The sequence below is a fragment of the Acidocella aquatica genome (assembly GCF_030160635.1).
GTDB lineage: Bacteria > Pseudomonadota > Alphaproteobacteria > Acetobacterales > Acetobacteraceae > Acidocella > Acidocella aquatica.
The window spans coordinates 56330-97432 of record NZ_BSOS01000088.1; the positions used below are offsets into that span (position 1 = coordinate 56330).

38 protein-coding genes and 1 pseudogene (1 of these 39 running past the window's edge) are annotated in these 41103 nt (G+C 57.7%); 23 read left to right on the plus strand and 16 right to left on the minus strand.

Annotation, left to right across the window (positions count from 1 at the left end):
* On the plus strand, positions 1-1646 hold the 3' portion of the coding sequence (gene secA / locus QQJ84_RS15470; protein WP_284259211.1) for a preprotein translocase subunit SecA. It extends 1063 nt beyond the left edge of the window; only the last 1646 of its 2709 coding nucleotides appear in the window; its start codon lies beyond the left edge, outside the window; the stop codon is at positions 1644-1646.
* A 117-nt stretch (positions 1647-1763) separates the two neighbouring features.
* Positions 1764-2132 carry a hypothetical protein gene (locus tag QQJ84_RS15475; protein ID WP_284259212.1) on the plus strand — a complete coding sequence of 123 codons (369 nt, stop codon included), beginning with the start codon at positions 1764-1766 and terminating at the stop codon, positions 2130-2132.
* Here QQJ84_RS15475 and QQJ84_RS15480 read toward each other — a convergent pair.
* A pseudogene (locus tag QQJ84_RS15480) lies at positions 2110-2336 on the minus strand (IS3 family transposase); the annotation flags it as partial. The gene QQJ84_RS15475 and the pseudogene QQJ84_RS15480 sit on opposite strands and share 23 nt — an antisense overlap.
* A gap of 353 nt (positions 2337-2689) precedes the next feature.
* On the opposite strand from QQJ84_RS15480, the gene QQJ84_RS15485 reads away from it, so the two are divergent.
* The 6 genes from QQJ84_RS15485 to QQJ84_RS15510 all read left to right on the plus strand — a co-directional run bounded on the left by QQJ84_RS15485 (position 2690) and on the right by QQJ84_RS15510 (position 9775).
* On the plus strand, positions 2690-3898 hold the full coding sequence (locus QQJ84_RS15485) for an acetyl-CoA C-acetyltransferase (protein ID WP_284259213.1): 1209 nt from the start codon (positions 2690-2692) through the stop codon (positions 3896-3898).
* A gap of 31 nt (positions 3899-3929) precedes the next feature.
* On the plus strand, positions 3930-6092 hold the full coding sequence (locus tag QQJ84_RS15490; protein WP_284259214.1) for a 3-hydroxyacyl-CoA dehydrogenase NAD-binding domain-containing protein: 2163 nt from the start codon (positions 3930-3932) through the stop codon (positions 6090-6092).
* Between the two features lie 8 nt (positions 6093-6100).
* A complete protein-coding gene (locus QQJ84_RS15495; RefSeq protein ID WP_284259215.1) occupies positions 6101-7255 on the plus strand; it encodes an acyl-CoA dehydrogenase family protein in 1155 nt (384 codons plus the stop codon).
* Between the two features lie 44 nt (positions 7256-7299).
* A complete protein-coding gene (locus QQJ84_RS15500; protein WP_284259216.1) occupies positions 7300-8157 on the plus strand; it encodes a fumarylacetoacetate hydrolase family protein in 858 nt (285 codons plus the stop codon).
* Between the two features lie 93 nt (positions 8158-8250).
* Entirely contained in the window at positions 8251-8973 is a 723-nt protein-coding gene (locus QQJ84_RS15505) for an alpha/beta fold hydrolase (protein WP_284259217.1), read from the plus strand.
* A 10-nt stretch (positions 8974-8983) separates the two neighbouring features.
* Positions 8984-9775, plus strand: a complete 792-nt coding sequence (locus tag QQJ84_RS15510) for an SDR family NAD(P)-dependent oxidoreductase (RefSeq protein ID WP_284259218.1) — start codon at positions 8984-8986, stop codon at positions 9773-9775.
* Positions 9776-9777: 2 nt separating this feature from the next.
* Here QQJ84_RS15510 and QQJ84_RS15515 read toward each other — a convergent pair whose 3' ends face one another.
* Both QQJ84_RS15515 and QQJ84_RS15520 read right to left on the minus strand, forming a co-directional pair.
* On the minus strand, positions 9778-10545 hold the full coding sequence (locus QQJ84_RS15515; RefSeq protein ID WP_284259219.1) for an SDR family oxidoreductase: 768 nt from the start codon (positions 10543-10545) through the stop codon (positions 9778-9780).
* 93 nt (positions 10546-10638) lie between these two features.
* Positions 10639-11082, minus strand: coding sequence for a nuclear transport factor 2 family protein (locus QQJ84_RS15520; protein ID WP_284259220.1), 444 nt, complete (start codon positions 11080-11082; stop codon positions 10639-10641).
* Positions 11083-11206: 124 nt separating this feature from the next.
* Here QQJ84_RS15520 and QQJ84_RS15525 point away from each other — a divergent pair, with 124 nt between their 5' ends.
* The 7 genes from QQJ84_RS15525 (at position 11207) to QQJ84_RS15555 (ending at position 16574) form a co-directional block, all read left to right on the plus strand.
* Positions 11207-12355, plus strand: a complete 1149-nt coding sequence (locus tag QQJ84_RS15525; RefSeq protein WP_284259221.1) for an oxidoreductase — start codon at positions 11207-11209, stop codon at positions 12353-12355.
* 164 nt (positions 12356-12519) lie between these two features.
* Positions 12520-13290, plus strand: coding sequence for a tyrosine-protein phosphatase (locus tag QQJ84_RS15530; protein ID WP_284259222.1), 771 nt, complete (start codon positions 12520-12522; stop codon positions 13288-13290).
* Positions 13291-13321: 31 nt separating this feature from the next.
* On the plus strand, positions 13322-14152 hold the full coding sequence (locus QQJ84_RS15535) for an NAD(P)-dependent oxidoreductase (RefSeq protein ID WP_284259248.1): 831 nt from the start codon (positions 13322-13324) through the stop codon (positions 14150-14152).
* Positions 14153-14173: 21 nt separating this feature from the next.
* Entirely contained in the window at positions 14174-14560 is a 387-nt protein-coding gene (locus tag QQJ84_RS15540) for a carboxymuconolactone decarboxylase family protein (RefSeq protein ID WP_284259223.1), read from the plus strand.
* Positions 14561-14681: 121 nt separating this feature from the next.
* The gene (locus QQJ84_RS15545) at positions 14682-14888 is read left to right on the plus strand and encodes a hypothetical protein (protein WP_284259224.1); all 207 of its coding nucleotides are present in this window, start codon (positions 14682-14684) and stop codon (positions 14886-14888) included.
* Complete coding sequence (locus QQJ84_RS15550; protein ID WP_284259225.1) at positions 14885-15664, plus strand: hypothetical protein; 780 nt, start codon at positions 14885-14887, stop codon at positions 15662-15664. Before QQJ84_RS15545 ends, QQJ84_RS15550 begins: the two co-directional genes overlap by 4 nt.
* Entirely contained in the window at positions 15654-16574 is a 921-nt protein-coding gene (locus tag QQJ84_RS15555; protein ID WP_284259226.1) for an SMP-30/gluconolactonase/LRE family protein, read from the plus strand. The genes QQJ84_RS15550 and QQJ84_RS15555 overlap by 11 nt, the downstream gene beginning before the upstream one ends.
* Here QQJ84_RS15555 and QQJ84_RS15560 read toward each other — a convergent pair whose 3' ends face one another.
* The 9 genes from QQJ84_RS15560 to QQJ84_RS15600 form a co-directional block, all read right to left on the minus strand.
* A complete protein-coding gene (locus QQJ84_RS15560; RefSeq protein WP_284259227.1) occupies positions 16575-17012 on the minus strand; it encodes a nuclear transport factor 2 family protein in 438 nt (145 codons plus the stop codon).
* Positions 17013-17107: 95 nt separating this feature from the next.
* Complete coding sequence (locus tag QQJ84_RS15565; protein WP_284259228.1) at positions 17108-18778, minus strand: FAD-dependent oxidoreductase; 1671 nt, start codon at positions 18776-18778, stop codon at positions 17108-17110.
* A 60-nt stretch (positions 18779-18838) separates the two neighbouring features.
* Positions 18839-21250, minus strand: coding sequence for an efflux RND transporter permease subunit (locus QQJ84_RS15570; protein ID WP_284259229.1), 2412 nt, complete (start codon positions 21248-21250; stop codon positions 18839-18841).
* Between the two features lie 42 nt (positions 21251-21292).
* The gene (locus QQJ84_RS15575; protein WP_284259230.1) at positions 21293-22528 is read right to left on the minus strand and encodes a WD40/YVTN/BNR-like repeat-containing protein; all 1236 of its coding nucleotides are present in this window, start codon (positions 22526-22528) and stop codon (positions 21293-21295) included.
* A gap of 23 nt (positions 22529-22551) precedes the next feature.
* Positions 22552-23946, minus strand: a complete 1395-nt coding sequence (locus QQJ84_RS15580; protein WP_284259231.1) for a DUF1329 domain-containing protein — start codon at positions 23944-23946, stop codon at positions 22552-22554.
* A 20-nt stretch (positions 23947-23966) separates the two neighbouring features.
* Positions 23967-25676, minus strand: coding sequence for a DUF1302 domain-containing protein (locus QQJ84_RS15585; RefSeq protein ID WP_284259232.1), 1710 nt, complete (start codon positions 25674-25676; stop codon positions 23967-23969).
* Positions 25677-26144: 468 nt separating this feature from the next.
* Positions 26145-27146 (minus strand): LLM class flavin-dependent oxidoreductase, encoded by a 1002-nt coding sequence (locus tag QQJ84_RS15590; RefSeq protein WP_284259233.1) that lies wholly within the window; start codon positions 27144-27146, stop codon positions 26145-26147.
* Positions 27147-27246: 100 nt separating this feature from the next.
* Entirely contained in the window at positions 27247-28203 is a 957-nt protein-coding gene (locus QQJ84_RS15595; protein ID WP_284259249.1) for a hypothetical protein, read from the minus strand.
* A 112-nt stretch (positions 28204-28315) separates the two neighbouring features.
* A complete protein-coding gene (locus QQJ84_RS15600) occupies positions 28316-29260 on the minus strand; it encodes a Rieske (2Fe-2S) protein (RefSeq protein ID WP_284259234.1) in 945 nt (314 codons plus the stop codon).
* A gap of 71 nt (positions 29261-29331) precedes the next feature.
* On the opposite strand from QQJ84_RS15600, the gene QQJ84_RS15605 reads away from it, so the two are divergent.
* From QQJ84_RS15605 to QQJ84_RS15635, 7 genes are all read left to right on the plus strand, one after another.
* Complete coding sequence (locus QQJ84_RS15605) at positions 29332-30012, plus strand: TetR/AcrR family transcriptional regulator (protein WP_284259235.1); 681 nt, start codon at positions 29332-29334, stop codon at positions 30010-30012.
* A gap of 88 nt (positions 30013-30100) precedes the next feature.
* A complete protein-coding gene (locus tag QQJ84_RS15610; protein ID WP_284259236.1) occupies positions 30101-31120 on the plus strand; it encodes an LLM class flavin-dependent oxidoreductase in 1020 nt (339 codons plus the stop codon).
* 74 nt (positions 31121-31194) lie between these two features.
* A complete protein-coding gene (locus QQJ84_RS15615; protein WP_284259237.1) occupies positions 31195-31992 on the plus strand; it encodes an SDR family NAD(P)-dependent oxidoreductase in 798 nt (265 codons plus the stop codon).
* A 33-nt stretch (positions 31993-32025) separates the two neighbouring features.
* Positions 32026-33150 (plus strand): phosphotransferase family protein, encoded by a 1125-nt coding sequence (locus QQJ84_RS15620; protein WP_284259238.1) that lies wholly within the window; start codon positions 32026-32028, stop codon positions 33148-33150.
* Positions 33151-33170: 20 nt separating this feature from the next.
* Positions 33171-33485: a 2Fe-2S iron-sulfur cluster-binding protein gene (locus QQJ84_RS15625; protein WP_284259239.1), complete on the plus strand. Its 315-nt coding sequence runs from the start codon at positions 33171-33173 to the stop codon at positions 33483-33485.
* Between the two features lie 74 nt (positions 33486-33559).
* Positions 33560-34402: an SDR family NAD(P)-dependent oxidoreductase gene (locus QQJ84_RS15630; RefSeq protein ID WP_284259240.1), complete on the plus strand. Its 843-nt coding sequence runs from the start codon at positions 33560-33562 to the stop codon at positions 34400-34402.
* A gap of 4 nt (positions 34403-34406) precedes the next feature.
* On the plus strand, positions 34407-35504 hold the full coding sequence (locus QQJ84_RS15635) for a CaiB/BaiF CoA transferase family protein (protein ID WP_284259241.1): 1098 nt from the start codon (positions 34407-34409) through the stop codon (positions 35502-35504).
* Here QQJ84_RS15635 and QQJ84_RS15640 read toward each other — a convergent pair.
* The 4 genes from QQJ84_RS15640 to QQJ84_RS15655 are packed head-to-tail and all read right to left on the minus strand — an operon-like array spanning position 35501 to position 39598.
* On the minus strand, positions 35501-36910 hold the full coding sequence (locus QQJ84_RS15640) for an alpha/beta hydrolase domain-containing protein (protein WP_408862235.1): 1410 nt from the start codon (positions 36908-36910) through the stop codon (positions 35501-35503). The two genes, QQJ84_RS15635 and QQJ84_RS15640, sit on opposite strands and share 4 nt — an antisense overlap.
* Positions 36911-36925: 15 nt before the next feature.
* The gene (locus QQJ84_RS15645) at positions 36926-37708 is read right to left on the minus strand and encodes a glucose 1-dehydrogenase (protein ID WP_284259243.1); all 783 of its coding nucleotides are present in this window, start codon (positions 37706-37708) and stop codon (positions 36926-36928) included.
* Positions 37709-37733: 25 nt separating this feature from the next.
* Positions 37734-38900, minus strand: a complete 1167-nt coding sequence (locus QQJ84_RS15650) for an acyl-CoA dehydrogenase family protein (RefSeq protein WP_284259244.1) — start codon at positions 38898-38900, stop codon at positions 37734-37736.
* Positions 38901-38902: 2 nt separating this feature from the next.
* The gene (locus QQJ84_RS15655; protein ID WP_284259245.1) at positions 38903-39598 is read right to left on the minus strand and encodes a GntR family transcriptional regulator; all 696 of its coding nucleotides are present in this window, start codon (positions 39596-39598) and stop codon (positions 38903-38905) included.
* A 262-nt stretch (positions 39599-39860) separates the two neighbouring features.
* Here QQJ84_RS15655 and QQJ84_RS15660 point away from each other — a divergent pair, with 262 nt between their 5' ends.
* Entirely contained in the window at positions 39861-40985 is a 1125-nt protein-coding gene (locus tag QQJ84_RS15660; protein WP_284259246.1) for a phosphotransferase, read from the plus strand.
* Positions 40986-41103 lie beyond the last annotated feature (118 nt).

A 41103-nucleotide genomic window follows, 5' to 3' on the forward strand; every position in this document is an offset into this window, starting at 1 on the left:
CCAAGGAGGCTGTCACCGTTGAGCGCGAGAACCAGACTCTCGCCTCCATCACCTTCCAGAACTACTTCCGCCTCTACCCCAAGCTGGCCGGGATGACCGGCACGGCGATGACCGAGGCCGACGAATTCGAGCAGATATATAAGCTCCAGGTGGTGGAAATCCCCACCAATGTGCCGGTCACGCGTATTGACCATGACGACGAGATCTACCGCACGGCGGCGGAAAAATACGAGGCGGTGGCAACGCTGATCGCCGAATGCCGCGAGCGCGGGCAGCCCGTGCTGGTGGGCACCACCAGCATCGAGAAATCCGAGATCATCTCCGAGCTGCTCAACAATAAAAAGATCAAACACAGCGTGCTGAATGCGCGTTTTCACGAGCAGGAAGCCAAGATCGTGGCGCAGGCCGGGGCGCCGGGCGCCATTACCATCGCCACCAACATGGCGGGCCGCGGCACGGATATTAAGCTCGGCGGCAATTACGAGATGCGCGTGGCGCTGGAGCCCGAGACGCCGCCGGAGGTGATCCGCGCGGAAATCGAGGTCAATCACGCGAAGGTGAAAGCCGCCGGGGGCCTGTTTGTCATCGGCACCGAGCGCCATGAGAGCCGGCGCATCGACAACCAGCTGCGCGGGCGCTCCGGCCGCCAGGGCGACCCCGGCGGCTCGCGCTTCTTCCTCTCGCTGGAAGACGATTTGATGCGCATCTTCGGCTCCGACCGCATGGGCGGGATGTTGCAGAAGCTCGGCCTGCGCGAGGGTGAGGCGATTATCCACCCGTGGATCAACAAGGCGCTGGAGAAGGCGCAGAAAAAGGTTGAGACGCGCAACTTCGACATGCGCAAGAACGTGCTGAAATATGACGACGTTATGAACGACCAGCGCAAGGAGGTTTATGCCCAGCGCCGCGAGTTCATGAGTGCGGAGGCTGTCTCCGCCGTGGTGGCGGAAATGCGCGAGGATGTGATCACCACGCTGGTCGCGCTGCGTATCCCTGAGCGCGCCTTCGCCGAACAATGGCAGAGCGCGGAACTGGCGGAAGATATTGCCCGCGTGCTCGGGCTGAACCTGCCGATTATGGAATGGGCGGCGGAAGAGGGGATCGACGAGAACCATCTGCGCGAGCGCATCACCGAGGCCGCGCAGGCGGAGGCGGATGCCAAGGCGCAGCGGTTTGGCGTTGACCTGACCAACTACATCGAAAAATCGATTTTGCTGCAGACGCTTGACCATGTGTGGAAAGAGCATCTGCTGGCGCTGGATTATCTGCGCCAGGGCATCGGCCTGCGCTCCTACGGCCAGCGCGACCCGTTGAACGAATACAAGCGCGAGGCTTTCAAACTCTTCAATGCCATGCTGGATGAATTGAAAGAGCGCGTGACCCGCCTGACCGCCCATGTGAGCATTGCCGAGGCCCCGCCGCCACCGCCGCCGCCGGTGACGATGGAAAACCACCCGCTCCCCGGCGGCATGACGGGCGAACTGGCCCTGGCCGAACCCGTGGTGCAGGCCCAACCCCCGCGCCCCTACCGCGAGGACGAAGTAGACCCCGCCCGCCCGGAAACCTGGGGCGCGACGCCGCGCAACGCCCCCTGCCCCTGCGGCTCGGGCAAGAAGTTTAAATACTGCCATGGGGCCGTCAAATAGCGATTTTTAGCGGGATATTTCAAAAGGTTACGCCGTAGGAAGCGCTTGCTTTTGCCTATACACTCCATAGACACTTTTGGCCTTTCAGGCTGGTTCTGAGGTGGGGTATAGGCAAAAATGGACGGCAAGATACGGCTTGAGGGTGGCAAGGTGGTGCTGTCACTGCGCGGCAGCTCATATGAGGCGCGCGTTCATGTCGCGCCACGTCAGTACATATGGCGTGGGTTGAAGACGGATCAGCTTGAAGTCGCTAAACGCTCAGCCCTCAAGCTATTGTATGAAGTTGAGTTCAAACAACGTAACGGTTTGTCAATATTTAATCACGGTTTCAGTGCAGTTATCGACGAATATGTGGCTTTGTGTCAAAAACAACACGACAGGGCAACACAAAAACAGAAGGACCAAAATTACACCTCGCCTGCAATGCTCAGGCAAATTAAGCGTGTGGTGAAGTTCTGGCTGTCCGGCAGGCCAGCGCAATGCTGACCCCGCGCCTCGCCACCGCCGTCTCGGCCATCTCGCGGCGTTGAGATGGCCGGGCTATTTTTTTCCTAATGCCTCCTTGAGCAGATCGTTCTGCATGCTCAATTCCGCAAACATCTTCTTCAGACGCCGGTTCTCGTCCTCAATCGCCTTCATCTGCGACACCATCGAGGCATACATGCCACCATATTTGACGCGCCATTTAATGGGATGGACGGCTCTCTCGCCCCTCGGCAGGATATGCCGGCTTATCGGATGATAAAATCCAACACGGGAACAAGGAGAGCAATTATGAGCATTGATGTCCTGGGTATCGATTTGGCAAAAAATGTCCAGGTCACGGCCATAATTAAGGAAAGCGAGCCTGTTTGGCATAGTTCGGTGGGCGGCTAAATGGCCAAAATGAACAATGCCAATCCTCATGGGTGGCTGGCGGACGTCCTGCCGCCCGATAGGTTAAGGATTGAAGAGCCGGAATAGTTTGCCTGGCATACATGCGGGATACCGTGCACCCCGATTCAGGGGGGTATGAGTGTCCCCGCATTCATCTGGAGATCGATGTGGCAGAAGCTTTTATTTACGATCATGTTCGCACGCCGCGCGGTAAAGGGCGCTCCGACGGGTCGTTGCATGAGATTCCGGCAATTGAGCTGGCAACGCAGGTACTCGCCGCCCTGCGCGACCGCAACGGGCTGGACACGAGCTTGCTCGACGACGTGATACTGGGCTGCGCGCAGCCCGTGGGTGAGCAGGGCGGCAATATCGCCCGTGGCGCCGTGGTCAACGCTGGCTATGCGCATGTCGTACCCGGTCAGCAAATCCACCGCTTTTGCGCGTCCGGGCTTGAGGCGGTGAACACCGCGGCCGCACTGGTAATGTCCGGCCAGGCAAACGCCGTCATCGGCGGCGGTATCGAGTGCATGTCACGCACCTTCATGGGAGCGGACAGCGGCGGCTGGTGCGCCGACCCCGGCGTCGCCTACCGCAACTACTACGCGCCGCAGGGTATCGGCGCGGATATGATCGCCACGCTAGATGGCTTCAGCCGCACCGATGTCGACGCTTATGCGGTGCAGAGCCAGCAACGCGCCGCGGAGGCCTGGAAAGCCGGGCGGTTCAAGAAGTCGATCCTTCCTATCCATGACGTGCTGGGTGAAATTCTGCTGGACCATGACGAACACATGCGCCCCGGCACTACACTGGAGACCCTGAGTACGCTGAAAGCCTCGTTCGAGGGCATGGGCATGAAAGGTGGCTTTGATGCCGTCGCGCTGGAGCGTTACCCGGAAATGGAAGCCGTCAGCCATGTCCACCACGGCGGCAATTCCAGCGGCATTGTTGATGGTTCAGCCGGCGTGCTGGTTGGCAGCGCTGAATTCGGCAAGGCTGCGGGCCTCAGACCGCGTGGGCGCATCAAGGGCTTTGCCTCTATCGGCAGTGAGCCGACCATCATGCTCACTGCGCCCGCTGACGTTACCAATAAATTGTTCAAACGCATGGGCATGACCAAAAAGGACATCGACCTGTTCGAAATTAACGAAGCCTTCGCGGCGGTGGTCATGCGCTTCATGCGCGCCATCGGCCTTGACCCCGCGATCGTGAACGTGAACGGCGGAGCGATCGCCATGGGCCACCCGCTGGGTGCCACGGGCGCTATGATCCTGGGAACCCTGCTCGACGAGCTGGAGCGCCGCGATCTCGAAACCGGCCTGATCACGCTTTGCGTGGGCAATGGCATGGGGACGGCAACAATCATCGAGCGCATCTAAGCAAGCGCTACCAGACTGGGACGAAGCAGTTATGAAGCATATCCGGATTGATACCGACGCTGATGGCGTTGCCATCCTCACGCTCGACAATGCCGATGAATCGGTAAATTTGGTCTCCCCGGTTTTCGTCGAGGAATTAACCGAAGCGGTGGAACAGCTGGCTCAGGATGCCAGCGTAACCGGTGTTGTCGTCACCTCGGCAAAAAAACTGTTCATGGCCGGTGCCGACCTCAAATTCCTGGTCGGTTGCTACGACAATGGCATGACCAAGGCCGAGGCGTATGCGTTCAGCCAGAAGGCCACCGCGATGCATCGCCGCATGGAAACCAGCGGCAAACCCTGGGTGGCGGCAATCAACGGCGCGGCGCTCGGTGGAGGGTATGAGCTATGTCTCGCCTGCCATGGCCGCGTGATCGTCGATGATCCCAAGGCCGTCGTCGGTCTGCCAGAAGTGAAGGTCGGCCTATTGCCCGGTTCCGGCGGCACACAGCGTCTGGTGCGGCTGGTTGGCGTAGAACGCGGGCTGGACCTGCTTCTCGAAGGCACCAACCTGGCTCCGGCACAGGCGCTCGCGGCTGGTCTGGTTGATAAAATCGTACCTGCTGCCGAGTTGCTGAGTGCGGCAAAGCAATGGCTGGCGGAACATCCCGACCCGGTCCGGGCCTGGGACAAAAAGGGCTTTTCGCTGCCTGAAACTGCCGGACTGCTCAACCCGTCAGCTGCGGGGTTCTTCTCCTTCAAGGCGGCAAAGGCGACCACCATGGGCCGCAACTACCCGGCACCCATTGCCATCACCTCCGCGGTGTTCGAAGGCGTCCAACTGCCGTTCGACCGCGCACTGAAAATTGAGTCCAAATATTTCGCGAAGCTGCTAACCAGCCCAGTGGCCCGTAACATCATCCGCACCAATTTCATCAACAAGGGCGCGGCTGAACATCTGGCCTACCGTCCGGCCAACGTACCCAAATCTACCGTGAAGAAGCTTGGAATTCTCGGCGCCGGCCTTATGGGCGCCGGCATTGCCAACGTGGCGGCGGGAGTTGGCATTGAGGTTGTGCTGCTCGATGGCACGGCCGAGCGCGCGGCGGCCGGTAAGGCCGCCATCGCGGCCAACCTTGCCAAGGATGTCGAGCGCAAGCGCCGCACCCAGGCATCGGTGGATGCCCTGCTCGCGCGTATAACCCCCACGGATGATTACGCCCTGCTGGCGGGTGCCGATCTGGTGGTGGAGGCCGTGTTCGAGGACGTGAAAGTTAAAGCGGATGTAACGGCCAAGGCCGAGGCCGTGCTTCCCGCCACCGCTGTATTCGCCACCAACACCTCTACATTGCCGATCACAATCCTCTCCAAAGCCTCAATCCGGCCGGACCGTTTCATCGGCCTGCACTTCTTTTCGCCGGTTGAGCGCATGGCGCTGGTCGAGGTCATCATGGGCAAATCCACCAGCCCGGAAACCCTGGCCCATGGGCTGGATTTCGTAGCCCAATTGCGCAAGACGCCGATCGTGGTGAACGACAATCGCGGCTTCTACACCTCCCGCGTGTTCGCCACCTTCACGCATGAGGGCATGGCAATGCTGGAGGAAGGCATCAGCCCGGCACGCATTGAAAATGGCGCCCGTCAGGCCGGCATGGCCATCGGCCCGCTGGCGTTGCTCGACGAAGTGACTCTGGATCTGCCCTTGAAAATTGTCGACCAAGCCATTGCCGATCTGGGTAGCAGCTACGAGCCACCTGTCGGCACCAACGTCCTGCGCCGGATGATCCTTGAGGCAAAACGCTCCAGCCGCAAGGCTGGTGGCGGCTTCTACGAATATCCTGCCGGCGGCAAAAAGCATCTCTGGCCCGGTCTGGCGTCTGTTTTCCCGCTTGCCGCCGAGCAACCCCCGATCGATGAGATCAAGAACCGCTTCCTCTGCGTGCAGGCGATCGAGACGGCCCGCTGCCTGGAAGAAAATGTGCTGATGCACGCTGAAGATGGTGACATCGGGTCGGTCCTTGGCTGGAATTTCCCGATCTGGACCGGTGGCACACTGTCATACATCGACACCGTCGGCCTGGAGAGTTTTGTGAAGACGTGCGACAATCTGGCGGACAAGCACGGCAAGCGCTTCCGCCCCTCCGCTTGGTTGCGCCAGCGCGCGGCGGCGGGTCAGCAATTCCTCAGCAAAACCAAAAAATCAGCGGCGGCATAATAATGGCCATGCAACGGCTCATTTTTGACGCGGATCATGACATGTTCCGCGATCAGGTCCGGCGTTTCTTCCAGAGGGAAATTGCCCCGCACGCAGAGAAATGGCGCGAACGCGGCTACGTTGACCGCGAGGCGTTCCTCAAAGCCGGTGAGCAAGGCTATCTGTTGATGTACGCCGACCCCGAATACGGCGGGGCAGGTGTTGCCGATTTCCGTTACGAGCAGATTGTCTACGAGGAAAACATCCGCCACGGCGAAATCGGATTCTATATCAACTTGCACTCCGGTCTGGTCGGGCCTTATCTCAACAAGCTCGGCACACCCGAGCAAAAGGCGCGCTTCCTCCCCGGCTGCATCTCCGGCGAGACCATCCTGGCTGTCGCCATGACCGAACCCGGCGCCGGCAGCGATCTCGCGGGCATGAAAACCCGCGCAGAGGATAAAGGCGGCCACTGGGTCCTAAACGGCTCCAAAACCTACATCTCAAACGGATTTCTGGCTGACCTCGTCGTCGTCGCCGCCCGCACTTCGGCGGAAAAGCATGGCATCGGCCTGTTCCTGGTCGAGCGCGGCATGAAGGGCTTTGAGCGCGGCCGCCGCCTCTCCAAAATGGGCCTCTCGGCGCAGGACACATCGGAGTTATTCTTCGAGGATGTTATCATCCCCAAGGAAAACGTGCTGGGTGATCCCACCTCAGGCTTTCGCAATCTGGCGCAGTTCCTCGCGGGCGAGCGCCTGATCGCCGGCATAGGCGCCATCGCGGCGGCGCAGGAGGCGTTCGACATCACGCTCGACTACGTGATGCAGCGCAAGGCTTTCGGCAAGCCCATCGGCACGTTCCAGCACAGCCGCTTCGTGATGGCGCAGCTACGTTCGGAACTTGACGCCGTGCAGACGTTCATCGACCAATGCGCCCTTCTGTATAACGACGGCCGCCTGCCCTCGGAGGTCGCCGCCTCGGTGAAGCTGCTGGCGACTGAGCTTGAAGGCAAGGTGATGGACGCCTGCGTGCAGTTGCACGGTGGTGCTGGCTACATGGATGAATACCGGATTTCGCGCATGTACACCGACGCGCGGGTTTCGCGCATTTTCGCGGGCACTTCTGAAATCATGAAAGAAATCATTGGCCGCGGCCTCGGCCTCGACGAACGTAAGGTCAAATAACATCGATTGTCTGCCACAGCCGTGGCGATGGGAAGGATAAACACATGCGGTTCCTGCGATTTTCACAAAACGGGCGGCTTGGTCTGGCGGTTGCGCATAACGGCGCGTTCCACGGCCTGTTCGCGGGCGATGCCGGCTATCCGGGCGACCTGCCGGACCTGCTCAATGGCGGGCTGGAAGGCCTGAAGACCGCCGGCGCCGCGTTGGCGAAAGGCCCGGAAATTGACGAAACCACCATCGCTTATCTGCCGCCGTTGCCCAACCCCGGCAAAATCATTTGTCTCGGCCTCAACTATAAGGACCACGCCGCCGAGGGCGGGTTTGAGGTGCCGGCCTTCCCCACCGTGTTCGCCCGCTTCGCATCCGGCCTCATTGGCCACGAAGCGCCGATTCTGCGGCCAAAGGTTTCCGACGCGCTGGATTTCGAAGGCGAAATGGTCGCCGTGATGGGCAAAAAGGCCCGCCATGTCGCCAAAGCGGACGCGCTCGGCCACGTCATCGGCTACTCCATCTTCAACGATGGTTCGGTGCGCGACTACCAGATGAAAACCCCGCAATGGACGGTCGGCAAGAACTTTGACGACACCGGCGCCTTCGGCCCATATTTTGTCACCGCCGACGAACTGCCGCCCGGCGCCTCGGGCCTGAAGATCGAGACCCGCCTGAACGGCGAAGTCGTGCAGCACGCCACTACGGCTGACATGGTGTTCGACGTGGAAACCACGATCGCGCTGCTCAGCACCGCCTTTGCCCTGCTGCCCGGCGATATTCTGGTCATGGGCACGCCTTCTGGCATCGGTGCCGCGCGCAAGCCGCCGCTGTGGATGAAGCCGGGCGATGTGTGTGAAATCGAAATTGAGAGAATCGGAGTTTTGCGCAACAAGATCGTACAAGAAGTCTAGGGCTTTATATTTTATTGACCAATTTTATACGGTTAGCTCGAACCATCTGGTTCAATCTAATCACATATTGAACTAACAGCGGGAGACACCGAGATGGCGACTTATGTGCTTTGTCATGGCGGCGGCATGGGCGGCTGGGTGTGGCGCTTCCTCAAGCCCCTGCTCACCCAGGCCGGCCACACCGTCTACACCCCGACCTACACCGGCTTTGGCGAACGCAGCCACCTCATCAGCCGCGACATCACCTCCGCGACACATGCGAAGGACATCGCCAATGTCCTCAAATACGAGGACATCACGGATTGCATCCTGGTCGGCCACAGCTATTCCGGCGTAGTGCTCCCCGCGGTGAAGCAGGCCGAGCCGGACCGGATCAAGCGTATTGTCTACATCGACGCCATCGTTGCCCACGCCGGTCAGGCTCCTGGGGTTGCCATCGGTTTCATGCCGCCCGAACAAGCGGCAGGCATCGCCGCGATGCTGGCGAAAGGCGAAGGGCCTATCGGCTCTGGCGTTGACCAGCAGCAACGCGAGCAGGCAAAAACGGAACCGCATCTCATGACACCCGAACGCCAGGAGTGGCTGCTGGCACATTTGAGCGATATGCCCCTCGCCTGCCTGGTCAACCCGGTTCCCGCCGGGGCTGAGACTTTGGGCGCGAATGTCGATTACCTCGCCGTGAGGCACACCATCATGAAACCGATGCACGAACGCGCACGCGCGCTGGGCTGGCGGGTGCATGAGTTCGAAGGCGATCACGCGATCATCGTCGGCAATCCCGGCCCCATCGCGAACTTCCTCCTCGGTCTGGCCTGAGACGGCGGCGATGAGACTCATTATCACCGGCGCCGCGAGCGGAATCGGCCGCGCCACCGCGATATTGGCAACCCGCTTCAAGCTTTTCGAATCGACCGCGCAACTTCTGCTGGTGGACCGCGACCCTGAGGGTCTCAAGGCAATCGTAGAAACGCTGCAAGCCAGCGGCACGCATGCCGTTGCATACATGGCGGATCTCTCCAGCCCGGATGCTGCCGATCAGATCGTCGAGGCCGCGCGGCAAAACTTCGGCGGCATCGACGCGCTCATCAGCAACGCTGGCGCCATCCATAGTTTCAAATTACAGGATATCTCGCTGGAGGAATACGACCGCATCTTCGCGATCAACTCCCGCGCCACCTTTATGCTGGCAAAAGCCGCCTATCCGCTGCTGAAGCAATCACGTGGCGCGATTGTGGTGACCGCCTCCATGGCTTCCCAGCACCCAGCCCCTGCCCTGGGTGCCTACAGCGCGAGCAAAGCGGCGGCGGCCATGCTTGTGCAGCAAATGGCGCTGGAATGGGGGCCCGACGGCATCCGCGCTAACTGCATCTCTCCCGGCCCGACCATGACGGCGATGACGGCGAAATCCTACTCAGATCCCGCAAAGCGAGACGCCCGCGCCGGCGACATTCCGTTGCGCCGCATCGGCCTCCCGGAAGACCTCGCCAACGCCGCGCTGTTTCTGGCCAGCCCGGCGGCGGGGTTCATCACCGGCGTCAATCTTGTGGTGGACGGCGGGCTCAGCCTGACCACCATGGTCTCCAGCGCCAGCGCCGCCACCAACATGGACAACCGCTGAAACTACAGCGACGAACCGCCATCCATCGGCAACACGGCCCCATTGGTGAAGCCGCCCGCGCGGCTCGCCAGGTAGATCACCGACCCGGCCACATCCTCGGGCTCACCCACGCGCCGCACCGGGATCATGCCGATGACCATTTTAAGCATCTCCTCTGACAGCACGGTCATCCGCGAGGGGAAAATCCCCGGTGCAATCGCGTTTACCGTAATGTTCTCCGGCCCGAGACGCTTGGCGAGCGATCCGGTCATGTGGTGCAGGCCGGCCTTGGCAGCGGCGTAGGCGTAATTTTCCTTTGGCCCAACCCGGCGTCCGCCGATCGAACCAGTGTTGATGACGCTGGCATGCGGGCCTTTGGCCGCGGCTTTTCGCAGCAGCGGTAGCGCCGCCTGCACCATAAAGAACGCTGATTTCAGGTTGAGATCCACCACGCTGTCCCAGTCGGTTTCCGAAAAGCTGTCGATCGGCGCTTCGCTCATGGCACCGGCGTTATTCACCAGAATATCGAGGTGCGTCTCACGTTCACCGAGCGTATGCAGCAGCGCCTGAATTCCTTCATTCGTGGAAATATCGCCCTGCAAACCGTGGCAGGTGCCGTTGGCCGAGAGCGAAGCCGCAACCTCCTGGCAGGCCGATCCATTCCGCCCGGCGATGTAGGTAATGGCACCGTTTTCAACCAGGCCCTGGGCAATCATCAGGCCGATCCCGCTGGTGCCACCGGTCACGAGCGCCACTTTGCCACTAACTGAAAACAGGTTTTTCATTGTCATTGCCACGTATCTCCCGCTTACCTTAAACGCACATGCCTCATGCTACTGCCATGAGCGCGCGCGCAACGATACCTGCCCGATGGCGGGAGCGCGTCATGGCTGAAATTCACTCATCAAACGTGTGAGCTTCAGGCTTGCAATAAACCATACCTCGCCCTCACGCACATAATGTTCGTGGTAATGCCCGTAGCCCGTAAGCGCGCTGGCCCCTGGCACTGGTGATTTACCTGTCTCCCAGATCACCCGGTCCTGCATCGCCCATACAACGTCAGCGCCATCCGGGCCGTCAAAAATGATCTCAGGGCTATGCACATGGTGCGCGGTTTTGGCGTGCTGCACGGCATGCAGCACCGCACGTACAATCGCGCCCCGTCCTTGGTAAGGCGCGGTGCCGGTATCCTCACTTACGTCAAGAATGGCATCTGGCGTGAACAATGCGGCAAAACTTTCCCAATTCTTTGTATCAAGATACCGGCAATAACGTGCCTTGACGTCCTTGATTCTTTGGCATGCAGCCAATTCTTCGAGCGGCTCCATGTTTGTCTCCTCCTTCATGCTTTTTGCGAAACTGCGCAGCAATTTTGCCGCGGGCAACCTCCACGACGATAGGTGCCGGCGGGCCATTGAGCATCGAAAAAAAATAAACGCATAAGGAGGCCGCATGGCGTCGCCAATCGATATCCTATTTCAGCCGTTCGGATTGAAAAACCTGAAGCTGCGCAATCGCTTCGTGATGTCGCCGATGACACGGAATTTTTCGCCGGGTGGCATACCAGGAGAGAACGTCGCCGCCTATTACCGCCGCCGGGCCGCCGCCGATGTGGGGCTGATTATCACCGAGGGAATCGGCGTCGATCATCCCTCCGCCCTGGGGGCGGGGAGCATGGGTGAGCGCGACGTACCGGTGCTGCACGGCGATGCAGTGGCCGCCTGGGCCAAGGTGACGGCCGGCGTGCATGCGCAAGGCGGCGCTATTATCCCGCAGCTCTGGCACATGGGCGGCATCCGCCGCTCCGGTACGGGACCATTCCCGCAATACCCCTCGATGCGGCCCTCAGGGATATGGGGCCCCACGGAAAAAGCCATATTGCCGCCAGACTATCTGCACGAGGTTTCACCCCCGACCACACCAATGAGCGAAAACGACATTGCCGATATCATCGCTGCCTATGCGCGCAGCGCCGCCAATGCCCAGGCGGCGGATTTCGACGGCGTGGCGATCCATGCGGCGCATGGCTACCTTATCGACAGTTTCTTCTGGCCCGGCACCAATCTGCGCGATGACGCCTGGGGCGGCGATATCACCCGGCGTGTTCGCTTTGGCGTGGAGGTGGTGAAAGCCGTTCGCGCCGCAGTCGGACCAAATTTCCCGGTCATTTTGCGTTTCTCGCAATGGAAAATACAGGATTATGACGCCCGTAATGCACAGACGCCAGATGAACTTGCCTCGCTGCTGGGACCGCTTTCCGAGGGGGGAGTCGACCTGTTCGACGCCAGCACGCGCAAGTTCACTACCCCAGCCTTTGCGGGTTCGGACATGGGACTGGCCGGTTGGGCAAAAAAACTCACGGGCAAGCCAAGCATGGCGGTTGGAGGCATTGGCCTGGACAAAGACTTGCAAACCTCATTCGTAGAGGAAACCCGCATGGTGAATAATCTCGATGTGGTCGCGGCGCGGATGGCGCGTGGCGAGTTTGATCTTGCCGGGATGGGCCGGGCGCTGATCATGGACCCAGAGTGGGTCTTAAAAGCTCGCCGCAGCGAATCGTTCCAGCCGTTTCGCCTGCAAGCCTATGGCGCGCTGGACTGAGAGCACGCTCTCCTTGGCATGGCCCGTCCTCTGGTAGGGTTGCACCCGCGGCTGACGAATTATTGTCATATGGAGGGGGAAGCAGTTGCCATGGCGATCCGCGGAAGATTACGTTCATCTCAAATGCTGGGGCATTCATATCCAAATAATGCCCTGAAATCTGCATGACAGCCGCCCTCTCCCGGCTGAATTTTCGTGACCTTGGCGGCTTGCCTGCGGCTGACGGGCGCTTTGTGCGGCATGGCGCAATTTACCGTTCCGAGGGACCGGCGAGCTTTTTCGAAGAGCACCGTGCGGAGCTGGCCGAACTTGATATCAGGCTGATCTGCGATCTGCGGGCGGAGGTTGAACGGGCGGCGGCCCCCAACGATTGGAGTCCGTCCGGCCGCGTGCTGAATATGGAAATATCGAACGACCTGCGCGTCGCGGCCAATGAGGGCTGGGCCGCCTTGCGCCATGATCCCTCCGAGGCGGGGGCGATCGGGGCGATGACGACCAATTACGGGGCAATGCCGGGGGCGTTGCAGCCGCATGTGGGCGCACTGATACAGGCGATCGTGGATGGTGAAATTCCTGCGCTGATCCATTGTACTGCCGGCAAGGATAGAACCGGCGTGCTTATCGGGCTGCTTTTGGCGCTGCTCGGAGTGGCACAGCAGGATATTGTTGGAGACTACCTGCGCTCGGACATCTTCGCGAAAAACCTGCGGCTGGGCGGCTCGATCTCGCATGCGTTCGAGGAGACGTTTGGCTTTACACCAAGCGAAGCAACCATCGATGCCATGATTGGTGTTTATCCGGCCTATCTGGCGGCGGCTTTTGCTTCCGTGCGGCAGGGCTGGGGAAATGTTGAAAACTACTTTACCGATGCCGGGGTGAACGCAGCGCAGCGGCAGCGCTTCCGGGATTGTTTGCTCACAGATAAACTCAAATGAATTTCGTGGTATCTGAATGAAGGACGAAAAGATGATAAAAGCAGGGGTAATTGGGCTTGGTGTGATCGGGAGCGGCGTAGCCTTGTGCCTGGCGCGCGCAGGGATGCTCGCTGCGGTTTACGATGTACGCAAAAATGCCGCTGATGAACTGGAAGGTGTCCCGCCGGTGATATCCTCGCCGCGCGAACTCGCTGAAAAATCCGATGTTGTCATCATAGCCGTGGTCAGCGCCGAACAGACCATCGACGTGCTGAACGGGCCTGACGGCGTTCTCGCCGCCGCGCGGCCGGATTTGAACATCGTTCTGGTGGCAACGGTTTCGCTTGAAGCGTTGCAGAAAATCCGCGCGCTGACGGATGCTGCGGGTGTTGGCCTGGTCGACTGCGGCGTCACCGGTGGGCAGGCCGCCCGCACCAACGGTTTGGTCTGTCTGGTCGGCGCCACGCCGGAGCGTCTGGCGGCGGTGAAGCCTGTACTCGATGGGTTTGCCAAATCCGTCGCGCATATGGGCGGGCCCAATGCCGGCATGGCTGCGAAAATTGCGCGCAATGTCGTGGTGTACGGTTGCTTGCGTGCCGGTTATGAAGGTGCGTCCCTTGCCCGCGCGGCGGGTGTGGATGTGCGACAGCTGGCGCAGGTCATTGAGGATAGTTCCGGCGGCGTGGGTGGTCCGATGATGCTGATGGGCCGCCCGGGCGACCCGCTCACCAATCCCGACGAGGCGAAGGTGCGTGAGTATGTGCTGGGCCTTATGCATAAGGACCTTGATGCCGCATTGGATCTGGGCAAAGCGCTCCATATACCATTGCCTCTGGTTGAATTGACTCAGGCGACCGGACGGGAAACCACTGGGCTGAAATAATTATAAAGGGAGCGCCGGCAAATGAGTGAAGATGCACGTTGGAAAAATGGCCTTGCGGTGGTTGAGCAGGTTTATGGCGCGGGCTCGTCCGCCCTCATGCAGGGGCAGGACGGCAATCCTTTTGTCAACGAGACGGTCAGCCACCTGTTTGGCGAAATCTGGTCGCGGCCAGGCTTGTCAATGCGCGACAAGCGCCTGCTGGTGATCGGCGCGACGGCGATGCTGGGCCGTTCCGACCTCGTGGCCATCCAGGTTGCGGGTGCCATTGTAAATGGCGAGTTGACCGATGAGCAGCTTGCGGAAATTCCTTTGCTCATGCTGTTTTATGCCGGAGCGGGCAATTCCACCGCGCTGCACCAGGGGATCGTCGCGGGCAAAGCGCGGGCGCAAGATATGAAACCAGTGTAAACCGGTGGGCGGCAGGCAAAGGCCCCTAGGAGGTCGTCCGGCTGCCCAAGTACTGGTTTTCACAACGAAATCAAAGCCAACCAAAACCATATGTGCCGAAAAATGATGATGGGAGCATAATTTGTTCGAGCATCCAGAATTCACCGGCTTGGTGATCGATATCCTGGCGCGTGATTCAGCGCTTGCCGGACCTTCTGATCAACCCTCAATCGGCGCAAAACGCGGTGAGCGTTATGGGACTTTTGGCATTGACGGCAAACATCCCGTCAGCTCTCGCCAAAACATGTGCGCCCCGCGTTCACTCCCGATTCCCGAGGTGCTGCAATGATCGAAGCCATACTCGTCGTGCTCAGCAAACCCCGGCCTGGCCGGGACGAAGATTTTAACGATTGGTACACCAACATCCATTTACGCGACGCACTTCGCTTTCGCGGTGCCATCGCGGCCCAACGCTTCCAGCGGAGTATGCTCCAGCCTTACACGCTGCCGCAGAAATTCGACTGGCGTTACCTGGCATTTTACGATGTGTTCGACGCCTCCCTGTTCGCTCGCGAGCATTGGGACAATGCGCTGACCACGCGCATGCAAGTCACCGACGCGTTCGATGACACCGTCCTGGAGGATTATCACTACTATCCGCTGCAATTCCGCGACAACAACCCGCAAATCCCGCATCGCGGCGGCGTCATCCTCGAACAGCTCAACCCGGCGCCGGGCCAGGAGCCGGCGTTCCGCGATTGGTACAATAACGAATACTTCCCCGCTGCTGTCACACGCCCTGGCGTCCACTCCGGTGCTTTCCTCACCTTCCGTCCGCATGGCCAGATCATGCCAACCACGCCCGTCCACAACTACGTCGCCTTTTACCGGACGAACAGCGCCTCTACCGCCGCGCAAGTCTGGCAAAATGGTCAAACCCTGCGCGGTTCGGCACTGGTGGATCAGTCAAGCCTGGTGGTCTCGAACTGGGATCATCTGACACCCCGCCTGACCACTGATGACGTGCGCCATACCACTGCGGCGGCGCTGGCTGCGGAAGAGCGTGCGCGCGAGCGCATGGGCGATAAGATCGTAACCGGGGGACGCGAGAAACTTGGCCACTGAACCGCAAATCATCGCCACCGGTCTGGCATTTCCCGAAGGACCGGTTGTGCTGGGCGATGGCGGTATCCTCGTCGTCGAAGTAATGAGCGGGTGTCTCACGCGCATCAGCCCGGACGGTGCGCGCACGGTCGTCGCGCAAACCGGCGGCGGACCGAATGGCGCCGCCATCGGCCCAGACGGACTCTGCTATATTTGCAACAACGGAGGCGTGGGGCCTTCCCACATGCCCGGTATCTGGCTTCCCAGCGAAGCCCCTCACGATACACCGCCGGGTGCCATCCAGACTGTCGATCTTTCCTCCGGCAGCGTGCGCACACTCTACGCCCACACCACGGAAACACCGTTTTGGGGACCAAACGATCTCGTGTTCGACGCGCATGGCGGCTTCTGGTTCACTGATTTCGGACGTGATCGTGGCCGCACCCGCCAGCGCGGCGGGGTATACTACGCCAAAGCCGATGGCAGCGCCATTACCGAAGTCATCCCCCTACTCGACGGCGCCAACGGCATCGGTCTCGCACCTGATGGCAATACGCTCTATGTCGCCGAAACCTACTCCTCCCACCTCTGGCAATTCCGCCTTTCGGCGCCAGGCATGATAGACCGGGCAGCCGGCCACTTGCCGCATGGAGGGAGCATCCTTGGCCGCGCCGGCCCCGGCCAGTTTCTGGACAGCTTGGCCGTAGATAGCGCCGGCAATATCTGCTGCGCCTCGCCGGGCCTTGGCCACATTCTTGTATTTTCTCCCACAGGCGGACTGCGGCAGGCAATTGCCATGCCGGATTTCCTAACCACCAACATCGCCTTCGGAGGATGGAACCGGCAAACGGCCTTCATCACCCTCGGCAGCTCAGGACGCCTCGCTTCCCTTCCGTGGCCGTGTCCGGGGTTAAAGTTGCACCATAGCTAATCAGCTTTCCGGCAACAGACCGGGCGGGACATTATACCGCCAGCAATTTTCCTCGTAACGTGAACTGATTCGCCAGCCTTTCGGCGTCCGGACAAATTCATCCCGGTACCACAAGCCAACCACCATCACATGACCGTCCGGTTGCAACACCATTGGGTTGGTGCAGATGGTCTTGCCATAAGCGTGGTCACCCTCGATTTTAAGTTTTGTGGTCGAAATAATATGCTGTGTGGTGCGCAGCACCTGCATGCTTTGCGCGAGGAACGCTTTGATCTCCGGCAAGGTGCCTTTCACGCCGACCATTTCGGTATAGTCGATCACCGCATCGGGCGTGAACACCTCATCGAGCGCGTCCCAGTCTCGAGTGTCTATTGCGTAGCAATATTCCACCATCAATTCCTGAATTTCCAGGCGGTCGGATATTTCTTCCAGTGTCATGGCTGGTTCTCCTCGGCATGCGCTTTGAGTATGAATAAAAAAACTTCTCGCATCAGTTGCGACCAAGCCCCCCGGCCCTATTTATTTGGCACGGCCTATCCCGCGCTCAAACTGCGTCCCGCGATGTAGCCCAAGGTGATCGCCGGTCCGACGTTGCAGCCATGGGCTGGCGCCTTGCCACGCCAAATGGAGTTGGCGTCCAGCCCCGCCGCGTACAGACCTTTGACAGGCTGACCATTCTGGCCAAGAACTTGGGCCTTACCGTTGATCCGCAGGCCGACCGTCGTGGAACCGTCTCCAGAAGTGATCTGCACGGCGTAGAACGGTCCCTTTTCCACAGTACCAAGGCAGGGATTGGGTCCATGCGCCGGGTCGCCTAGATCTCGGTCAAGTACCGACTCTCCTTTGTTGAAATCCAGATCATTCCCCGTTTTGGCGAACTCGTTCATGCGCGCCGCAGTCGCTTTGAGGCCCATGGGATCAACGCCGATTTTGGTCGCTAGTTCCTCAAGAGTCTCCGCCTCTACGATATAGCCGGATTTGAGCAGCTTTTTTAGACCCATCGCGCCGGGATACACCAATCCCAGGCCATATGCTTTAACGAAACGTGAGTCGGCGATGATATACGCAGGCACATTCCCGGTGCGGTGCATATCGTCGACAAATGTTTGCGATGCTTCATTACCGAAACGTTTTCCTTGCCGGTCAACTGCAATGCAGCCTGGCTTGGACATGTCTATGAGATGCGCATAAAGTGCTGTCGTGCCATCCTCTTTCTTCGCGGTGGAGACAACGCACCAGACGCCATTGGCATAGTTCTCGTCATCCAAGGATGCCCCGGCTTCGAGGCCCATGTTCATGCCATCGCCGGTGGCGCTTTCCACAGTGGTAGAAACATGTTGATCTGGAAAAGGCATGTAAGCCCGGCGAAGTTGCTGATTGGCCGAGAAGCCGCCGGAGGCTAGGACCACACCACGGCGGGTGCCCAGAGTCTGAGAAATGCCATCGCGCTCAATGCGGATGCCTGTAACGCCTTCCGCCCCAACGATGAGTTGTGACACGGAAGTATCGCGCCACAAGACAACACCGGCGTCGCGCGCCGATTTCAACAGCCGCGCCGCAAGAGCGTTGCCCATGGTCAGGCGCGTGCCACGCGGGTGGCCGCGTAATTTGTCCCAGCCGAATCGGGCGCCAAGTTTCACCATATAGAGGAAGGATTTAAGTGAGGATTTGGCGTTGGTCAGATGAGGTAGATCTGGCAGATCGATCATGAAACCTCCCGGTGCATTGAATTCCGCCCGGGGGATGCGCAGTTGCTCGAAAAGTCCGTTCAGTTTTTTTGCGTCATACTCAAGCGGACGCAACAACCGGCCATCCAAGGAAGCACCAGGTCGTTCCTGGTGCCAGTCGGGTGAGTGCTCCGCGATGGTGAACCGAACCTCGGTATTTTTTTCGTAAAATTGCAACATTTCCGGACCAGCTTGCAGATATGCATCCAATACCTCAGTTCGTAGTTTCTCTCCCACAAGGGACTGAATATATTGCCGGCCCGCCTCCACTGTATCCGTAATGCCAGCAGCCGTGGCATGATGATTACCAGGAATCCAGATGCCACCGCCTGAAAGCGCGGTTGTTCCACCAAACCAATGGGTTTTTTCCACGACAAGAACTTTTAGGCCACGCTTCGCGGCCGAGAGCGCCGCAGATAACCCCGCCGCCCCCGAACCAATCACAATGACATCCCAGGTGCCGGCATCATTCTCCATGGTATTTTGAACTCCTAATTGTCCAGCCTGAATCATTTCACACAAGCCGAGATGGCGGATTTACCCTGATGGTGTCTGCTTCTGAAACAAACGTGACGGCAGCAAGAAATAGGCCAATGACGGCAGCAACACCATGGCGCCGAACATATTCCACAAGAACATGAACGAGAGCAGCAAGCCCATATCGGCCTGGAATTTGATCGGTGCAAAAATCCAGGTGACAACGCCGGTGGCCAGCGTGATGCCAGTAAGGATCACCACACGGCCGGTGAACAGCAGTGTCTGGTGATAGGCATCGGATAACGTCGCCCCTTCACGCAAGTTTTTGAGCATGATGCTAAGGACATATAAGGCATAATCAACGCCGATGCCGACACCAAGTGCTACCACCGGTAAGGTGGCAACTTTGATGCCTATACCGAGCCAGACCATTAATGCCTGTGCCAGCAATGAGGTGATGGTTAGCGGTACCACGGCGCAGATCACGGCGCGCCAGGAGCGGAATGTGATCAGGCAAAAGACGATGACTACGAAGTAGACCAGAAACAGCATATTCTCATTGGCTTGTTTGATGACGATATTGGTCGCAGCCGCGATACCAGCATTACCGCCAGCGAGGGACATTTTGAAATTAGGACTTTGGTTTTTCGGATTGGCGATAAATTTTTGGACAACATTAACTACTGTATCAAGTGTTTTTGCTTTATGATCTCGTAACGAAATATACAAAGGATCAAAGGAGCAGGTAAAATTACTGAGGTTTGCTGGCAAACCGCCGTTGAGGCTGTTGAGCATCGGCTGATTGGGCTCAATACCAAACCATTTTGGCGCATCTTCTGTCATAAGCATCGACCCGTATTCAGCAAATGATGCGAGCGAATTTGTCGACTTTACAACCGGAAGCTGATCTAGCTGCCACTGCAACTCACCTAAAGCAATCAGTACATCATAATTCAGGCAACCCTGTTCGGGGGTATCCGTCAGAACAATAAAAGTATCACTCCCGGTTTTGAAATTTTCGCCAATGAATGCGTTATCTTGGTTATACTGAGAGCTTTGCCGCAATTCCGGGGCGCCATTATCAAGGTCCCCCACCTGAACTCCACGGCCAACGTACCAGCCAAAAACACCTAAAGCGAGCATAAATACGATGGCACCGATCGCATAGTTGCGCCTTGTAAACAAATCCAGAAAATTCCAAAGAAAATTTCTGGAGCGCGGCGGTCCGGGTTCTGGCGTGCTTGCCAGGGACCGCAAGGCTGCCCTACTGTCTACCCCGGTATAGCTTAGCATGGTAGGCAACATCATCAAATTTGTAATGACCAAAATACCAACACCTATACTGGCGATGGTCGCCAACTGCCGGATGGCAACGATCTGGATCATCATCAGCACTGCAAAGCTTGTAACATCGCAAATAAGTGCCGCAAAGCCTGCAAGAAATAAGCGCCGGAATGTGTAACGCGCCGCGACAAGTGGGTGCGTTCCACGACCGATATCCTGCATAACGCCATTCATTTTCTGGGCGCCATGGCTCATGCCAATCGCAAAAACTAGAAACGGAACTAAAACGGAATAGGGCGTTAAATCGTAACCCAGAAGGGACAAAATGCCCATTTGCCAAACCACGGCCGTAATAGAGGCAAAGACAACCAGCAAGGTACTGCGGATACAACGTGTGTACCAATACAAAAACATCGTAGCGATCAAAACCGAAACGGCGAAGAACATCAGTACTTCGTTGATTCCATTGATCATGTCACCCACCACCATCGCAAAGCCGATGATATGCAATGTCACGCCTTGAGAGTCGTACTGATCTCTGATCGCATTCAGCTGCCGCGAAAGATCACCGTAATCAAGTGGTTTGCCCGTCAGATTATTTATTTCAAGCAGCGGGACGTAGATCATGCTTGATTTGAAATTGTCAGACACAAGCTTGCCTACTTCGCCGGTCTTCAAAATGTTCTGCCGCACACCTTCGAGCTGCTTGGGCGAACCATCGTATGTGTCACCGATCACCGGACCGCTATCCAGACCATCAGCCGTAACTGCAATCCAACGGGTATTGGGCGTCCACAGTGACGTCATGAAGGGACGATCAACACCCGGAAGCAGGTATACTTTATCGCTAATTTTTCTTAGTGTATTCAGATAATTCTTATCAATAATCGTTCCTGTGTCAGCGGTAACTGAAATTTCCACTGCATTCGCTTGAGATTGCAGATCTGCATAATGCTTCAGGTAGTTTACGATGAACGGTTGTTTCGTTGGAATCGTATCGTTAAAGTCGGCGTTGATCCTAACGTCCAGAGACTTTATGCCAAGGAATATCGTTATAACGATGCATATGGTCAGAAACACAAGCCTGTTATTGAATAAAATGCCCTCAAACCAAGAGCCGCTCTTTTTATCAAAGCTCTCAACCTTAGCATGAACTTTCATGTCGCCACTATTCTTGTAATCAAGCACCGTTCGATCCTTTGAGTTACGTCTCTCTAAACGCCAAACGCACTAGTTCAAAGAAGACAACGGCACGACGCGCACACCGCTGGTGCCAACTAGCACGACGTTACCATTCGCCGCTTGTGCTACCCCGAAAATTCCCATGCCCTGATTTCCAGGGATCATATGAAAATTCTTGCCGTTATCGGAACTAAGGAAGACATTACCCGCTTCGTTGGCAAGAAGAATTGTCCCAGATTTAAGTGTTATTCCGGCGGTTAAATTGCTTTGACTTGGAACGTTTACCTGGCTCCAGCTTTGCCCCTGGTTGGCGCTCTCAAAGGCCGCGCCGGCGACACCGTATGCGAGGACAATGTTGCTCCCCGCATCGAATATGCCAAAAAGCGTGTTCTCTGATGGTGTTGGCAGCAGGACAAATGTCTTTCCCTGGTCATCCGAGCGCAGGACTGTACCAGCCTCACCGGCTATGTAGAGGGATGTACCAATCCAAGCCGTATCGTACAGATTATGGCTGATGGGATCAGCAACCTGAAGACTCAGATCGGTCCAGGTCTTGCCGCCATCGTTCGTCGCAATCGCCAGGCGGTACGCCCCAAATGCAATAGCAACCTCTGGACTCATTGCTACCAGCGACAAAATGGGTTTATCCGGACCAGCACTCATAAGTATGTTGGCGCGCCGCACAGCCATTTGGGCTTTAGGATCGTTTGGATTTGTGGCAAGAAACTGAGTCGCGTTTGCCACCATCAATTGATTGATTTCCGCGCCCATAATCTGCTTAGTCCAGGTCAGACCACCATCAGTTGTATGAAGCACCAAGCCATAGTCTGCCCCTGCCCAACCGACTAGCGGCGTTGCAAACGCAACAGAGGTAATTGTGACGCGAACCGGCACCACAGCCTGATGCCAAGTTTGCCCATTGTCGTCGGAGTAAACAATAACGCCATGCTCGCCAACTGCCACCAGCCGGTTGCCCGCATGGGCTATGCTGATCAATAGAACACGGCTTGGATCCGCGACCGTGATAGCATTCTCATTGAGTACGCTATAATTAGTGTCTGCCATGGCTAGACCTGAACCAGCCAGGAGCAAAAACAGGAGAGGCAGAAGAAATTTGCCAAAGTTTCTGCGCGCCGGCACGAACAAGCAATCAGTCATAAAAATTATCTTTTGCCAGAGCAATCGGTTTTCTCCACCTCGTCTTGAGAATAAATTTCCCTTGGCTGGGGGGCCAAGGGAAATTTTCGCCAACATCGTTACAATTTCATACGCTTTTGCAAGCAACGTATATCTGATTTGACGTTTGCTTAGTACGACGCCGCCGCCGCCATGGCTTGCGGTTCAAGGTCGCTCGGCGGGATTGGTGCGAAGGATATCGGGGCGTTGTATGGCGAGTTACCCCATGGCCCCGAGATCGTCACGTAGTCGCCCGTTTGCAGGTTGTATAAAACCGTATTCAACAAGATTGTGCCTGGAAGATTTGGAAAGGCAATGTTGTAGTTCATGCCGCATTTTTCGAGATCTCCATTGGCGTCCCATTCATCGGCCAGGGTAATCGTCCATGTATCTTCATCAACGAAAAAGCGGCGATGAGGAACCACATGCCGCTCACCAGGATGTAGGGTTGCATCAACAACCCAGACCCGATGCAACTCCCACCGCACGGCGTCAGGATTCACGAACTTAGGGAGATGGGCAACGTCGACCGGTGTACGGCGCAGCTTATTGTTATTATAGGGGACCAGCATTTCCTGTTTGCCGAGCAGCTTCCAGTCATAACGGTCCAGCGCGCCATCGAAGCAATAGTATTCATCAAAGTTGGCGATACCGTCGGTGAATCCTGATGGTGTATCGTATTTGAGTTCCGGCGCCTTACGAACGCGCCCTTGCCCAGGCAAAAGCTCCCACAAAATATCAGGATTTTGCAAAGAATTGGTCGCAAACTGGTCGGTAATCTGCTCACCAACGAAAGTGCCCGGGCCAAACAGCACTTCATGGTTGCGGTAAACATAGCCTTGATACGTCGCAACGCTGCCATTTGGATCGTAGAACGGAAAGGAATTTTCCGTTTTACCAGCACCAGCCAGAACAATTTGGCCACCGTTGGAAACCATGGAACAACCAATTTCCGTGTTGGCTGTCCCCATCCAGCGGCAACGGTGATTCCAGATGACCTGTGCGCCTGCTGAAAGCGGGTTACTGGTATCGGGCACCGGGAACGGGACGCCGCCAAAGGCACCGGTAAAGCCAGTTCGCCCATCGGGTTCATTCAGCTTCGCGCTCGTGGAGTTTTTAACGATATTATCATACACCCATTGCGGTGAGGCCTGGGTACGGTGCGTAGGATAGACTTGTAACGAGAAACCTTGTTTTTGAATTAACTGCTTAACACCGTCGGTCAAAACGCTGGCATATTGCGCCATATTAGACGCATCGACCGTGTAGAGCGGGCGTTCATCCGCCCAAAAATCCGGCACCATCTCGGAGCCGATCTTCCAATCAGCGGGGACGGTGGTAAAGCCTCCGGTCCATGCCGGAATAGTTCCTGCCGCATTACCGGCGCGCTCGGAGCCAAACGGCGTCAAGGTTGTCGTGCTGAGCGTTGCAAAATCAGATGCCGATTGTGCAAATGCGTTCTTTTTCGCTCCCGTCAACGCCAGCATGCTGGTGCCGGCGAGCAAACTAAATGTGCGTCTTTTCATTTTTATCTCTCTCCCGTGACTTAGAAGGTATGCTGGAAGTTGAGCATGACATAGCTCCGATCTGCCGACGCTGGTTCGCCTTGCATAAGTGGGTTTGCAGCTCCGATGTAATCGTTATAGGTAATCGAGGCGATCCAGGTCACCCGATAGGTTGCGGTAACGCCAACGTTCACCGAGCCAGTACCGTTGTTTTCGGTTGGATCAACCATTGAACGTCCGTAGAAATTGTATGCCAGGCCAATCGGGAAGGTAAGCTGCAGATTGGGAATAACGTCATAATAGCTAGGCGTCACGACCATCTGAAGCTGCGCTGCTGTGGAGGAACGTGTCACCGAATGGTTGGCGTATGAATCGATGGCAGCACTATTGGCCGTCACCTTCAGAACATGGTTCATACCAACTTCGCCGTCCACCGAAACTCCGCCTGGGTCAAACGGAATTGGCGGCGACACGTAGAGAGCTGATACCTGTGCTGCCCATGTATCACCTGTTGGATAGGCCGGGTTGGAGTTGGCGTTATTCGCGGGTGTTGCAAAATTCGCACCCGTTGCGAGGTTCATGTGCTGACGGAACGAAGTCTCAGCCGCGACGTTAGCCGGCCCGATTGTCGTCGACACGGACGCACCTTCCATCCAGATATCACGAGGATAAACCAGACGGTATGACGTCGGCACAGCTCCGATGCCAGGATAGACAACATAAGGCAGGTAGATGGTGGGCGCCTTGGAGTCATAGCGCAGACCGTAGAAGCCAACGTCATAATTGCCGAGCGTTAGCTGCAGTGACGCACCGAACTGGCCGTTTTGGTGTTCGGGGCTCAAATCCTTTGAACGCAGAACCCTAAACCCTGGCCCTAGGATAAGGCTTTGGCCGCCTTTGTCCAAGACGTCCGTGGTATTGAAATACGCGCCAACGCCCTGGAAATAATCGTGCGCCCACTCAAATTGGTAATAGGCCTGCAGGGTTACGATCGGGTTGGGCTGGTAGGTGGCGACCACCTGGCCAACCGGCTCTATGATCTGCTGGGTCTGCGCATTGGGATTATCATTGGCCGTAATGATATCAATCGGCGCCATACCTGCGGCAATACCATTATTCGTCAAAAAGAGAGATTGTCCCCAGAGCAGCGTCTGGCGACCAACTTTCAGCGTGAACGACTGTTGATCGCCAGCGCCAAAGCGCTCGGTGCCGTAGACAAACGCATCAAGAACACGCGCGTTCAAGCCATCCACGTTACGCGTCGCGCTGGTGAAATCCGTGCTCTTGCCGAGCGATATTGGATTAAGCGTTTGGGGTTGATTGTTCTGGTTCGTGCCGAGATAGCTCGTGTTTACATATCCCTCAGCGCTGAAATGAGCGCCATAGTTGCCATCTTTGATGTCTAAGACCGGCAGAATTTCGAATTGATTTGAAACCAGACCGTGCCGGAAATTAAGATCACCCTCACTGCCGTTGGCATTCCCAAACCCGATTAGCCTCTGCGAGGGACTCTGCACACGCCAGATTGGGGTGTATGAAAGAGTCGTACTCAGGTCGATTTCAAGATTATTCCCGTAATTCAAACCATTATAAAGGTTAAGCGCGTGCGCCTGATGCGGGGCGGCCGCCAGCAGCGCGCCCATAGTCCCCGCAAGCATCAAACCGATGCCAAATTGTCCACGGCCACCGGTTTTCCCAAAAACCGTTGAACTAAGTAGATTTAACTTCCGACGGCTATATCTTTCAGTCATTTTTGCCTCCCTTCCCCAGAATTGTTCCACAACGGAAACTCAGGTGCCAAGCCTTTTCATTTTTAATCCATCAAAGAAAAATGCTCGTTCCGCCGCGCCATTGCTTAGTGCCCGTTTTTTTGTAATCACGCTTACTAATCAACAACTACCGCGGTAACTTGGGTGCATTTCCTTATGACCACGTTCTGGACAAGCGGCAAGTTTTGCAAACCTGTCTTCAGGTAGGGCGATAGCTGGTAAGGTAGGGAACATCACCGGGCTTACGGATGCTTGTTTACTTCAGATCGGATGTCCCTCCTCTGGGAAGCACCAAAGGAGTGCTCGGAGAGGATGTGGCAGCCGTGCGGTAACAGGGTACAAGCCGGCCTGCCCCAACCCTCGTTTCCTTGTTCAATCCCCCGCTGCCAGGAAGCGGGGCGGCCAACTCAGGCTGCCACGCTCTCCGGGGTAGCGCGAATTCAGGGCCGCTCAGGCTTTGGCCGCTGCCACCAATTGGGAAAGGCCATTATGGTAGAAGTAGAGCTTTTCCATCGAAAGGTCGCGATACGGCGTCATCAGTGTCAGCGAATCGACCACGCTCCAATAGGGTTCGATCTGTTCCAATACATCAGCGACACTGCCGCATGCGCAGAACGCCAGGACCATCTCGTCAGGGATGTTATGCACGACTGAGGAGACCTCGCCGTGTTGTCCTAGCGCGAGCTGACACGCGCGGGCCTGGCCGCCAAAGCCCTGTTTCTCGAAAAAGGGCTCATATTGCTTATAGCCCGAATAAGCCGCCACTGTTGCGCGCGCATCATTGATCGCCTGCTGCTTGTCGTCGTTGATGGCAATCCACGGCCAGGCGTTGATTTCGATATCCTCCCGCTTGCGCCCATGCTTGGCGATAGCTGCAGCGATGACCGGCGCCTGGACATCTGCCGTGTAGCGGGCCGACCACAACGCATGCACCAGCAGGCCGTCGCCGATCTCGATGGCGAGGTCGGTCATTTTTTCCTGCAATGCGGCAATCCATATGGGAATTCGCTCACGTAAGGGCGGCGCGGTCAGCATCATTTCCTCGAAATCCGCTTTATAATAAGTGCCGTTATATGGGTTGAGGCCCTTGTGCGAGTTAGCCATGAGATAGCGCACCGCATCCACTGTCTCGCGCAGAAATCCCAGCGGCTTGACCGGCGGCATGCCATACATTCCGGTGGTGCAGGAGGGAATGCTGCTACCTAGGCCCAGAATAAAACGACCCTCGCTGATGCGGTCGAGGTCGATTGCTGCGTGCGCGGTTTCCAACGGGCTGCGGGTGCCGGCGATGGCGATGCCGGTTGCCAGCTTCAGCTTGGTTGTCACCGTGGAGGCAGCGGCGAGCGGCACGAACGGCGGCCCATAGATTTGCAGCACGAACACGCCCTCGTACCCGACCGACTCCATATGCTGCACGTTCGCCTTAAGTGCCGGCCCTGGCAGCACCGGCATCGTTCCCCAAAACCGGCGTTCACCACCGACCGCGTTCAGTTTAGTCATGATTTTTCATCCTCAGCCGTTACCGGTGGTCCCTGTTGATTATTATAAGCGATCAGTAGCGAAAAAGTTCCTTGCGCAAGCCAATCAAATCACTGCAGTCGGCACTGACATTGTCGCGATAGGAAAAATCCCCCGCGGCCTGGCGTGCGACGAGGTTTTTCATTAGCAGACGGTAACGCTGGCCGGCTACATCGAACTTCGAATGCAGGTCGCGGCGTTTGGATTCGTGCATGTAGCGCGGGCTTTGCGGCGAGGTCATGGAGCTGTCCTGCCGCGAAACGATATAGCTGGCTTTCGGCATGACATGGCGGAATAACAGACCGGCATTTGATGTGTTCATGGTATAGTCTAATCGCGTGCGGTCACGCGTTTCCGGCACGCAGGGGTGGAATAACGGCACGTCATCGCCTGGCGTGAACCTGCCATAGGCGATGGCCGCGTGGCTGCGCAGATAAATGCGGATCACCTGGCGAACTTGTTGGGTCGGCTGACGGATGCCGCTGAAAAATTTCATAACCGGTGCCACTGACTTGCCGATGCAGGTCCGCACCATCGTCACGGTCTCGGAGTCCGAAAACACCTCAACCGTCTCGCTTTCGGACTTCTCGTCGCCGACCACGTTCGCATGCAGGAAATCCGCATGCGTCAGATCGATTAGATTTTCCAACGATACCGGTGCAGCGCAATCAAACCTTACCGTGCCGGTGAGATAACCGGGCAGGCCGCCATTGGGCGGCAGGTAGGGGATGCTCGGCAAATGCAGCGGATCGGCGGCAAGCGGATTGCCGTACCAGCACCAGACGTAGCCGTAATGCTCCATAACCGGGTAGCGCCCGGCGGCATCGGTCAGGCCGGTCTCGGGCAGCGCACCGGCACCTGGCAGAACCGAGGCGGCAACAGCCTTGCCATCTTCCCGCCAGAGGAAATACGGCACCGAATATACCGAGCGCCGGACGGGCTTCTTTCCGACCGCCGCCGAATGAGCCAATGGGAACCACGCGTCGCGCATCACGATATCATGCGGCACCCAGTTGTTGATATCATTCAACGCGGCCGGACTCGTGAATGCGCTGTCGTCTGGCCCAGCTATGTTATCAAGCATGGTGAGATCTCCCGTTGCGTCAGGCAGCACTTGCCTGGCTGGTTTGAATAATCGCCGCGCGCAGATCCTGCCATTGCACCGAGGCGGAGGGCGTTAGTCTTCTGAGCGCAGCGGCGTCGATGGTATCGAACACCCGGAAGGGTGCGCCGATTAGAAGCTGCTTCGCGCGCAGACCATTGAGCGTCTTGGCAAGCCGTGCCCGCCAGCGAATGGCGGTACTACCTCGAGCGGCTGGAACTGGCGCAATCACGGCGGTGAGCAGCGTGCGTAAGGCATCATCACGCAACGTCAGTTCCGTCTCACCGGTCAATGGGTCCGTCTTGGAGAGCAGGGAGATCGGGAACTCGGAACTGAATGAGGACGGCCAATGTAGCCCGCGCCATTGGCAATTGCGCTCCATGACCAGCCGGCCGGCTTCTGCCTTTAAGTCGGACGCGAGGTAAGGCGTGAATTCCACCCCTTTTATGCCAAACAACATGCCTGGATCATCAAAAAACGTTGAGAGATAGTGCTCTTGCGCGAGCCCCACATGCGCTGTCCCGTACAGCGGCAGGCTCGCTGCGTCCACGGCTGGCGCTTCGGCGCCAGGGGTGAGGCAAACCCGCACGAAACCGCCGCTTTCCGCCACGGCAAAGCTTTGTGCCTTATATAGAGGGGGGAACCTCTGCTCACTTTTCATATTGGGAATTTCTCTGAGGCGGCCGGTCTCGCCGTCAAAACTCCAGCCGTGATAGCCGCACTGGATCAGCCCGTTTTCACGCACGCAGCCGCGTGACAGGGGGGCGCGGCGGTGCGGGCAACGGTCTTCCATGGCCCGGGCAATACCGGCGGCATCACGCCAGATCACAAGTTCCTGATTGCCGATATCCGATGACAAGGGCTTCTTACTGGTAACTTCTTCGCTACGAGCCACCGCCCACCACGAGGCTGAGTTCGAGTGGGTTGTTTGCTTTTGATTTTGCATGTTTTCTCTCCATTACTAAATTGACGAACGACAATTTTATTGTCAAGAGAAATGAGTATAGAAAGAGTAAGATGCAAAACACCGACCTAGATAATCCGGCCCCCGCTGCGGCGAAAATTTCAAGACCCAGAGGCCGGCCGTCGAACGACGCGGTTGGGGTGGTGCGCGAGGATGTGGTTCTGGACCTCGCCTTTAACACCTTTGCGCAGCGCGGCTATGAGGGCACGACACTGCGCGAACTCGCCAAGGAACTTGGCGTCAGTCACAACCTTATCAATGTCCGGTTTGGATCAAAAGCCGATTTGTGGCGCCGGGCCGTGGATGCCCATATCGCCCGGGTCGCGCCGCCAGTGATGGCCGCGTTCGACGAACCCGGCCTGGATGATAAAACGCGACTGGCCGAACTGATCCACCGCCTCTGCCGCTGGACCGCCGAAAACCCCGATTTCGTCGGCCTCCTGCACACCGAAGGCCGGCGCGCGACTTGGCGGCTCGACTATCTGGCGAACGCTTACGCCATGCCCTTCAAGGAAAAGCTCAGCGCGCTGCTCGCCAGCATAGCCAACCAAAGGCCAGTGCGCGATATTTCAGCCAGCGCCCTCATGGCCGTCCTGGTGGAGGGGGTCGGATTCTATTTTGCCTCGGGCCCACTGCTCATCCGCATGGGCGAGGCCGATGAGATCAGTCCGGACAAAACCAGCCGCCAGATTGATACCTTTGCGGCGTTCATTCTCTCCGGACTGTTGCCTTAGCATCTAGAGATATGCGCCGCAGCGATCCACGACAAGACCCTACCGCCCGGCAGGACCGCTTTTGTCTGGAATCACGAAACGGAAAGTCATGAAAATCGACCCTGAAATCTGGGCGCAGTTGCCTCCTTTGCCGCGCGAGGAACTCGTCGCCACCGTACAGCGCTATGAGTCCCTTGGGCTCAGCGGCCTTTGGTCGTCACAGACTTTTGCGGCACCGTTCGGCACGCTTTCGGCAGCTGGTGCCGTGAGCAAAACTTTGAAGCTTGGCACCGGCATCGCGCTGGCCTTCGTGCGGAGCCCTCTGGAGACCGCCTGCAACATTCTGGATCTGGACCGTTTGAGCGATGGGCGCGCCGTGCTGGGGCTGGGCTCGAGCGCGCAGAGCCTGAGCGAAGGAGCTTTTGGCGCCGCCTACGGTAAGCCGCTCGCGCATATGCGGGAAGTGATTTCCCTGGTGCGCCAGATTGTGGCCAAGGGACACACCGGCGAGTTGGAAATCCTTGAAGGTGAGTACCACAAGCTTGACCTACGCCATTTCCGTACCCTTAGCCCGCCGGTACGCACGGAGATTCCGATTTTCATGCCTGCGGTGTTCCAGAATGCCTGCACCATGGCCGGGGAAATTGCCGACGGCCTGCTTGGGCACCCGCTGTGGAACGAGACCTGGATTGCCGAGCAGGCCTCCCCGGCGTTGCAAAACGGCCTGGTGAAAGCCGGGCGAGCACGCAGTTCCGTAACGGTGAACCTGCAAATGTGGGTCGCAGTAAACGATGACCGCAAGGCCGCAATCGATGATGCGCGGCCGACGGTCGCCTATTATAGCCAATCGCCGCAATATCTGCGCTACTTTGAAACCATTGGCTTTGGCGATGCCGCGCGCAGTTTGCAAGCCGCCTTTGCCGCAGGTGATATTGCGGGCATGATCGCTGCCTGTCCCGATGAAATGGTGGAAAGCATCGCTCTGGTGGGGCCTGCCTCGGAAGTACGCGCGCGGGTGGCCAAGCGGATGCAACATGCCGACGCCATTACACCGGTGGTACCGCATTATGCTTTGGCCGATGAGAAACTCGCTTTCTACGCCAGGGGCCTTGCTGACCTGTTCTATTAAGATGGGCATGTCCACAAAGCGTTTAGGTGCGCCGCAACGGCTGCCGTGCCGGATTATAAAAAGGGAGATGTCTGATGCGTCGGCTTGAAGGTAGAGTTGCAATTGTCACCGGTGGTGGCGGCGGAATTGGCGCCGCCGTAGCGCGCCGGCTGGTGGCCGAGGGGGCGCGCGTGGCGATCGCTGATCTGATCGAGGACAGCGCCCGCCGCGCGGCCGAGCCGCTGGGGGACATGGCCCTCGCGGTGCAGTTTGACGCCGCCGCGCCGGAGTCGGTGAAAGCGTTGGTGGAGCGGACCGTTGCGCATTTCGGCCGGTTGGACATTCTGCATAATAACGCCGCGATGACCGACCCTGTGTTGCAGGCTCAGGACACCACGGCGATCGACATTCCAATCGAGGTCTGGAACACGACCATGTCGATTAATGTCACTGGCTACCTGCTCGGCTGTAAATATGCGCTGCCCTATATGATTAGCGCCGGGGCTGGCTCTATCATTAATACTGCTTCGGGGTCGGGCGTGATGGGTGATCTCGCACGGATTGCTTATGGGTCTTCAAAGGGCGCGATTATTGCGCTCACTAAATATGTAGCCACGCAATACGGCCAGCAGGGTATCCGCTGTAACGCCATTGCACCTGGTGTGATATTGACCCCAGCGCTGGAAGCCACCGCTCCGGGCCTGAAGGAGATCATCAAGCGGCATGTGCTGACCAACCGCTTTGGCACGCCCGATGATATTGCCGCGTTGGTGGCGTTCCTCGCCAGCGACGAATCGGGGTACATCACGGGTGAGTCAATTGGTATCAACGGTGGGTCGCTGGCGCATCAACCGCATTACGCGGACCTTGCCGCGGCGATGGCCGGCGCATAACCGAACCACCTGAACAGCGGAGCAAATATCGTGTTGGACTCTGAGACAATCACTCTGCGGCTGAAAAGCTGGCTGGCGCGCAAAAAGCCGGAATGGCTTGATCTTACAATGGCACCGCTGAATGTTCAGCTGGGTTCGGGGTTTTCGGCGGAAATATTTTTTGTTAATGTATCCTATAATGATGCTGCCGGCGCGCATGCCCGCACGCTGGTGGTGCGCGTGCAGCCGCAATCCTATGAAGTCGTGTTCGGCAGCGACCTTAAAATTCAGGCCAACATGATGAAGGCACTGAACGAAAAAGGCGGTGTTCCTGTGCCGGATTGGATCGGACTGGAGGAAGATACCGACCTGCTGGGCGCGCCATTTTTGGTGATGGGCCGTGTTGAAGGACAATCCGCCACGCAGCGGCCTAATTACAACGTTGAGGGCTTTCTGGTTGGTTTTTCGCCCGAGTTGCGCCACAAGGCATGGTCCAACGCCATTACAGCCTTTGCGAAACTACATGCGCTGGATTGGAGGGATGGCTTCGCTTTTCTTGCGCGTCCGGACCGTGGCAAAACAGGGTTGGACCAGTATATTGGCTACATAAGGGAATGGCATGCCTTTGCCGGCAAAGGCCGTGCCATGCCGATTGCAGATGCGGCCATGGAGTATGTGCTGAAAAACAAGCCCGCCGAAGCGGATACCTGTGTTCTCTGGGGTGACCCGACACCCTCAAACACCATGTTTATGCCTGATGGCAGTATCGCCGCGCTGATCGATTGGGAACTCGCGGCGCTTGGGCCTCCAGAACTTGACCTCTCCTGGTGGCTGTATTTCGATGACCTGTTTAGCCGCCGGTTCGGCGCCAAGCGCTTGCCCGGCCTGCCGACGCGTGAGGAGACCATCGCGATTTACGAAGCGGCTTCTGGCCGAAAAACGCGCGACATGGAATATTACGATATCGTCGCGGCTTTGCGCATGGCCCTTGTGGCAGTGGGCGCATTCGACCGGCAGGTTTCTATCGGCAATATTTCCGCCAATAACGAATCCCTGAATGCCAACCTGATGACGCTTTATCTTGCCGAGAAGCTCAATCTACCGTTACCGGTGCTCGGCGCGGATTTCACGGCCTTCATGAGCAACCTGACACCCGTCGAAAAAACCCCCGATCCATAAAACTGAGACAAGGATTTAAAATGCCGAAGATCACCTACGTCCAGCCCAGCGGAAGTTCAGAAACTTTTGAGATTCCCATTGGGAATTCTGTGATGCAAGGCGCTGTAAACAACAACGTTTCCGGTGTTCCGGCGGAGTGCGGTGGCGCCGCGGCCTGCGCGACTTGCCTTGTGTATGTCGCGCCGGAATGGGTTTCCCGCTTACCAGCCCGCCAACTGCTGGAAGAGTCGATGCTCGACAACGATGATCCGAAATATGCACAGCTACGATTGTCATGTCAGGTCAAGGTGACCGAGGAACTCGACGGCCTGGTTGTAGAGGTCACTGCTCTTTAAATTAAAGCAATTTTCTGCCAACTGAACGAAAGCGATGAATTTCAGTGAATCATCTTTCTAATCAGGATTTTACCATGGAACAAAAGCAAGCCGGCAACCGGCTGCGCGGCAAGGTCGCTCTGGTTACCGGCGGCGGGCGGGGCATTGGCCGCGCCGTGTGCCTTAAGCTTGCAAGTGAAGGCGCTCGGCTGGTGATTAACGACCTTGACGCCAAAGTTGCCCATGAAATCGCCGGCGCCATCAAAGCCGAAGGCGGTCAGGCCGTGATTTGTGCCGGCAGCGTCACCGCACCGGATTTTGGCGACCGTTTCATCGCCACCGCGTTGGAAGAGTTCGGAGATGTCGATATCATCGTGAATAATGCCGGATTTACCTGGGACGGCATGGCCGTGCGCATGAGCGATGAGCAGTTCGACGCCATTCTGGATGTGCATGTGAAGGCGCCATTTCGCATTTTACGCGCGGCCGGGCGCTATTTCCGGGAAGCGGCTGCCAGCGAGGCTGCCGCAGGGACATCGCGGCATCGCAAGGTCGTTAACGTGTCTTCGATCGTCGGCCTGGGCGGCAATGTCGGGCAGATCAACTATTCCACGGCCAAGGCGGGGATTGTCGGCATGACGAAGACGCTTGCGAAAGAATGGGGCCGCTTTCTTGTTAACGTCAACGCCGTCGCGTTCGGGTTGATCGAAACGCGACTCACCGCCGTGGTGCAGCAGAAAACCATGATCGAAGTTGATGGCCATGAAGTTGGCGTTGGCATGCCGGCGGAGAGTGTACAGGCAATGCGTGCCGCGATTCCGTTTGGCCGCGCCGGTACGCCGGAGGAAGCGGCGGGGGCGATCTTTCTGCTTTGCCTGCCAGAGGCCGATTATATCTCCGGCCAGGTGATTGCTGTCACCGGCGGTATGTCGACTTAAGCCCATGGGCAAGGGACCGCTGCACGGTTTTCGTATCGTCGAATTCGAAGGGCTGGGGCCGGTGCCGTTCTGCGGCATGCTGCTGGCGGGGTTAGGTGCCGAGGTGGTGCGCATTGTGCGCGATGGCGTCGAATCGGCCTATGCAGATGTTGGCGGCGCCATATTATTCCGAGGGCGGACGGCGGTGACGGCTAACCTGAAATCTCCCGCCGACCGGGACGCGATTTTGCAACTGATCGCCAGTGCTGACGCCGTCTTGGAAGGCTACCGTCCCGGCGTGCTGGAGCGCCTTGGGCTTGGCCCCGCCCCAGCGCTCGCAGCCAATCCGCGCCTGGTTTACGCCCGCATGACAGGCTGGGGGCAGGAAGGCCCGCTTAGCCTGCGCGCGGGACATGACATTAACTACATTGCCATAACTGGCGCGCTGAATGCCATTGGCAACCCTGGCGAACCACCCACCATACCACTCAATCTGATCGGTGATTATGGTGGAGGTGCAATGTTTCTGGCGACCGGCGTGCTCGCCGCCTTGCTGGAGGCGCAACGCTCCGGCCAGGGCCAGGTTGTCGATGTGGCGATGACGGACGGGACTGCATTGTTGATGAGTCTGTTTCAGGCGCTTTCGCAGGCCGGCCAATGGAGCGAGGAACGCGGTGCCAATTTGCTGGATGGCGGGCGGCCGTTCTATCGTTGCTATGAATGCGCGGATGGCAAATATGTTGCCGTAGGCGCGCTGGAACCGCAATTTTATGCGAACCTGCTGAGGATTACCGGTATTGCCGCGAAACCCAAGGACCAGAACGACGCCAGCCTGTGGCCGCAACTTAGCGCGCAACTGGAAGCGACGTTCAAACGTAAAACGCGCGACGAATGGGCCGCTTTGTTCGATTCTGAGGATGCTTGCGTTAGCCCAGTGCTCTCGATGCTCGAAGCGCCCGCCCATGCGCATAACCAAGCGAGGGGCACCTTCGTGGTGCAGGAGCATATCATGCAGGCAGCACCGGCCCCGCGGTTCAGCCGTTCCGGCGAGACCTTGCCCGGCGCGGCGCCAGTGACGCTCGACCTTGCGACGGCGCTTTCGCAATGGCACACGGGACGTTAATTTTCTAAAATCTGTCGCGGCCATAAAGCCGCGGCGAGGGCAAGGATTTCAGCCTGATCTGCAGCCAAGATATGGCCGGCGGAAATGGCATCAGATAGGGCGGCGCTGAACTTTCTACTGTATTCCTGCCATCCGCCGGGATAAAGCCGGGCGAGCGTTCGTGAGTCGAACGGCGAAGTGGAGCCGAACAGCATGGCAAAGCCACCCGGGGACTGCCCAAGGCCGGATAGCCTGGCCGTTGGAACGTCCACCCAGGGCGACCTGACCCCGCCCAGAGCGTTGCCCAGAGCATCGGTCATCAGCGAGGGCCGCAGACCGTCATTTGCCGCGAGACGGGGTGCGCTGGCAGGCGCTTGCCCGGTACTGACCCATTTCGCCAGGGCGTTCAGCGCGGCTTGCAAAACATAGTGATGCTGAGGAGCCGCATTCATCGGACTATCCAGAACCTGCCCAAAAAACGTACTGATGGGCGTAAAGGCGGTTGCGAGCGCCTCGATTGGGGCTGTACCAGTATCTATCGCAGCGCCGAGCATCACGTAAGTATCAGCATGCGCGGTGCCTGCTACTTCCCAGGTGCGGATGAGCCCGGTGTCGGCTTGACGTGCCGGCAGATAGCCGATCAACGGCGCCATAAGGTCCGTTTCCGTGATAAACATCAGCACCGGTACGCGCACGCAGGGGCTAATTATCACGTTCAGCCCGGTGTAATTAGGGTCGCGGTTCTGACTGCTCGGCACATAGTTGCCGTTTATAGGCGTGGCCCCCCTGAAGCGGGAATGAACTAAAAAGCCGTCAAAGATTTTATCCAGCGGGTCAATCACATTCACATAGGTAGTGAGGAACGAGGCTGACTGTGACTCACCCATGGCGATGACATGCCGGGACGAAAGTTCGCCAAGAATACCCCCCTGCCCCGTTACCAGAGCCAGCCGCGATGCTTGGCTGAAAATATCGAATGCGTAGGCGTCGCCAGGATGCTTCAGGCGGGCGTAACGGTCTGGATCGGCTTGTTTCAGGGGGAGAATCCCAGGGATGCCGGTATTGCTACCCTCCAGGCCGATTTTTTGCGCCGAGACGCCGATATAGGCATAGCCGCCGCGCACGATCTCGCGGTGGAGATAGCTCCACTCCGGCGCCGCATCCGTACCACTGCTGACATTGAGCCATTCAACCAGGACGATGCCGTTGAAAGCCGCGGGTGTGGATGGCCGCACGGTGAGCAAACGGGTATTAAACGGCGCGGTTCGGGAATCGGCCAAGCCAGCGCCCGCGGGCGCGGCGGCAATTTTATACCGCTTGGCTCGCCCCGAGATAAAATACTCTTCGATAACGTAGCCCGGCGGCGGCACGTCAAACGTGCCTCGGCCAAGCGTTATACGGCCAGGAATCGGACCGTATGTTTTCATGCCCTGGGGCACCAGCTAGCCGGCAACCCAGCCACCATCGGCCGGCAAAATCGCACCATTCACAAACGATGCTGCGTCGGAGGCAAGGAAGAGCGCAATAGTCGCGATCTGGTCTGGTGCGGCGATGCGGTCGTTCACGGCCAGAATCGGCCCATACAGCGCCAGACCGGCAGGATCAAACGCGGCCAGCCCCAGCCCGCCGGAGACATTGGTGTCTACCGCGCCCGGGCAAATCGCGTTGCAGCGGATACCGCGCTTTGCGTAGGCCCAGGCTGTGTTTTTGGTTAGCCCAACGATTGCATGCTTGGAGGCGGTATAGGCCGCCCCGGCAGAACCACCACGAAGCCCGGCGATGGAGGCAGTGTTGATGATCGCGCCTGCCCCGCGTTCCAGCATATGCGGGAGCACCGCGCGGGTGCCGTACATGACACTGCTAAGATTAATGCGGAGAATGCGGTCCCACTGCGCGGTTGTGACATCACCCACCGGCTCCATGCGGTCCATGACTCCGGCGTTGTTGCACAGCACGTCGATCCGGCCCCAGGTGGATGCGGCGAGGGCCACCATTGTATTCACGCTGGCCTCGTCGCCGACATCGGTGATCGAAACAATTGAGTTTCCGCCGTTGATTTTTATCAATTCATGGGTTTCCGCCGCGGTTTTGGCGCCGACATCGGCGACCAGGACTTTTGCGCCCGTGCCGGCAAAGCGCAGCGCCATGGCCCGTCCGATTCCCGAGCCGGCGCCTGTGACGATAACGACTTTTTCCGCGAGATCCTGTGCTACATTTTTTGTCATGGATATTTCCTCCGATTAAGCATATTCAAAATGAGCGCGGCAAACCAAGATTTTCGGCGATGCCGTTGCGGACCATTTCATTGGTGATGGGCCCGATGCGCCACAGCCGGGAATCGCGCCAGTAGCGTTGCATGTCGGTCTCCGCTGAATAGCCCATGCCACCCAATATCTGAATCCCAAGGTCGGCCGCTTGGTTGGCATTCTCGGAAGCTATCAGTTTGAGCATATTGGCCTCGTTACCAACGTTTTCACCTTTACTCTGCTTCCAGGCGCAATAATGCAACATCAACTCGGTAGTGGTCTGCATCGTCGCGATATCGGCCACGTAATGCTGCAAAGCCTGGAACTGCCCGATGGGTTTTCCGAAAGCGTGGCGCTGTTTCATGTAATCCACGGCGTCCTCGAGGATACCGTCAATCACGCCAAGGCAAAAAGCGCCGACCATGATCCGCTCGTTGTTGAGCGTGGGCAGAAGCATGTACCAGGCTCGGTCCGGCTCGCCGAGAACATTCTCATCGGCGACGAACACATCTGCTAAATGCACGGAACACGAACCCATGGAGCGCATGCCAAGCTTGGCAAGCGGGGTGATGGTCAAACCCGGCGTGTTATTGGTGGGCACCCAGAACAGCGTAAGGCCCTGGTGTTTCTTCGCCACGTTTTTATCGGTGCGGGCAATGCACAGCAGATAATCCGCCACATGCGCGGAGGAGCTCCATATCTTCTCGCCGTTGATCTTCCAGCCGCCCTCAACGCGTTCGGCGTTGGTGCGCATCGAACCAAGAAGGTCAGTGCCGCCGGATGGTTCAGTGAACGCGATGGCGGCTTTGAGTTGGCCGGTTGAGATCAGTGGCAGATATTTCTTTTTTTGCGCTTCAGTGCCATAGAGCCCGATGGATTTGGAGCCTGCGAAAGAGGTAATGCCCCATATCCAGGCGAGGCCACCGAGCGAGCGTGCCAATTCGCGCGCGAGCAGCATCTGCATGATAACGTCGCCGCCCTGACCGCCATATTCCTCGGGAATGCCGACGCCATGAAACCCGGCGGCGGTGAACTTATCCCATAATTCGAACGGGTAATTATGCTCGTCACGCTCCAGCTCGCGCGCCCATTTCTTTGGCGCCTCCGCGTCAACCCAGCGGTGCACTGTGTCACGGAATGCGCGGCACTCCTCCGGTAATGAAAAATCCATTATCATGTTTCCTTTAACTCGTTGTATTCATTGCGGCCTCGGTAATTATCAGGTTGCGCGAGGGCGATCATACGCGCCGCCAATTGGTCCAGGCGTGCGAGAACATCAGCGGTGTCACCCCGGCGGAATGAGTCCAGCATGGCAATATGCTGTTGCAGCCCTGCACGGGAAATTGTTGATTTGCCGTGCAATAGGATAAACCGGGCAATCAGGAAGCGACGGTCGAGCGTGACCCGCAGCAGCTCACTGTTGCCGGACGCCTCGATAAATATGGTATGAAAGCGGTGCCCCGCACGGATGGCCCCCAGCGTGTCTCGCTCCGCCAGGCATGATTTGTAGGCAAAAATCGCCTCGTCCAACTGCCGCAATTCGGCCAGTCCAATTTTTGGGAAGCTCCAGATGTAACCCAAGCGCCAGAGCGCGCTCTGCACGCGCAACAAATCCAGCGTCTCGGCCAGATGAATCGGTGTCACCCGCTTGCGCCTGTGGGTCTCGATCTCAACCAGGCCTTCCGAAGCCAGATCGACGAACGCCTCCCGCAGCGGGGTCGCACTCACACCCAGGCGCAACGCCAGTTCGGTTTCCTTCAGCGGCGTACCTGGTGCAAGTTCACCGGCCACGATGGCCGTGCGTAGTTGCTCGGACACGGCTTCGCGCAATGTGGAAGGGGCTGTGAGTTTCAGGCTGGGCAGGGTCATGATTTGCACTCCAAGGCCCACCTTAGCCGAGCCTGTACCGAGCGTAAATATATTCTATAGAATATTTATAAACTACCCGGACCGGCATAGCCTGCCCCGGCATTGATGACATCGTAGGCGTCCAACATTGGATTTTCTCCCTGATTACGAAGAGGCTAGGCAGTGACCTGAGCCACCTCCCCTGCCTGCGGACAGGGGAGATCGCATATAAAGTGGTTAAAAATGGCGGTTGAACGAAAATATGCTCCAGGGAGAGACCAAATTGGCAAATGTTCAAAGCGGCCCGGCACTCAATGACCGTCCGTATCCACAACGCACAGCGCCGCTGCCGAGCGATCTGGCAGAAGTAACGCCGGAATGGCTCACCAGCGTGATGCGCAACAAATATCCTGGCCTAATCGTGGAGGATTTGGAGGTGGTGGAACTACGCAACAGCCACACCACGAAGATGCGGGTGAAACTACAGCTCAATGACGTTGGTAAAGCCGCAGGCATTCCCGAAAATGTCTGCCTGAAGTCCAACTGGTCCGGCGGCTTCACCGATGTGGATATTCACGCGCTGGAGGCTAGATTTTACCATTTTGCCCGCGATGCGATGAAGGTTCCCGCACCGGAATTTTATTTTGCCGATTGGGATATCGGGGGGCATTACCAGGGCTTGGTGGTGATGGAAGATCTGGTCGCCGCGGGCGGCAGGTTCGGGCACAGCACGGACCATATCGGGGTCGATAATGTCGCCAAGGCAATGGAGAGCATGGCCAAGCTGCACGGCGGCAGTTGGGGTGATAAGAGGTTGGAGCAATTCCTCTGGCTACCGCGCTCCATGGACACGCCGGTGGATTGCGACCAGCTCAACATCATGTGGCGCTTCATCGAGATAAACCTGGCGAAAGAGGAATACCGCGCCTTTTTGCCACGCTGGCTGCTGGACGACCCGCAAAGTTTCCACGGCGTGTTCGCGGCGCTGAGCAGGTTCGAGCAGCGCCAGCCGGGACCTTACTGCATCGTGCATGGTGATTCTCATCAAGGCAACAGCTACCTGCGCCCTAACGGCGAACGCATTTGGATAGACTGGCAACTGGTACGCAAGGGCCGGCCGTGGCGGGATCTGACGTATTTCCTGATCGCGGCCCTCACGACCGAGGAACGCCGCGCCAATGATCGCTCGCTGATCGCGCATTACCGCGACCACCTTGTCGCCATGGGGGTGCAGGATGTGCCGGATATGAATACGATCTGGGAAAACTACCGCCGCTGGCCGCTGTATGGGTGCCAGGCGTGGATCGCCAATATGGATGAATGGGGTCAGGATGGCCTGCCTATGAACAAGCGGTTTTTTGCGGCGTTGGAGGAACTGGATACTGTCCAACTACTGAAGTCTGAATAGCAGACTCGTTCGGCTTATGTCATGCGAACGGCGACAAAGCGGCGGCGGCTAACCCGGATTATGCAGGACTGCTGGCGAGCATAGCGTAAACCGTTGATTTGATGTAAGAATTGGTTAT

Bases quoted from the DNA above. Each gene is read 5' to 3' on its own strand.
- QQJ84_RS15510 (WP_284259218.1), top strand. From the start codon at position 8,984: ATGAGACTCATTATCACCGGCGCCGCGAGCGGAATCGGCCGCGCCACC.
- QQJ84_RS15635 (WP_284259241.1), top strand. From the start codon at position 34,407: ATGGGCAAGGGACCGCTGCACGGTTTTCGTATCGTCGAATTCGAAGGG.
- QQJ84_RS15605 (WP_284259235.1), top strand. From the start codon at position 29,332: ATGCAAAACACCGACCTAGATAATCCGGCCCCCGCTGCGGCGAAAATT.
- QQJ84_RS15645 (WP_284259243.1), bottom strand. From the start codon at position 37,708: ATGACAAAAAATGTAGCACAGGATCTCGCGGAAAAAGTCGTTATCGTC.
- QQJ84_RS15630 (WP_284259240.1), top strand. From the start codon at position 33,560: ATGGAACAAAAGCAAGCCGGCAACCGGCTGCGCGGCAAGGTCGCTCTG.
- QQJ84_RS15475 (WP_284259212.1), top strand. From the start codon at position 1,764: ATGGACGGCAAGATACGGCTTGAGGGTGGCAAGGTGGTGCTGTCACTG.
- QQJ84_RS15625 (WP_284259239.1), top strand. From the start codon at position 33,171: ATGCCGAAGATCACCTACGTCCAGCCCAGCGGAAGTTCAGAAACTTTT.
- QQJ84_RS15590 (WP_284259233.1), bottom strand. From the start codon at position 27,146: ATGCCGGTGCTGCCAGGGCCGGCACTTAAGGCGAACGTGCAGCATATG.
- QQJ84_RS15540 (WP_284259223.1), top strand. From the start codon at position 14,174: ATGAGTGAAGATGCACGTTGGAAAAATGGCCTTGCGGTGGTTGAGCAG.
- QQJ84_RS15655 (WP_284259245.1), bottom strand. From the start codon at position 39,598: ATGACCCTGCCCAGCCTGAAACTCACAGCCCCTTCCACATTGCGCGAA.
- QQJ84_RS15505 (WP_284259217.1), top strand. From the start codon at position 8,251: ATGGCGACTTATGTGCTTTGTCATGGCGGCGGCATGGGCGGCTGGGTG.
- QQJ84_RS15595 (WP_284259249.1), bottom strand. From the start codon at position 28,203: ATGCGCGACGCGTGGTTCCCATTGGCTCATTCGGCGGCGGTCGGAAAG.
- QQJ84_RS15650 (WP_284259244.1), bottom strand. From the start codon at position 38,900: ATGGATTTTTCATTACCGGAGGAGTGCCGCGCATTCCGTGACACAGTG.
- QQJ84_RS15585 (WP_284259232.1), bottom strand. From the start codon at position 25,676: ATGACTGAAAGATATAGCCGTCGGAAGTTAAATCTACTTAGTTCAACG.
- QQJ84_RS15560 (WP_284259227.1), bottom strand. From the start codon at position 17,012: ATGACACTGGAAGAAATATCCGACCGCCTGGAAATTCAGGAATTGATG.
- QQJ84_RS15550 (WP_284259225.1), top strand. From the start codon at position 14,885: ATGATCGAAGCCATACTCGTCGTGCTCAGCAAACCCCGGCCTGGCCGG.
- QQJ84_RS15565 (WP_284259228.1), bottom strand. From the start codon at position 18,778: ATGGAGAATGATGCCGGCACCTGGGATGTCATTGTGATTGGTTCGGGG.
- QQJ84_RS15515 (WP_284259219.1), bottom strand. From the start codon at position 10,545: ATGACAATGAAAAACCTGTTTTCAGTTAGTGGCAAAGTGGCGCTCGTG.
- QQJ84_RS15530 (WP_284259222.1), top strand. From the start codon at position 12,520: ATGACAGCCGCCCTCTCCCGGCTGAATTTTCGTGACCTTGGCGGCTTG.
- QQJ84_RS15495 (WP_284259215.1), top strand. From the start codon at position 6,101: ATGCAACGGCTCATTTTTGACGCGGATCATGACATGTTCCGCGATCAG.
- QQJ84_RS15490 (WP_284259214.1), top strand. From the start codon at position 3,930: ATGAAGCATATCCGGATTGATACCGACGCTGATGGCGTTGCCATCCTC.
- QQJ84_RS15520 (WP_284259220.1), bottom strand. From the start codon at position 11,082: ATGGAGCCGCTCGAAGAATTGGCTGCATGCCAAAGAATCAAGGACGTC.
- QQJ84_RS15640 (WP_408862235.1), bottom strand. From the start codon at position 36,910: ATGAAAACATACGGTCCGATTCCTGGCCGTATAACGCTTGGCCGAGGC.
- QQJ84_RS15580 (WP_284259231.1), bottom strand. From the start codon at position 23,946: ATGAAAAGACGCACATTTAGTTTGCTCGCCGGCACCAGCATGCTGGCG.
- QQJ84_RS15615 (WP_284259237.1), top strand. From the start codon at position 31,195: ATGCGTCGGCTTGAAGGTAGAGTTGCAATTGTCACCGGTGGTGGCGGC.
- QQJ84_RS15610 (WP_284259236.1), top strand. From the start codon at position 30,101: ATGAAAATCGACCCTGAAATCTGGGCGCAGTTGCCTCCTTTGCCGCGC.
- QQJ84_RS15600 (WP_284259234.1), bottom strand. From the start codon at position 29,260: ATGCAAAATCAAAAGCAAACAACCCACTCGAACTCAGCCTCGTGGTGG.
- QQJ84_RS15500 (WP_284259216.1), top strand. From the start codon at position 7,300: ATGCGGTTCCTGCGATTTTCACAAAACGGGCGGCTTGGTCTGGCGGTT.
- QQJ84_RS15535 (WP_284259248.1), top strand. From the start codon at position 13,322: ATGATAAAAGCAGGGGTAATTGGGCTTGGTGTGATCGGGAGCGGCGTA.
- QQJ84_RS15525 (WP_284259221.1), top strand. From the start codon at position 11,207: ATGGCGTCGCCAATCGATATCCTATTTCAGCCGTTCGGATTGAAAAAC.